Here is a 45068-nt window from a genome sequence, read left to right on the forward strand (position 1 = left end):
GGATCTCCCTCTCGACCACCGCGACGCCCCCGCCGGGCACGGCGTCGGCACGTACACGGACGATCTTGCCGCCCTTGCCGCCCGGCGCGTCCTCGAGGGTGACGGTCGACACCACGCTGTGCGTCAGGACCTTGCCGAAGACGCTCACCGAGGCGGTGACCTTCACCTTGCCGGGCGCCCCGCCGTAGGAGAGGGTCGCGCCGCTCTGCGAGGCCGCCGTCAGGTCGGCGTACGTGATGAGGGCGCTGCCCTCGGCCCGGTCGGCGGTGCCGCCGCTGTAGTCACCGTTCAGCTTCACGCCCCGGAAGCTCGCGTCCAGCTCCGACAGCCGCGTCCTGCGGTCCTCGGCGGTGATCTCGATGCCCCGCAGCTTCAGGTCCACCCGGTCGAGGTCGCGGCTGAGCACCTGGGTCAGGAAGGGGAAGCCGTGGACTTCCACCTCCGAGGAACCGGCCGGGCCCTGCCGCGCCTGTATTCGGTCGGCCAGCCGGTTCTCGACGTAACTCGCGGCCCAGCGGTCCACCCCGACGAACAGGGCCCCCAGAACCACTCCGACGATCACAACGACACGCAGGAAACGCACGTTCCCTCCCCCTACTAATCGGTACGTGCGCTCTAGTTGACCATGCCGGTCGTCGGACAGGGATCAGCTCACCACCCGCCCGATCAGGTACACGGCGGGAGCGGCCGCCGCCAGGGGCAGGGCCACACCGGCCGTCATGTGGACGAACTTCGACGGGTAGTCGTACGCCGCCACGCGCAGCCCGACCAGCGCGCACACCCCGGCGACGAGACCCACCAGCGCCCCGCCCGCACCGATCGGGGTCAGCCCGCCGACCGCGATGCCGGCACCGGCGGCCGCGGCGAGCGAGACGCCGACCGAGGGGGCGGTGGGCAGCGGCAGCGCACGGGCGAAGACGGCGACCGCGACGGCCGCCGCGCCGACCGTGGCGGCGGCGGAATCGGCCGCGAGATAGCCGGCGCAGACGATGGCGAGGGCGGCCGAGGCCACCGAGGCCATCAGCCCGTACATCCGCTCGTCGGGATCGGCGTGGCTGCGCAGCTGCAGGACGAGCGTCAGCAGCACCCAGGCGCCGAGGGTCCCCACGATCGCGCCGGGCCCGTAGAGGGGGTCGACGGCGAGCACGGCCACGTCGGCGACGACGGCTCCGGCGAAGGCGAGGGCGATGCCCTGGCGGGCGGGCCACATGCCGTTGAGGCGGAACCAGCCGGCCGCCGTGAGGCCCTGCAGGGCGATCAGCGGCAGGAGCAGGGCGTACTGGCCGAGGGCCGCGGCCGCGGCGAGCAGCAGTCCGAGCACGGCGGTGAGTATGGCGGACTGCGGACCGGGGTCGATGATCGGCGACCGGCCCTCGGCCCGTGCCTGGGCGGGGTCGACGGCGCGCAGGGTGTTGCCGCCCAGGGTGGGCGGGGACCAGGAGGTGATCTCCTGCGGCTCGCCGGGGGTGGCGGCCGGGTCCTGGTCCGGGCCGGGCGCCGCCTGCGGCGGCATTCCTCCGGCCACCGGAGGCAGGTACGCGGTCTCCTCGACCGGCGGCGACTGCCGGGGCTGCTGCACCGGCGGCGACTGCCGGGGCTGCTGCTGTACGTCGGGCCCGGGGCCCGGGTACGGCGGCAGGTAGGCCGTCTCGGCACCCTGCGGCCAGCCCTGGACCGGTGCCTGGGCCCCGTCCCGGTACCAGCCCTCCGGAGCCGCCGCCTGCTGGGGCTGGTGGGACTGGGGCTGGTGCTGCTGGTCGTGCCCGGGACCCGGATACGGCGGCAGGTAGGCCGTCTCGGCACCCTGCGGCCAGCCCTGGACCGGGGCCGCGGCCGGCGCCTGAGCCCGGTCCCCGTCCCGGTACCAGCCCTCCGGGGCCACCGGCTGCGGGTACGGCTCCGGGACCGGGCCGGGGGCGTAGCCGCCGGCGGCGGAGCCGTCCGTCCAGGGGCCCGGGGCGGCCGGAGCCGCCTGCGCCTCGTCGCGGAACCAGCCCTCGGGCGCGGCAGGCTGCCCCGGCACCGCGCCCAGCGGCGGGTGCACCGGCTGGTAGCTGGTGTCCCAGGTGTCCGACTGCCAGGTCTGGGTCCCGTACGGGTCCTCCTGCTGCTGGTGCTGGTGTTGTTGCTGCTGCTGCGCGTACTGGCGGCGCTGCTGCTCTTCAGGCGTACTCATCGGCTCCCGCTCACCCGCCCGCGAACGGCGGGAGCACCTCGACGGTGCCCCCCTCGGTCAGCGGGACGGAATCATGCGGGCGCTTGCCCACAGGCTCGTCGTTCACGAGGAAGGAGCAGCGCAGCAGGACCCGGGTCAGTTCCCCGGGGTGGCGCTCCCGCACGGCGTCGAGCGCCTCGGCCAGTGTGCGGGCCGAGTACGGCTCCTCCGCCGTCCCGGCCGCGGCCTTGGCCGCCGCCCAGTAGCGGATGGTTCCGGTTGCCACTGCTGCTCCTATCGTCGGCTCTCTACCGTCGGCCTCCATGATGGCCCCTCCCACCGCCGCCCCCGGCGTGCCCCGACGCGCCGGGTGTGCGCCCGGGTGACCCCGGGGTACCGGTCGGCGGGCCCCCGATCCGGTGAAACCCGGGCATACGCAGGGCGGGAGCGTGGCATGAACCACAGAAGTGGAACGGAAGAGGCCTCGGCCACGCATCGGCGGGTGGGCTATTCTGCTTGGCGAGAGGATCCGGGCAACGTTGCCCCCGGGTCCTTTTGTGCTTTCAGCACGTTGAACGAACCGAGAACAGTGGTATCCATGCGGACCCCAGGGCGCGGGGACCGCCGGGACGCCGGGCAAGACGTACGAAGCAGTACCACGCATGTCCTCGACGGGACCGAGGAGGAACCGACGTGATGGACCAGCGAACCGTGCACCACCGTCCGACCCGGGCAGGTGGTCGGTCGTGAGCTCACTCCTGCTGCTCACCAACGCCCTGCAGCCGTCGACCGAGGTGCTGCCCGCCCTCGGCCTGCTGCTGCACAACGTCCGGGTGGCCCCGGCCGAGGGCCCCGCCCTGGTGGACACCCCGGGAGCCGATGTCATCCTCGTGGACGGCCGCCGCGACCTGCCGCAGGTGCGGTCGCTGTGCCAGCTGCTCCGCTCCACCGGACCCGGCTGTCCGCTGATCCTGGTCGTCACCGAGGGCGGCCTGGCGGCCGTCACCGCCGACTGGGGCATCGACGACGTCCTCCTCGACACGGCGGGTCCTGCGGAGGTCGAGGCGCGGCTGCGCCTGGCCACCGGCCGTCAGCAGCTGGGCTCGGACGACTCCCCGATGGAGATCCGCAACGGCGACCTGTCGGTGGACGAGGCCACGTACTCCGCCAAGCTCAAGGGGCGGGTGCTGGACCTCACCTTCAAGGAGTTCGAGCTGCTCAAGTACCTCGCCCAGCACCCGGGCCGGGTCTTCACCCGCGCCCAGCTGCTGCAGGAGGTGTGGGGCTACGACTACTTCGGCGGCACCCGGACCGTCGACGTGCACGTACGGCGGCTGCGCGCCAAGCTCGGCCCCGAGCACGAGTCCCTGATCGGCACCGTCCGCAACGTCGGCTACCGCTTCGTCACGCCGGAGAAGGTCGAGCGGGCGGCGGCGGAAGCAGCGGCCCAGGCGGCGGCCAAGGCCGCGTCCCGGTCCGCCTCGCACGCGGCCTCGAAGGCGGAAGAGCCGGCGGCTCCGGCCGTCACCTGATCGGCCCAGACCGTGTGAGCATCCACTCGGCAGGACGCCCTGCCCAGAGGTAGGTCACCCCGCGTAGACTGCCGCGCGTGGCCAAGGTGACGCGGGATGACGTTGCACGACTTGCGGGTACGTCGACCGCCGTCGTGAGCTACGTCATCAACAACGGACCCCGGCCGGTCGCCCCGGCCACGCGCGAGCGTGTCCTCGCCGCGATCAAGGAGCTGGGCTACCGCCCGGACCGGGTCGCCCAGGCGATGGCCTCGCGGCGCACCGACCTCATAGGCATGATCGTCCCGGACGCCCGGCAGCCGTTCTTCGCGGAGATGGCGCACGCGGTCGAACAGGCCGCCGCCGAGCGCGGAAAGATGGTGCTGGTCGGCAACTCCGACTACCGCACCGAGCGCGAGGTCCACTACCTGCGGGCCTTCCTCGGCATGCGGGTGTCGGGTCTGATCCTGGTCAGCCAGGGCATGAGCGAGCAGGCCGCGTCGGAGATCGAGGCCTGGGACGCGCGGGTGGTCCTCCTCCACGAGCGCCCCGAGGCGATAGACGACGTCGCCGTCGTCACCGACGACATCGGCGGCGCCCAGCTCGCCACCCGCCACCTGCTGGAGCACGGGCACGAGTACGTGGCCTGCATCGGCGGCATCGAGAACACCCCCTCGGTCGGCGACCCGGTCGCCGACCACGTCGAGGGCTGGCGCCGGGCCATGCAGGAGGCCGGCCGCTCGATCGAGGGCCGGCTCATCGAGGCCCCGTACAACCGCTACGACGCGTACACGGTCGCCCTGGAGGTCCTCGCGCGGCCCGACCGGCCGACGGCCATCTTCTGCGCCACGGACGACCAGGCGATCGGTGTGCTGCGCGCCGCGCGCGAGCTGCGCATCGACGTGCCCGGGGATCTGGCCGTCGCGGGCTTCGACGACGTCAAGGAAGCCGCCCTGACCGACCCGCCGCTGACCACGATCGCCTCGGACCGCCCGGCGATGGCCCGCGCGGCCGTGGACCTGGTCCTGGACGACGGCCTGCGCGTGGCCGGCTCCCGCCGGGAACGGCTGAAGCAGTTCCCGTCGGCGCTGGTGATCCGCCGCTCCTGCGGCTGCCGCTGAGCGCGGGTCACGCGTCCAGCGTGCACGGCATCAGCAGGGAGAAGGCGTCCTCGGTGCCGGGGCGCAGGAGCACCAGCGGGGCCTTGGGGCCGACGTACTCCAGCAGCATGTCGTCGCCCACGGCGAGCGCGTCGAGGAGGAAGGCCGGGTTGACCCCGACCAGGTCCCCGGCGGCGGCGCCACTCCCGTAGGCATCGGTGTCGTCGGCGACGGCGACGGTGTCCGTCAGGACGAGGGCGCACCTGTCGCCGTCCTGCCCGGCCAGGGCCCTCCGCAGCGCCGGCACGTCCAGCGGGATGCGGCGGCCCCGGGGGAGCCGCATCAGGCGGCGGTGGTCGGGGAACTGCTCCCCCAGGCCCTGCCCGGCGACCCGGCGGCCCTGCGTCTCCAGCTCGACCGCGTCCCCGTCCACGGTGAGCAGGGCCGGGGAGTCGTCGGTCAGCAGGGCCCGCATGGCATCCACGAGCGGGGCGGGCACGGTCAGCTGGACCCGCTCGCCGCCGTGGCCGGTGGTGGACGCGCGGGCCACCGCCATCCGGTAGCGGTCGGTGGCCACGACGTGCAGGTCCGCCCCCTCCACGTCGAAGTGGATCCCGCCGAGCACCGGCAGCTCGGGGTCGGTCCCGACGGCGAAGCGTACGGAGTCCAGCGCGGCCGCGAACTGCGGGGCGGGCACGGTCAGCCGGGCGGTTCGGGTGGTGGTGGTCATGGTGATCTCCTGGTGTCCGAGGCGTGCGCGTACCGCGGAGAGCGCGCCGCGCGCGTCGGCGAGCTCGCCCTCGAGCCGCCGCAGGTGCCCGTCCAGCAGCCGGGGCACCAGGCCGGTGTCCCCGCCGGACCAGGCCGCCAGGACCAGCCGGACGTCCGCGAGCGGCATCCCGGCCTGCCGGAGCCGGGCCAGCAGCCGGGCCTCGTCGAGCTGTTCGGGCGCGTACCAGCGGTATCCGGTCACCGGATCCACCCGGGCGGGCGCGAGGACGCCCACCCGGTCGTAGAAGCGCAGCGCGCTCACGCCCAGCCCGCTGTCGCGGCCCATCTCGCCAATGCTGTGCATCTCGCTCTCCACGTCCGTGACTCTGGGACCTCCACCAGGTCGAGGGTCAAGGCCGGTTCTCATGTAGGTCGCAGGCGGTTCTGTCGGGCTTCTCAGGCCCGACTCAGGAAGCTCTCATGATCTGCGGCCAGAGTCGGTGTCATGACCGACAGCTTCCGCCGCGAAGGCGAGTACCCGCAGGAGAACAGCCCGGCCCAGCACGCGCCGTTCGGCGAGGACTGGCAGCGCGGGCACGACGGGCTGACGCAGGACGCCGGGGCCGGGGCCGGGGCCGGGGCCGGAGCGGGAGCCGCGGCCTACCCGCCGCCGCCCCCGTACCCGCCGGCCGCGCCCGGTTGGCACGAGGCGCACCTGCCGCCGGTCATCCGGGGCGAGACGGTCCCGGCGGCCGGGGACGGCGGCGCGGGGACCGGCGCGGGGACTCGTGAGGGCGGCGGCGAGGGCGGCGGCCCCGGCCGGCCCGCCCACGCCGCGGCCCCCGCGCCCCGCGCCAAGCGGCCGGTAGCGCTGCTCGCCGCCGTGGCCCTCGCCGCGGCCCTGATCGGCGGCGGCACGGCGGCCGCCGTCCAGCAGCTGATGGACCGGCAGGCCGGCAGCACCGGCGGGGTCAACGGCACCAACGTCTCGCAGTCCAGCTCCGGCACCGTCGCCGGAGTCGCCGAGCAGGTCAGCCCCTCGGTCGTCCGCATCGACGTCCGCACCGGTTCCGGCCAGGGCACCGGCTCCGGCATCGTCCTGACCGCCGACGGCGAGATCGTCACCAACAACCACGTGGTGAGCGGCGCCGCCCAGGTCCAGGTGACGATGAGCGACGGCAAGAAGTACCAGGCCGAGATCGTGGGCACCGACCCCGCCAAGGACCTGGCCCTGATCAAGCTCCGGGGCGCCTCCGGGCTGAAGCCCGCCACCCTCGGCGACTCCGGCGGCGTCAAGGTCGGTGACCAGGTCGTCGCCATCGGCTCGCCCGACGGCCTCACCGGCACCGTCACCAGCGGCATCGTCTCCGCGCTGAACCGCGAGGTGAAGGTCCCGAAGTCGGAACAGCAGGCCCCGCAGGGCCGGCAGCAGGGCGAGGACAGCTGGCCGTTCTCCTTCGGCGGCCGCCAGTTCAACGGGGACACCGGCTCCGACACCACCTCGTACAAGGCCCTCCAGACGGACGCCTCCCTCAACCCCGGCAACTCCGGCGGCGCCCTCGTCGACATGAACGGCCGGATCGTGGGCATGCCGTCGGCGATCTACTCCCCCGCCTCCGGCAACTCCGCCGCCGGCAGCGTCGGCCTCGGCTTCGCCATCCCGGTCGACACGATCAAGGCCGACCTGGACTCGCTGCGCAAGGGCGGCCCCGGCGGCGCGGGCTCCTCCGGGACGGGCACCGGCTCCGGCGGCTCCGCCGACGACGGCTTCGGCACCATCTTCTGACCCGCCCGTGCGAGGCTGGAGGCGGCCCCCCGGGCCGCCCTCCACGGCCGACCACCACCCCTGGGAGATCCATCCATGAACGCCGCCGAAGGCGAAGCGCGGATCCTCGTCGTCGACGACGAACCGGCCGTACGCGAGGCCCTGCGCCGCAGTCTCGCCTTCGAGGGATACGCCGTGCAGACCGCCGTCGACGGGCTCGACGCCCTCGACAAGGCGGCCTCGTACGCCCCCGACCTGATCGTGCTGGACATCCAGATGCCCCGGATGGACGGGCTGACGGCCGCCCGCCGGCTGCGGGCCTCCGGCAGCGTCACACCGATCCTGATGCTCACCGCCCGCGACACCGTCGGCGACCGCGTCACCGGCCTCGACGCGGGCGCCGACGACTACCTCGTCAAGCCGTTCGAACTCGACGAGCTCTTCGCCCGCGTCCGCGCCCTGCTGCGCCGCAGCTCCTACGCGACCGCGCAGGCCCCCGGCGCCGCCCAGGAGGACGCCCTGACCTTCGGCGACCTGCGCATGGACCTCGCGACCCGCGAGGTCACCCGGGGCGGGCGGCCGGTGGAGCTGACCCGGACCGAGTTCACGCTGCTGGAGATGTTCCTCGCGCACCCGCGCCAGGTCCTGACCCGCGAGCAGATCCTCAAGACCGTCTGGGGCTTCGACTTCGAGCCCAGCTCCAACTCTTTGGACGTGTACGTGATGTACCTGCGCCGCAAGACGGAGGCCGGCGGCGAGCCGCGCCTGGTGCACACCGTGCGCGGGGTCGGCTACGCCCTGCGGGCCGGCGAGAGCGGGCCGGAGTGAGCCCGGTGGCCAGGTTCCGCGCGCTGCCGCTGCGCTCCCGCCTCGCCCTGCTGGTCACGGTGGCGGTGGCCCTCGCGGTCGCGGCCGTGGCCGCGGTGTCCTGGGTGATGGTCCGCACCCAGCTGCGCGACCAGCTGGACCGCTCCCTGGTGGCGACGAACGTCGGCGCCGAGGTGAGCCGGACCCTGATGCAGAACGACTGCCTCCCGCCGCCGCAGCAGCCCCGCCAGCAGATCGCCGGGAACCTGGGCGCGACCGTCCAGATCGTCCTGCCCGACGGCGGCCACTGCTGGGTGGCCGGACCGACCGCCCTGCCGGTGACCGCCGCAGACAAGGAGATCGCGGCGGGCAGGCGGGGCAAGACCCTGCAGACCGTGACGACCTCCGACGGCGTCGAGATGCGCGTCTACACGATCCCGGTGGTGGTTCCCAACACCGGCCAGGTCTTCGGCGGCGTCTCCATCGCCAAGCCGCTCGCCGACATCGACAAACCGCTGTCCACCCTGGCCTGGGTGCTGCTCCTGGTCTGCGGCGTCGGAGCGGTCGGCGCGGGCGCGGCCGGCCTGTGGGTGGCCCGTACCGGACTGCGTCCCGTCGACGAACTGACCGACGCGGTCGAGCACATCGCCCGCACCGAGGACCTGACGGTGCGGATCCCCGACGCCGGGGACGACGAGATCGCCCGCCTGTCGCGGTCCTTCAACTCGATGACGGCGGCCCTGGCCTCCTCCCAGGAACGCCAGGCCCAGCTGATCGCGGACGCCGGGCACGAGCTGCGCACCCCGCTGACCTCGCTGCGCACCAACATCGAGCTCCTCGCGCGCAGCGAGGAGACCGGCCGGGCCATCCCGCCCGACGACCGGCGCGAGCTGCTGGCCTCGGTCAAGGCGCAGATGACGGAGCTGGCCTCGCTCATCGGCGACCTGCAGGAGCTGTCCCGGCCGGACGCCGGTGCGGGGAGCCCGCTCCAGGTGGTCGCCCTGCACGAGATCGCCGGCGCCGCGCTGTCCCGGGTCCGGCTGCGCGGCCCGGAGCTCCGCTTCGACTCGGACCTGCGGCCCTGGTACGTACGGGGCGAGGCGGCGGCGCTGGAGCGGGCCGTGGTCAACGTCCTGGACAACGCGGTGAAGTTCAGCCCGCCGGGCGGCACGGTCGCGGTGACGCTGCGGGCGGGCGAGCTGACCGTGCGGGACCACGGTCCGGGCATCCCGGCCGAGGACCTGCCGCACGTCTTCGAGCGGTTCTGGCGGTCCGAGTCGGCCCGCGCCCTGCCCGGCAGCGGGCTGGGCCTGTCGATCGTGGCCCGTACGGCGGCGCGCGCGGGCGGCAGCGCCGAACTGCGGGCGGCGGCCGACGGCGGACCGGGCACCGAGGCGGTGCTCCGTATCCCGGGGGCGCCGACGCCGCCGCCGTCCGATCCGTCAGTTGTGCCGGATCAGTGAGGCGACCAGGCCGGAGCGGGTGTTCGGGAAGTCCATCGGGACGATGCCGAGCCCGGTCCGGCCGGCCAGCTCCCCGCCGTCGACGAAGCCGTGGACCTGGGGGTTCAGCCGGTCGGAGTTCCAGCGCGGCGGCATGTACGCCGCGGTGCTGACGTAGTTCACGAACAGCTTGCCGGGCTGCTGGACGGCCTTGCGGAAGTGGTTCTCGATGCGGCCGCGCTTGGCGAAGGGCTCGGTGTTGTAGTCGTCCTGGATGTCGAAGACGCCTGCGTCGCCGTAGCGCAGGCCCGGCAGGCCGCCGTTGTCGGCGAGCAGGACCACCTTGCCGCGGGCCTGTCCGAGGGCGGGCAGGGTGTCGGCGATCCGGAACAGGGGCCGCCAGCCGCGGTTGTCCAGGTAGTCGTCGAAGACCGCCCGGAAGGTGGCGTCGCTCTCCCCGGAGTACTCCTGCTTGACGCGCATCAGGACGGTCTCGCCGGGGTGCGCGGCGAGGAAGTTCCAGCAGGCGACGAGGACGTCCCCGAACATCAGGTCCTGGAAGAAAGCCGCGTGGTGGATGGCGAAGGAGCCGCCCGTGACCCGGCAGCGGATGTCGAGGAAGCGGATTCCGGAGTCGAGCTGCTGGGCGATGGAGGTGTTCTGGCAGGCGACGTAGAGGCCGCCCTTGGTGGCGCCGGAATCATGGGTCCCGGGGATGGTCATCCGCTGCAGGGAGGTGGAGTCCCCGAGTCCGGACATCCAGTCCTGGGTGCCGAGCGTCGCGGCCGAGGCGGGTGCGGCCGCCAGTCCGAGGGCCGCGCCCACGGCCACTGCTCCGGCCAGAAACGCCCGCCGGTCCATGCCCGCGCCCCTGCCCGCGCCCGTGCCGACGCCCGTGACCGTGCCCATGCCGATGCCCATGCCCGCCCCTTCGCCGACCCGGTGATGGCCGGATTATGGCGTGCACACGTCAGCTTTGCTACCTGTCGGTAAGGGTCAGCTTTCGAGCAGCTCGACCATCGACCGCAGCCCCTGGAGGAGCTCACGGCCGTCCGGTGCCCGCTCCGGATCGGTCAGGGTCTGCACCATCACCCCGCTGAGCAGCGCGATGTGCATCGAGCCCAGGGACCGCACGTCCGCCTCGGAGACCTCCTCCAGCGGCACCCCGCGCAGGGCCGCGGCCACCATCCGCCGGTTGCGGCGCTGCCCCTCGGCGAGGATCGCGAGCAGTTCGGGCGAGGACTGCGCGTGGACGAAGGCCTCGACGGAGGCCAGCCAGAGCCAGCGCGTCTCGCCGAAGTCGCGGATCTTGCGGTCCCAGGTGTCGGCGTAGCGCTCCCCCGCGGTCTCGCCCTCCCCGGTGAGCCGGCCGGACCCCGCGGCCCACTCCTCCATGGCGGCGAACAGGGCCTGGTTGAGGAGGGCCTCCCGGGACCCGAAGTGGTAGCCGATCGCGGCCATGCTCACCCCCGAGGCCGTGGCGACGTCGCGCACGGTCGTGCGCAGGTAGCCCTTCTCCTCCAGGCAGCGCCGCGCTCCGGCCAGCAGGTCCTCGCGATTTCCCATGCCGGGATCGTAGCCGCGCCCCCGTTTGGGCAAGCGCCCAATACAAACGTATTGCACGCTTGCCCAAATCCTGGCAGGCTTCAGGTACCGGAAGACCGGAAGACCGACGAAACGGGGAGGACCACCATGCAGCGCCACGAGATGAAGATCGACGACCGCACCCTGTCCTACGTGGACTCCGGCGGCACCGGCCGCCCGCTGCTCGCCCTGCACGGCGGCATGTCCGAGGGCCTCGCCTTCGCCGGACTCTCCGCACACCTCGGCGGCGCCTGGCGGGTCATCGCCCCCGACCAGCGCGGCCACGGCAGCTCCGACCGGGCCCCGCACTACCGCCGCGAGGGGTACGTCCGCGACGCCGTCGCCCTCCTCGACCACCTCGGCCTGGACGCCCCCGTGGCCCTCCTCGGCTACTCCCTCGGCGGCCTCAACGCCTGCCACCTCGCCGCCGCCCACCCCGACCGGATCTCCGCACTCGTCCAGGTCGACGCCACCGTCGAGATCCACCCCACCACCGAGGGCCCCCTCTTCGACTTCCTGAACGGCATGCGGTACACCGCCCCCACCCGCGAGGAACTCCTCGAAGCCGCCGGGCCGGTGGGCGCCCGGTTCGTCGAGCCGGCCCTGCGCCCGCTCCCCTCCGGCGAGGGCTGGCGGCTGCCGTTCCACCCCCAGGACATGCTCGACTCCATCGAGGCCTGCCGGGGCGACCACTGGGACACCTGGCTCGCGAGCACCTGCCCGGCCGTACTGATCCACGCGGTCCACAGCCAGGCCCTGCGCCAGGACACCGCCGACGCGATGGTCGCGCGCCGCCCCCACACCTCGTACACCCCCCTGAACGGCGACCACTTCGTGCCCTTCACGGACCCGGACGGCTTCCACACCGCGGTCGGGACGTTCCTGGCCGCCCTCTGACCCGTCCGCTCCCCGCGCCACGGGGGTGCACGGGGAAACGCCGAAGGGGCGGCGGGCCGAATCGGCCCGCCGCCCCTTCGGGCACGCTGTGCGCGGGAGTTACTTGATGACCGTGATCCGGTTCGCCGCCGGCGGGGCGATCGGGGCCGCGGCCGAGGAGTTCTTCGTCAGGTAGGTGTTGAAGCAGTCCAGGTCGGACGCGCCCACCAGCTTGTTCTTGTGCTCCTTCAGGACGGTGAAGCCGTCACCGCCGCCCGCGAGGAACTCGTTCATCGCGACCCGGTAGGTCTTGGCGGGGTCGAGCGGCACACCGTTCAGCTTCACCGAGTCCACGACGATGCGGTCCACGCCCGCCTTCGTCATGTCCAGGGTGTACGTGAAGCCCTTCGACACCTGGAGGATCTTCGGGTTCGGGCCGTTGACCGGCCCGCTGACCTGCTGCTGGAGCGCGGTGATCAGCTGCGCGCCGGTCAGGTCCACGATGTTCATCATGTTGGTGAACGGCTGGACCGTGAAGGACTCGCCGTACGTCACCACACCGTCGCCCTCGTCGCCCGAGGCCTTGTAGGCGAGGTCCGAGCGGATGCCGCCCGGGTTCATGAGGGCCAGCTGCGCACCGCCCTTGTCCGCCGGGGCGAGCGCTTCGAGCTGCGCGTCGGCGATCAGGTCGCCGAGCGGCTTCTCGGGCGCCTCGGAGCCGCGACCGGGGATGTCGGCCGAGATGAAGCCCTGCGGGCGGTTGGCGATCGGGGCCGCCAGCGCCTTCCAGCGGTCGATCAGCTCGGTCATGTCCGGGGCCTTGGGCTGGTCCCGGGTGACGACCTTGGTGACCGGCTTCGGCGAGGTGACCGGCGTACGGACGATGTCCTTGGTCTGCCGGTCGTAGGTCAGGGTGGTGTCGGTGAACAGGCGGCCGATGGAGGCGGCCGAGGTCACCGTGCGCGGGTTGCCCGCCGGGTCCGGGATGTTGCAGGCGTAGGCCTGGTGCGTGTGACCGGTGACCAGCGCGTCGACCTTGGAGTCCACGTTCTTGGCGATGTCCACGATCGCGCCCGAGATGCCGGCGCCGGCGCCCGGGACGTTGCAGTCGTAGTTGTACGCGCCGCTGGCGGGCAGGCCGCCCTCGTGGATCAGGGCGACGATCGACTTCACGCCCTGCTTGTTCAGCTCGGCGGCGTACTTGTTGATCGTCTCGATCTCGTCGCCGAACTTGAGGCCCTTGACGCCGTCGGCGGTCACGACGTCCGGAGTGCCCTCCAGGGTGACGCCGATGAAGCCGATCTTCACGTCCCCCTTCTTCCAGACGTAGGTGGGCGACATCAGCGGACGCTTGGTCTTCTCGTCCGTGACGTTGGCCGCGAGGTACTGGAATTCGGCGCCGGTGAACTCCTTGCCGAATTCGAAGCAGCCCTCGACCGGGTGGCAGCCGCCGTAACCCATGCGGCGCAGCTCGGTCTTGCCCTCGTCGAACTCGTGGTTGCCGACGCTGGAGACGTTCAGGCCCAGCTTGTTCAGCGCCTCGATGCTCGGCTCGTCGTGGAAGAGCCCGGACAGCATCGGGCTGCCGCCGATCATGTCACCGGCCGCGGCCGTGACGGAGTACTCGTGGCCCTTGCGGGCCTCGCGCAGGCTGGTCGCGAGGTACTCGACCCCGCCCGCGGGTATCGACTTGGTGGTGCCGTCGGCCTGACGCTCGCTCACGGTGCCGGAGGAGCCCTGCGGGGGCTCCAGCGTGCCGTGGAAGTCGTTGAACGACAGCATCTGCACATCGACGGTCCGGCTCTTGGCCGCACCGCCACCACTCGCGGCACCGGCCGGCAGTGCGGCGGCGACCATGGCCCCGGCCCCGGCCGTGACGGCGAGGGCGGTGAGGGTCAACCGGCGGGTTCGAAGGTGCCGTTGTGGCGTCGCTGACATTAAATCCCCTTATGTGACAGCGGAGGGACGTGGGAGGTCCGCCGAAGCCTAAGGTCAACGCGCGTAGCTCTACCAGGGGGTAGGGGTATCGCGTTGGTTACGTGCAGAAGAAGCAGCGACCTCGGGGGTCGTAGGCTCGTGCCATGACTGACGCAGCAGCGGCCCTGGAGCCGGGACGGCAGATTCAGACCCTCGACGAGCTGACGGAGGAGCAGGCGATCGCCGTACTCGACCTGATCGAGGACGCGGCACGCACCGACGGCACCACCGCCGTGTCCGAACAGGGACGGCTCCAGCTGCGCGGCGGACCGCGCGAGGGGATCCGGCACTTCCTGCTCACCGAGGGCGGCCGGCTCTCCGCCTACGGGCAACTGGAGGACACCGACCCGGTGGAGGCCCCGGCCGCCGAGCTCGTCGTGCACCCGGCCCTGCGCGGCCGCGGGCACGGGCGGGCCATGGGCACGGCCCTGCTGGCCGCCTCCGGCAAGCGGCTGCGGGTATGGGCGCACGGCGGCAAGTCGGCCGCCCGGCACCTCGCGCAGGTGCTCGGCCTGACCCTCTTCCGCGAGCTGCGCCAGCTGCGCCGGCCGCTGGCCGGCGGGGACCCGCTGCCGGAACCGGTGCTCCCGCCGGGGGTGACCGTACGGACCTTCGTGCCCGGCAGCGACGACAAGGCCTGGCTCACGGCGAACGCGGCCGCCTTCGCCCATCACCCGGAGCAGGGCTCGCTGACCCAGCGCGACCTGGACGACCGGATCGCGCAGCCGTGGTTCGACCCCGAGGGCTTCTTCCTCGCGGAGCGCGACGGCGAGCTCGTCGGCTTCCACTGGACGAAGGTCCACGCGGCGGAGCAGCTGGGCGAGGTCTACGTGGTCGGCGTCCGCCCGGGCGCCCAGGGCGGCGGCCTCGGCAAGGCCCTCACCGCGATCGGCCTGCGCCACCTCGCCGCTCAGGGCCTCCCGACGGCCATGCTCTACGTGGACGCCGACAACCCGGCGGCCCTGGCCGTATACGAGGGCCTCGGCTTCACCACCCACGAGGTAGACCTGATGTACCGCACGGAAAGCTGATCCGCCTGCGGCGCCGCTCCGGGCCCACACCCAGCCCCGCCCCGGAGCACCTCCCAGCGGTGGGCCGGGGAAGTCCGAGCCGCGGATCGGGCAACACCCGGCGGCGACCCGGGGCCGAATCCAGCCCCGCCCGGAAGCACCTCCCAACGGTGGGCCGGGGGAGATCGAGCCGCGGATCGGGCAACACCCGGCGGCGACCCGGGGCCGAATCCAGCCCGCCCGGGAGCACCTCCCAGCGGTAGCCGGGGGAGATCGAGGCGCGGAGCCCGGGCAGCACCCGACAGGGATCCGGGGGCAAAACCAGCCCCGCCCGGGGACACCTCCCAGCGGTAGCCGGGGGAGATCGAGGCGCGGGTCCGGGCAGCGCCCGGCGGGGGTCCGGGGGCGCAGCCCCCGCAGCGGCGCCGCACCCGCACACGCCGGGGCGCACCGGCCCCCGCCACCCCCGCCGGGAGGCGACTCGTGCGCCATCCGGACCCGGGAAGCCACGCGCCATTAACCGGGCATTCAGAAGCGCTTGCGACTCTCCCCCAATGCAGCCCCGACTCCGACTGACGGCGAACCCTTCCGACGCGCCTGTCCTGCCGCTTGCGCGGAACAATGGAGTCATGAGCCACCAGCCCAGCGCAGGCCCCACCGAGGTCCCCGCCCAGCACCCGTCTCACACCCCCGGCGCCGCCCCCGGCCGGTCCGTCACCGGAGCCCACGCCCGCATAGGCTCCATCTCGGCGCACCGCCCGCACGTCGACCTGGAGCCCGATCTCGACGCGGATCTGGACGCCTACGACGACAAGGACGGCGACGAGCTCCCTCCGGGACGCTTCCTCGACCGGGAGCGCAGCTGGCTCGCCTTCAACGAACGGGTGCTGGAGCTCGCCGAGGACCCCACCACGCCCCTCCTCGAACGCGCGAACTTCCTGGCGATCTTCGCGAGCAACCTCGACGAGTTCTTCATGGTGCGCGTGGCCGGCCTCAAACGGCGCATCGCGACCGGTGTCGCCACCCGATCGGCCTCCGGCCTGCAGCCCCGCGAGGTGCTGGACCTCATCTGGACGCGCTCGCGCGAGCTCATGGCCCGGCACGCCGCCTGCTTCCAGCAGGACATCTCCCCGGCACTCGCCGAGGAGGGCGTCCACCTCATCCGCTGGCCCGATCTCACCGAGAAGGAGCAGGCCCGCCTCTTCACCCTGTTCCGCAACCAGATCTTCCCGGTGCTGACCCCGCTGGCCGTGGACCCCGCGCACCCCTTCCCGTACATCTCCGGCCTCTCCCTGAACCTGGCCGTGGTCGTGCGCAACCCGGTCAGCGGCCACCGCCACTTCGCCCGGGTCAAGGTCCCGCCGATCCTCTCCCGCTTCCTGGAGGCCTCCCCGCAGCGCTACGTCCCGCTTGAGGACGTCATCGCCGCGCACCTCGAGGAGCTGTTCCCCGGCATGGAGGTGCTCGCGCACCACATGTTCCGGGTGACCCGCAACGAGGACCTGGAGGTCGAGGAGGACGACGCCGAGAACCTGCTCCAGGCCCTGGAGAAGGAGCTCATGCGGCGCCGCTTCGGCCCGCCCGTGCGCCTGGAGGTCGAGGAGTCCATCGACCCGGGCGTACTGGACCTGCTGGTGCAGGAGCTGAAGGTCAACGCCTCCGAGGTCTACCCGCTGCCCGGCCCGCTGGACCTGACCGCCCTCTTCGGGATCGCCTCGCTGGACATCCCGGAGCTGAAGTACCCGAAGTTCGTCGCCGGCACCCACCGCGACCTCGCCGAGGTCGAGTCCGCGTCCGCGCCCGACATCTTCGCCGCCCTGCGCGAGCGGGACGTCCTGCTGCACCACCCGTACGACTCCTTCTCCACCTCGGTGCAGGCCTTCCTGGAGCAGGCCGCCGCCGACCCGGACGTCCTCGCCATCAAGCAGACGCTCTACCGCACCTCCGGCGACTCCCCGATCGTGGACGCCCTGATCGACGCCGCCGACTCCGGCAAGCAGGTCCTCGTACTCGTCGAGATCAAGGCCCGCTTCGACGAGCAGGCCAACATCAAGTGGGCGCGCAAGCTGGAGGAGTCCGGCTGCCACGTCGTCTACGGGCTCGTCGGCCTCAAGACCCACTGCAAGCTGTCGCTCGTCGTCCGCCAGGAGGGCGAGACGCTGCGCCGCTACTCGCACGTGGGCACCGGCAACTACCACCCCAAGACCGCCCGGCTCTACGAGGACCTCGGCCTGCTCACCGCCGACCCGCAGGTCGGCGCGGACCTCTCCGACCTCTTCAACCGGCTGTCCGGCTACTCGCGCCGCGAGACCTACCGCCGGCTGATGGTGGCGCCCCGCTCGCTGCGGGACGGACTGATCGCGCGGATCGACAAGGAGGCCGCCCACCACAAGGCCGGCCGCCCCGCGTACGTCCGGCTCAAGATGAACTCGATCGTCGACGAGGCCCTCATCGACTCGCTCTACCGGGCCTCCCAGGCGGGAGTGCCCGTCGACATCTGGGTGCGCGGCATCTGCGCGGTGCGCCCCGGGGTCCCCGGGCTCTCGGACAACATCCGGGTCCGCTCGATCCTCGGCCGCTTCCTGGAGCACTCCCGGGTCTTCGCCTTCGGCAACGGCGGCGAACCCGAGGTGTGGATCGGCAGCGCCGACATGATGCACCGCAACCTCGACCGCCGCATCGAGGCACTGGTCAGGGTCGCCGACCCGGCCCACCGCGCGGCACTGGACCGGATGCTGGAAACCGGGATGTCCGACGCCACCTCCTCCTGGCACCTGGGCCCGGACGGCGAGTGGACCCGGCACAGCACGGATGCGGACGGCCAGCCGCTGCGGCACGTACAGGAGACGCTCATAGACGCCCGGAGGCGCCGGCGTGGCTCAGCCAAACCATGACCCGATTACGGCGACGGCGGACGCAGGTGCCGTACTCGGCGCGTACCTGCGCGCCCAGGCCACCGCTTTCCTGCGCGCGCTGCGCCTGCACGATGAGGGCGCAGCGAGCGGGGCCGCCGAAGGAAGCGACGCGGCGCGCAGCCTGCGGGGGGCTGCGCGCCGCATCAGCGGTTCCCTGGCCACCTTCCGGGTGGTGACCGAGTCCTCCTGGGCCGACGGGCTGCGCACCGAGCTGGTGTGGCTGTCATCGACGCTGGCCGACGAGCACGCGTACGCGGCCCGGCTGACCCGGCTGATGGACGCCCTGCACCGGCTGTCGGGGTCCCCGGAACTGCCCGCGCCGCGCGGCTCGGCCGGCGCGCTGACGGTGGGCTCGGCACGGGCGGGCGCACTGCTGGAACGACAGCTGACCCTGGCCCGTACGCGCGCCCACTCGGCCACCCTCCAGGCGCTCGGCTCCTCCCGCTTCCACGCGGTGGCGGACGCGGTGGCGGTACTGGCCTCCGAGGTCCCGCTCGACGCGGTCGCGGCCCGGGGGCGGGTGGCGGAGGTGCTCGTCCCGCTGGCAGCCGTGGCCGAAACCCGCCTGTCGGCGGCGGTCGCCGCGCTGCCCCCGGCCGACGGGGCCCACCCGTACAACGCGGACCACGACGGGCCCTGGCACGAGGTGCGCCGCCTGCTGCGGGTCCACCGCTACGCGCGGGAGGCCCTCGGCGAGGACGTGACCCGGCCGGCGGCCGCGGGCGAGGCCCTGGACCGCCACCGTGACGCGGCCGAGGCGGCGACCGCCTCGGCGACGGCGGCCCGCACCCCGCGCATCGCCCCGGCGACGGCCTACGCCCTGGGCGTCCTGCACGCCGACCAGCGCCACGAGGTCGAGGCCGCCCGCCTCGAATTCCAGCACCTCTGGCTTCCGGAACCCGCGGTCACGCCGCGATAACGTGCGGATAACGGATGATGACGCCTGTATGCGACCAGCTCGGGACGCACCGGGTCGTCCGCCACGGTTCACCATCCGTTCACTTGGCCCGGTCGGCTGCTTCACCTGTTCTGCCTAATTTCGGTGATGCACGGAGCGAGTCGCCCGGACGTCGAGCAGCTCAGCCGCGCACCACCGACGTAGTCCTCTTCGCACGCCGCCCCGATACAGAAAGCGGCCGGCGGCTTCTGGAAGGAACACCCGAAAAGTGAAGCTTCAGCGCAAGAACATGCTTCGTGCCTCCGCCCTCGGGGCGCTTGTCGTGTCCGGCGCCCTGGTCCTCACGGCGTGCGGCTCGGACGACAACACCAAGACCGCCGACGGCTCGGCGAAGCCCTCCGCGGCCGCCGCGGGCGACATCAAGTGCGACGACGCCAAGGGCAAGCTCCTGGCCTCCGGCTCCTCCGCGCAGAAGAACGCGATCGAGCTGTGGATCAAGAACTACATGGCCGCCTGCTCCGGCGTCGAGGTGAACTACAAGTCCTCCTCCTCCGGTGAGGGCATCGTCGCCTTCAACCAGGGCACGGTCGGTTTCGCCGGCTCCGACTCGGCGCTGAAGCCGGAGCAGGTCGAGGAGTCGAAGAAGATCTGCACCGGTGGCCAGGGCATCGACCTCCCGATGGTCGGCGGTCCCATCGCCCTCGGCTTCAACGTCGCCGGCGTGGACAAGCTGAACCTCGACGCCGCCACGGTCGCCAACATCTTCAACGACAAGATCAAGAAGTGGGACGACGAGGCGATCAAGAAGCTGAACCCCGGCGTCACGCTTCCCTCCACCGCCATCCAGGCCTTCCACCGCTCCGACGACTCGGGCACCACCGAGAACCTCACCAAGTACCTCAAGGCCACCGCCGGCGACGCCTGGCCGTACGAGGCCGCGAAGAAGTGGGCCGCCCCGGGCGGTCAGTCGGCCTCCGGCTCCTCCAGCGTCGCCGCCCAGGTCAAGCAGGTCGACGGTGCGATCGGCTACTTCGAGCTCTCCTTCGCCAGCTCGCAGAACATCAAGACCGTCGACCTGAACACGGGCGCCTCCGCCCCGGTCAAGGCCAGCGGTGAGAACGCCTCCAAGGCCATCGCCGCCGCCAAGATCGCCGGCACCGGCTCCGACCTGGCCCTCAAGCTCGACTACACCACCAAGGCCGAGGGCGCCTACCCGCTCGTCCTGGTCACCTACGAGGTCGTCTGCGACAAGGGCAACAAGCCGGAGACGCTCCCGACCGTGAAGTCCTTCCTGAACTACGCCGCCTCGGACGCCGGCCAGAAGGTCCTCCTCGAGAACGGCTACGCCCCGATCCCGGCCGAGATCAACACCAAGGTCCGCGAAGCCATCAACGGCCTCGGCTAATCCTGACCCCGGGTCCGGTCCGCTCCCCCGTCCGGGAGCGGACCGGACCGGGACCCTTCCCCTTCACCCGGGGGAATCCGGTGCACCGCCGCCAGGGGGCCTGCCCCCCACACAGACCGGAAAGACCATGGCTTCCACCACACCCACCCAGATAGACACGGCTCCGCCTGTCACCCGTAGCGGAGGATCCACCGGCCGTGCCGGTGACAAGATCTTCGCCGGGCTCTCCAAGGGCTCCGGCATCCTGCTCCTGGTGATCATGGCGTCGATCGCCGCCTTCCTCACCTACCGCGCCTCGATCGCCCTGTCGAAGAACGAGGGGAACTTCCTCACCACCTTCGACTGGAACGCGTCGGCCAACCCGCCCGTCTTCGGCATCGCCGTCCTGCTCTTCGGCACCGTCGTCAGCTCGATCGTCGCGATGGCCATCGCGGTCCCGATCGCCGTCGGCATCGCCCTGTTCATCTCGCACTACGCGCCGCGCAAGCTGGCCGCGCCCCTCGCCTACGTGGTCGACCTGCTGGCCGCCGTGCCGTCGATCATCTACGGCATCTGGGGCGCCCTCTTCCTCGTCCCGCAGCTGGGCGGCCTGAACCTCTGGCTGGACGAGTACCTCGGCTGGACGTACGTGTTCGAGAAGACCCAGGTCGGCGTCGCCCGCTCGCTCTTCACCGTCGGCATCCTGCTCGCGATCATGATCCTGCCGATCGTGACCAGCGTCAGCCGCGAGGTCTTCCTCCAGGTCCCGCGCATGAACGAGGAGGCCGCCCTGGCCCTCGGCGCGACCCGCTGGGAGGTCATCCGCATGTCGGTGCTGCCCTTCGGCCGCTCCGGCGTCATCTCCGCCTCGATGCTCGGCCTCGGCCGCGCGCTCGGCGAGACCATGGCCGTCGCGACCGTCCTCTCCCCGAGCTTCCTGATCTCCGGCCACATCCTGAACCCGGGCGGCGGCACGTTCGCACAGAACATCGCCGCGAAGTTCGACGAGGCCAACGAATTCGGCCGCGACGCGCTGATCGCCTCCGGCCTCGTCCTCTTCCTGCTCACCCTGCTCGTCAACGGTGCAGCTCGCCTGATCATCGCTCGCCGCAAGGACTTCTCGGGGGCGAACGCCTGATGAGCCACGCAATCCAGGACCAGCGGCCCACCCGGGCCGGCAAGTCCGCCGCCCCCGCCGGCCTCACCCGCGGCGGCCTGCCCCGCTGGGCCCCGGCGGCCATCGCGGCCCTCGCGCTCGCCCTCGGCTGCGGCATCGGCCTCGCCTTCGGCCTCCAGAGCAAGATCCAGTGGGGTCTGCTCGCGGCGCTGCTCTTCATCGCCATCACGTACGCCGCCAGCGCGGTGATCGAGAACCGCCGCCAGGCCAAGGACCGCGTCGCGACCTCCCTCGTGTGGGTCTGCTTCGTGCTCGCCGTCATCCCGCTGCTCTCGCTGATGTGGACCACGGTCAGCCGCGGCCTGAAGCTCCTGAGCGGCAACTTCCTCAGCCACTCGATGAACGGCGTGACCAGCTTCGACGAGGGCGGCGGCGTCTACCACGCCCTCCTCGGCACCATCGAGCAGGTCGCCCTCGCCACGCTGATCGCGGCCCCCATCGGCCTGCTGACCGCCGTCTACCTGGTCGAGTACGGCAAGGGCCGCCTCGCCAGGTCCGTCACCTTCTTCGTCGACGTCATGACCGGCATCCCCTCCATCGTCGCGGGCCTGTTCATCCTGACGACCTGGAACCTGATGCTCGGCTTCGGCCCGTCCGGCTTCGCCGGCGCCATGGCCCTGTCGATCCTGATGATGCCGGTCGTGGTCCGCTCCACCGAGGAGATGCTCAAGCTCGTCCCGAACGAGCTGCGCGAGGCCGCCCTCGCCCTCGGTGTGCCGAAGTGGCGCGTGATCCTCAAGGTCGTGCTCCCCACCGCCATCGGCGGCATCTCCACCGGCCTGATGCTGGCCGTCGCCCGCATCGCCGGCGAGACCGCGCCGATCATGCTGCTGGTCTTCGGCTCCCAGCTCATCAACGGCAACCCCTTCGAAGGCGCCCAGTCCTCGCTCCCGCTCTACATTTGGGAGCAGTACAAGGTCGGCAGTGAAGCCTCCTACGACCGGGCATGGGCCGGAGCGCTCGTCCTGATCGCCTTCGTCATGATCCTCAACCTGGTGGCCCGCGGCATCGCCCGCTGGAAGGCCCCGAAGACCGGTCGCTGACGCGACTCATGAAAGCGAAGTGACCCCCATGGCGAAGCGAATCGACGTCTCCGGACTGTCCGCCTTCTACGGAAACCACAAGGCCATCGACGACATCTCGATGACCGTGGAGCCCCGCTCCGTGACGGCCTTCATCGGCCCCTCCGGCTGCGGCAAGTCCACCTTCCTGCGCACCCTCAACCGCATGCACGAGGTCACCCCCGGCGGCCGCGTCGAGGGCAAGGTCCTGCTGGACGACGAGAACCTGTACGGCTCCGGCGTCGACCCGGTCGCGGTCCGCCGCACGGTCGGCATGGTCTTCCAGCGCCCGAACCCCTTCCCCACCATGTCGATCTTCGACAACGTGGCGGCGGGCCTGCGGCTGAACGGCAACTTCAAGAAGTCCGAGCTCACGGACATCGTCGAGAAGTCGCTCCAGGGCGCCAACCTCTGGAACGAGGTCAAGGACCGCCTGAACAAGCCCGGCTCCGGCCTCTCCGGCGGCCAGCAGCAGCGTCTGTGCATCGCCCGCGCCATCGCGGTCGAGCCCCAGGTCCTGCTGATGGACGAGCCCTGCTCCGCCCTCGACCCGATCTCCACCCTGGCGATCGAGGACCTGATCGGCGAGCTCAAGGAGCGCTTCACGATCGTCATCGTGACGCACAACATGCAGCAGGCGGCCCGCGTCTCGGACCGCACCGCCTTCTTCAACCTCTCGGCCGTCGGCCAGCCCGGCAAGCTCATCGAGCTCGACGACACGGACCGGATCTTCTCCAACCCGTCCGTCCAGGCGACCGAGGACTACATCTCGGGCCGCTTCGGCTGAACCCGGGACCAGGCGTCCTGCGGTGCTGCATGGCGGTGCCACCGCAAGGCGAAAGAAAGAAAGAGGGCCGGCTCCCCCTGGGTGGGGGGAGCCGGCCCGCTTTCGTCCGGGACTGTCCGGGGACTACGCGAACGCCAGGTTCACGACCCAGAAGCACAGCGCCGCGACCACGGCCGCGGCCGGCATCGTGATACTGCATCCCCCGGGGGACGACCCCCGGACCCCCAGCAGGGGGGTGGTTCCCGCTACGCGAACGCCAGGTTCACGACCCAGAAGCACAGCGCCGCGACCACGGCCGCGGCCGGCATCGTGATGAACCAGCCCAGGATGATGTTCTTGGCGACGCCCCAGCGGACCGCGTTCACGCGCTTGGTCGCGCCCACACCCATGATCGCCGAGGTGATCACGTGGGTGGTGGAGATCGGCGCGTGGAAGAGGTACGCCGAGCCGAACATGATCGAGGCACCCGTGGTCTCGGCCGCGAAGCCCTGCGGCGGGTCCAGCTCGATGATCTTGCGGCCGAGCGTGCGCATGATGCGCCAGCCGCCCGCGTACGTACCCAGCGACAGCATCACGGCACACACGACCTTGACCCAGACCGGGATCGGGGCGTCGGCGCTCTGCACATCGGCGATGACCAGGGCCATCACGACGATGCCCATCGTCTTCTGCGCGTCCTGGAGACCGTGGCCGAGCGCCATGGCCGCCGCCGACACCGTCTGCGCGATGCGGAAACCGTGCTTCGCCTTGTGCGGGTTGGACCGGCGGAACATCCACAGGATGGCCACCATCACCAGGTAACCGACGACCAGGCCGACGACCGGCGACACGAACATCGGGATGACGACCTTGTCGAGGACCCCCGACCAGATCACCTCGGTACCGCCCGCCAGCGCCGCGCCCACCATGCCGCCGAACAGCGCGTGCGAGGAGGACGAGGGCAGGCCGAAGTACCAGGTGATCAGGTTCCAGACGATCGCACCGACCAGCGCCGCGAAGAGGATCCACATGCCCGTCGAGCCGGTGGGCGTCTCGATCAGGCCCTGGCTGACCGTCTTGGCGACGCCGCTGCCGAGGAAGGCTCCGGCGAGGTTCATCACGGCCGCCATCGCCAGCGCCGCGCGCGGGGTCAGCGCCCGCGTGGAGACCGACGTCGCGATCGCGTTCGCGGAGTCGTGGAAACCGTTCGTATAGGTAAAGCCGAGCGCGACACCGATGGTCACGACCAGAGCAAAGGTGTCCACGAGGTTCAGGACTCCTTGACCGCGATGGTCTCCACCGTGTTCGCGACGTGCTCGAACGCGTCGGCCGCCTCTTCGAGCACGTCGACGATCTGCTTGAGCTTCAGCACCTCGATGGCGTCGTACTTGCCGTTGAAGAGGTGGGCGAGCAGCTTGCGGTGGATCTGGTCGGCCTGGTTCTCGAGGCGGTTGACCTCGATCCAGTACTCGGTGAGGTTGTCCATCGTCCGCAGGTGCGGCATGGCCTCGGCGGTCAGCTCGGCCGCGCGCGCCAGCACCTCGATCTGCTGCTCGACGCCCTTGGGCAGCTCCTCCACGTTGTAGAGGACGACGAGGTCGACGGCCTCCTCCATGAAGTCCATGATGTCGTCGAGCGACGACGCCAGGGAGTAGATGTCCTCGCGGTCGAACGGCGTGATGAAGGAGGAATTCAGCTGGTGGAAGATCGCGTGAGTCGCGTCGTCCCCCGCGTGTTCCGCTGCCCGCATCCGTTCCGCGATCTCGGCCCGGGCGGAGGCGTCCGCTCCGAGCAGTTCCATCAGGAGCTTGGAGCCCGTGACGATGTTGTCCGCGGATGCGGCGAACATGTCGTAGAAGCTCGTCTCCCTGGGGGTCAGACGAAATCGCACGTGAGGTCCTCGGGGTGCATCGGATTCGGTCAGGCTGATGCTAGGCGCATCCCCCGGCCACGGCTAACCGGCCGTTCCCCAGTGTCCTCCATCGGGCAGAGTGAGGACCACGGCCCCCTGCCCCGCACGGCGCGGCCCAGTATCCTATACCCATGAGGGGTATCCATTCGGCATGCGCCCCTCGTTCCGGACCACGGGAGGACCTATGACGACCATCGAGGCGGAGGGCTCCGGAGCCGTCCACGGCTATCACCACCAGAAGGACGAGCACCTCAAGCGGCTGCGCCGGATCGAGGGCCAGATCCGCGGCCTCCAGCGGCTCGTCGACGAGGACGTCTACTGCATCGACATACTCACCCAGGTCTCGGCGAGCACGAAGGCACTGCAGTCCTTCGCGCTCCAGCTGCTCGAGGAACACCTGCGGCACTGCGTCGCCGACGCCGCCGTCAAGGGCGGCACGGAGATCGACGCAAAGGTCGAGGAGGCCACCAAGGCCATCGCCCGCCTCCTGCGCACCTGACCGGCACCCCGCAAACCCAGCCCCGCCGGCGTTCGAGGCGCGGGGTCTGGGGCGGAGCCCCCGCAGCGGCGCAGCAGCCGGCACACAGCGCGGAACGCCCACACCCCCGCCGGGAGGCGAAGGGCCGGCTACTGCCCGAGCAGGACCTCGTCGATCCGGTCCAGGCTGAGCCGCTCCTCCGCGGCCGCCGAGGCGGCGATGATCAGCTCACCGCACAGCTCGATCTCGGCGAGAGCAACGTGGTCCTGCACCGTCGTACCGCCTGCGGGAGTCACGCGTGTCACCTCAATCTGCCACCGGCCACCGGCCGTCATCGGTCATACCGCACCGCACCACGCGCCGGCGCCCGGCTTCTCAGCGTAGGGAGGCCCTGCCGTCCCCCGCATGACACGGATGGACCATTTCCGGATACCGGTCCGTGGCCCGATCGCACCGCCCGCCCCCCGTCCGCCTCACTGGTCGGCGATCTTCCCGGCGTAAATGTCCCCGCTTGCGGGCAATACGACGGTCACCGGCGTCCCGAACCCGTACAGCAGCGTGGTCGAGGACACATCGATCACGCCATTGTTGACGTACGTGAAGCGGTGCCTGACCTTCCGCAGGCGCCCCTCCTCGTCCAGGTAGGCGTCGAACGGCACCGCGTGCGTGCTGAACCCTTTCGCCGCTGCCTGCAGTGCCCCCCTCACCTCCGGCGACGCGCTTCCCGCGGCCCGCCCGATGTCGGTGGTCCCCCGGTAGTGCCGCACCTTGGTGCCCGCCACCTCGGTCTCCCCCACGTACGTCACCTCCTGCACGCCCTTCAGCAGCTCGGCCGCGATCAGCGGGTCGGTGGCCCCGCCCGTGACCAGGTTCCCGTCGTTCAGGGTCGTCGTGTCGACCCTGACCCACTTGTCGTCCGGGACGCCCGCGCCGCGGTTCTTCATGTAGAGGGCCCCCGGCACGAGGAGCTCCGTGATGGGCCGGTGCTCGGCCTTGCCCTTCACATCGGCCGGGAGCATCACCAGGAGCTGGCCCATCCGCTTCTTGAAGTCGACCCCGCCCTCGCCGCGGATCGTGACCCGGGTGCCGCCCGTGGCCATCTCCATGGCCGTACGGGCCCGGGCGCTGCCGGTCCGCGCCAGTGCGTCGGCGGCCCCGCGGACCACCGCCGCCGCGTCCGCGGGAGGCCGGCCGTCGCCCGCGTCGCCGCCCGTGCACCCGGTCATCGTCGTGACCGCCAGGGTGACGCCGGCCGCGAGCACCGCCTCCCCCGCACGTCCGCGCGGCCGCCTGTGCTGGTGATCCACCATCGCCTGCCAACCCCCAACGCATGACCGCTGCTTGCCCGAGGCCCCCACCCGCTCCGCTTAACGAAGTCAGGGGTTTCCCGTCACGGGGGCGCACCCTCCCCGCGCGCCGCCCGCCCCGGTACCGTGGACCCGTGGAACCGCACACCGAAGCGAGACTGGCCCCTCCGCTTGACTCCCTGCCGCTCCCGCGGCCGCACGCGCAGCCGGAGCCGCCGGCCGGCCACACCACATCCACCGCCGACAGAGGATCGTTCTGTCTGGCCGTCTGCACGTGCGGCTGGAGGGGTCCCGCCCGCCGCTCCCGCGACCTGGCCCGCAGGGACGCGAGCCGCCACACGGAGCCGTAGCCGGGGAGCGTCCCGCCGCCGCGGGCCCGGCAGGATCCGGAAGAGACGGCCTCAGCCGTTCGGACCGCCCGGCTGGCCGGGGCGCGCCGCACCGGATGCCCTTGACCCATGCCAGGTTCCGCAGCCCGCCTCGCGCCCCTCCTCCGGGCCCTGCCCGTCGTGTCCGCCCCGGCCGCCGCGGCCTGGGCGGGACCTGCGGGGCGGGCCGGTCCCGTGGGCTCGTCCGGCCCCGTGGGCTCCTCGGACGGCCCGGCCGACGCGGCGCCGGCCGTCGGCCCCACCTCGGCCGCGGCCGAGGCCGCGGGGACCGGCCGGTGGCCGCGCTCCCGGTACCGCCGCGACGCCGACGGCGGTGATCCCTGATGCCCCGGTCCCGGCCGAAGGCGGTGCGGGTGTTCTTCGGGGCGGCGCTGCTGTGCCTGCTGGCGGCCGCCCTGCTCGCCGTATGGAACGCGTACGCGCAGAGCTGATGCCCGGCCGCGCCGCCGCGGGTGTCAGGCGGCGAGATCGCTCTCGTGCGGGCGCTGCCCCGCGGGCGGGGTCGGCGCCTGCGGGAGGCCGACCGGCCGGGGCAGTGCGGGGTTCTTGGCCCGTACGAGCCAGCCCCCGCGCCGGGAATGGGCCACCGCCCGCACCACCGGGGTCAGCGCCGCCATGGCGAGCGGCGCGAACACGAGCGCCACGGCGGTGCCGAGGGCGAGGCCGCCGATGACGTCGGTCGGATAGTGGATGCCCATGTAGACCCGGCACAGGCCTTCGGCGAAGGCCAGCCCGATCCCCAGGAGGCCGAACTTCCGGTTCGCCACGAACAGGCCCACGCCCAGGGCCATCGCGAGGGTGGTGTGGCCGCTGACGAAGGAGAACTCGGTGCGCCCGAGCCCCCAGCCGAAGGCGGGATCGAGCACTTGCAGGCCCTCGTGCTGGCGGAACGGCCGCGGCCGCCCGACGAATTCACGCAGCGGTACGTTCACGAGCAGCGCCAGTGCGGCGGCCAGCGGGGCCCAGACGAGCGCGGCGAAGGTCTCGACGGCGGCGGCCTCGTCCTGTCGGCGGGCGCCGCGCCAGCACCACAGGACCAGGAGGACCAGGGCGAGCAGGATCCCGTACTCCCCGGCCAGGCTCACGATCCGGTCCAGCCACTCCGGAGCGTGCCGGGAGGCTCCGTTGATCCGGTACAGCAGGCTGACATCCACGTTCGGCCCACCTGTTGTGAGTCCAGCCATGGTGATGCGGCCCCTTGCCCTTGCCGTGGTTCCCCTGCGGGACGCACCCCTGTGTGCGCCCCTCCGCCCCCCACTTGATCAACCCCCGCGCCCATGGAACGCCCGTTCTGGCTCCTACGTTCCATTCTCCACGCAATGATCACTCCAACGTTATCGAAGAGTGACCCATCGTCGCAGCTCAGGGCCTTTGCATGACGGAGAGTTACTACGTCGCCGGGGTCGCTGCGGGGCGCGTCGGAAGCGCCTCCGCGCCGTCCTTGGTCACGCGCGTCGCACCGAAGTAGTCAGGGGTGTCGATCTTGTCGAACCGGATCACGGCGCCGGTATAAGGGGCGTTGATCATGTATCCGCCGCCCACGTAGAGCCCGACGTGCCGGATCTCCCGAGAGTTCGTCAGATCATCGGAGAAGAAGACGAGGTCACCGGGCAGGAGTTGATCGCGCGAAGGGTGCGACCCGGCGTTGTACTGATCGTTCGCCACCCGCGGCAACTCGATCCCCACGGTCTCGTACGCGGCCTTGGTCAACCCGGAACAGTCGAACCGCCCGCCCTGATCGGGCGTCCCGTTGCCACCCCACAGATACGGCGTCCCGAGCTGCTTCTGCGCGAAGTAGATGGCCCCGGCGGCCTGTTGCGAGGGCGCCACCCGCCCGACGGGCCGCTCGAAACTCTTGGCCAGGGTGGTGATGGCCTTCACGTACCCCTGGGTCTCGCGGAACGGAGGCACCCCCCGGTGCTGCATCACCGCACCGGGCCCCGCGTTGTAGGCGGCCAGCATGTTCGAGACGGGGTCCCCGGGAACCTTGCTCACGTAGCGGGCGAGATCGCAGTCGTACGAAGCGGCAGAGGGAATGGCGTCGTTCGGGTCCCAGATGTCACGGTCACCGTCCCCGTCCCCGTCGATCCCGTGCGTGGCCCAGGTACCGGGGATGAACTGGGCGATGCCCCGTGCGTCGGCAGGGCTGACGACGTGCGGGTCCCAGCCGCTCTCGGAGTAGAGCTGGGCGGCGAGGACGGCCGGGCTCAGGGTCGGACAGAGAACGCCCCATTTCTGCACCAGGGCCTGGTACTTCCCGGGCACCGCACCCTTGGCGAGGCCGACGGGACGCCCGCCGGCGGTCGCGATGCCCGCAGCGGCGGAGTACGTGCCGACCACGAGGAGGGCGACGAAGCACAGACACGCTCCGAAGCTGATCCCGCCGATCACCCAGAATCTGCGCACCCGTCAACCCTCCCCCATCGACCGTTCTTTCACCGGGATTCGCCGTTACGTGTCGGATTTATCCCTTTTGTGGGCCACTGTCGAAGCCCTCGCACACGATGCTCTTGTGTTCCGTATCCGAGACGGCATGCCGGAACACCACCGTCCAGCCACCGGGATCCTGCGAGAGCGGAGGTGCCTTGACGGTCTTGCCGTTCAGCTGCATGGAGAAGTCGTCCGGGTACGTGAGCAACTTCCACTGCACCTCGTCACCTTCGTACAGGTCCCGGGCCTTGGCAACGAAACCGAGCTGGCGGTTGTCGGTCACCTCGGTGGACCGGCCGTTCTGGTCGACCTCGTGCTGCGGCTTCACGACGACGGCCACGTAGTAGGGCAGCGCGTCGGGGAGCGCGTCCTTGACCCGGTACCCGATCTGGACCTTGCCCGACTTCAGGCCGGGGTCGTCGATGGTCCTGGGCAGCGCGGTCTGCATGTCCAGGATGCCGGTCTCCTCCGCACCCCGGGTGCAGCCGCCGTGGATGGGGTTGTAGTCGTCCAGATTGGGCTCGGTCTGCCTGATGTACGTGGGCGGGCCGGCCGGAGACTGCGCCGCGGGGCCGCCGGGACTCTGCCCGGCGGGCGTGCGTCCCTCGGCCCGGTCGTCCACGCCGCCCTGGCCGCCCTGACCCCCCAGCGGCAGCTTCCACACCGCCACGGCTCCCACCACGGCCAGCGCGACCCCCACGGCCACCCAGACCCCCGTCCGCCCGCGCACGGCCCGCGCGGCCCGCGGCGGCTGCTCGGCCACCGTCGGGACGTACGGGTGACCCGGCCCCTGCGTCCGCATCTCGTGCACCGGCACGGCCTCGCCCAGCGTCCCGAGCCCCAGGTACACCGGGTCGTCGACCAGCGCGTCCCGGACCCCGCACCGCGCGATGACCTCGCGCAGCCCCGGCCGCACCGCCGGATCCTTCGCCACGCACGCCTCGATCAGCCCCGCCAGAACCGGCTCCACCCCGGCCACGTCGACCGGCTCGTGCACCGCCCGGTAGCTCACCGTCGTCGCCACGCCCGTACCGAACGGCGGCCGCCCCGTCGCCGCGTACGCGAGGGTCGCCCCGAGCGCGAAGACGTCCGCCGCGGCCCCGGCCTCCGCACCCAGCAGCACCTCGGGCGCCGTGTACCCCGGCGTCCCCGGAGCCTGCCCGTCCTGCGTCAGAGCCGTCTCGCCCACACCCCGCGCGATGCCGAAGTCGATGAGCTGCGGCCCCTGCGCGCCCAGGATGACGTTCTGCGGCTTGAGGTCCCGGTGCGTCACCCCGTACGCGTGCACGCTCGCCAGCCCCTCCGCGAGGGCCGCGAACAGCCGCCGGCAGGTGTCCGCGGGCAACCCGCCGCGCTCCGCCACGGCATGACCGAGCGTCGGACCCGCCACGTACTCGGTCGCCAGCCAGTACGGCGCCGCCGCCAGCGAGGCATCGATCAGGTTCGCCGTGTACGCCGACCGCACCGCACGCACGGTCTCGGCCTCGCGCCGGAACCGGGCCAGCGCCTCCGGATGCCCGGTGATCTCGTCCCGGATCACCTTCACCGCGACCAGGCGCCCACCGGGCGACCGCCCGAGGTACACCTGCCCCATCCCCCCGGCACCCAGCCGGGCCAACAGCGCATGCGCCCCGATCTGCGCGGGGTCGACGTCTCTCAGGGCATCCACCGGCACGAGCCTGCCACACCGACTCCCGCGCCACCGCGCCGGGTTGACGCGAAGCCCGACACGGCACGCCCTAGGAACGCGGCGCCACGAACAGACTCTGCGCGCTCCGCCCGATGGGCCCCTTCTCGTCGTGCAGCAGCGCGTCCGCGAGCCCGATCCCGGCCGCGTCCACACTCGTACGCGCCTCCACGCACGCCCACTCGCCCACCGGATGCCGGTGCAGATGGACGGTCAGGTCACCGTTGATGAAGACGTACCGCCCGAAGTCCATCACCGAGCTGATCCCGTTCCCCGAATCGGCGGCGATCAGCACCCGGTCCAGCGGCCTGGTCTCCTCCCCGGCGACCAGCGGCACCTTCATCCGCATCCAGCAGGTCCCGGGACCCAGCTCGACGAACGCGCCCTCCGTGAACCGGGTCTCCATGGCCGAGTGGTAGCCCGTCTCCCACGGCACCGGGAAGAACGGCGTCACCTCCACCTCCCCGGGCGGCGGCAGCTGCGGCCCCAGGACCACGGCCGGCACGGCCTCCTGCGCGAGACGGATCCGCAGGGCCCGCGCCAGCATCACGGGCGCACCACCCGCCGGCGCCAGGGCCGCCTCGACGACCTCGGTCCCGCGCCCGGCCCGCAGCACACTGGTGGTGATCTCCAGCTCGCCGATCGGCACCGGGCGCAGGATCTCGTACGTGATCCGGGCGATCCGCATGTCCGTCCGCGCGCCCGGCCGCTCCTCGACGGCCCGCCCGAGCAGCGCGGCCGGCGGCCCGGCGTGCTGCGAGCCCGGGTCCCACGGCCCCCGCGTGTACTCGGTGGCCAGGAACCGCCCGGCGTCGACCCTCTCGAAGAAACCCTCGGCAGCACCCATACCAGCCACGCTACCGACAGGTAACTCGGCGCACCAGACCCGTCGATCCGCTCAGCGGGCGAACCCCAGCCCCACCCCCAGCCCCACCAGCACCGACCCGATGGCCCGGTTCAGCGCCTTCTGCGCCTTCAGCATCCGGTCGCGCAGCCGCGAGACGGAGAAGAACAGCGCCACCGCCCCGAACCAGCCCAGATGCGCCGCCGACATGAACAGCCCATAGCCCACCTGCTGCCACACGGGCGTCTGCGGGTTCACCACCTGCGTGAAGGTCGACACCACGAACAGCGTCGTCTTCGGATTGAGCACATTGGTCAAGAACCCCGACCGCATCGCCCCCAGCCGGGTCAGCTGCGGCTTCGACTCCAGGTCGACGGTCACCTCGGCCCGCGCCCGGAAGGTGCGTATCCCGATCCACACCAGATAGGCCGCACCCGCCAGCTTGATCGCGGTGAACAGCGCGGTGGAGGAGGCGATCAGCAGACCGACCCCGAGCATCGTGTACGAGACGTGGACCAGCACGCCCGCCGCGACCCCGGCAGCGGCGAACAGCCCGGTGGGACGCCCGTACAGATAGCTGTTGCGGACCACCATGGCGAAGTCGGCACCGGGACTGATCACGGCGAGGAGAGTAATAGCGGCGACTGCGATCACTTCTGTCATACGGGGATGCTCACCGCCGCCGCCCCGTGGATCAAGACCTCGAGCACCGGGCACGACGAGGGACAATGGGCAGCGTGCCGAACCACCCTGCCGCCGACCTCCCCGCCGAGCCCCCCGCCCCCCTGCCCGTCCTGCAGGCCGACTGCGCGAACTGCTTCGCGCTGTGCTGCGTGGCACTGCCCTTCGCCAAGTCCAACGACTTCGCCGTGAACAAGCCCGCCGGGACCCCCTGCAAGAACCTCCAGCAGGACTTCCGCTGCGGCATCCACACCCGGCTGCGCGACAAGGGGTTCCAGGGCTGCACGGTCTTCGACTGCTTCGGCGCCGGCCAGCAGACCTCCCAGGTCACCTTCGGCGGCCGCGACTGGCGCACCCACCCCGGCACGGCCCGCCAGATGTTCGAAGTCTTCCCGGTCCTGCGGCAGCTGCACGAGCTGCTCTTCTACGTCAGCGAGGCCCTGACCCTCCCGGCCGCCGCCCCGGTCCACGCGGAGCTGCGCCGGGCCCTGGCGCAGACCCAGGAATGGACCCGCGCCGACGCGCAGGCCCTGGCCGACCTGGACGTGGGCCCCCTCCGCCAGCAGATCAACACCCTGCTCCTGAAGACCAGCGAACTCGTACGGGCGAAGACGCCGGGCCGCAAGAAGAACCACCGCGGCGCCGACCTGATGGGCGCCCGCCTGGCGGGAGCCGACCTCCGCGGCGCGAACCTCCGCGGCGCCTACCTGATCGCCGCCGACCTCTCCCGCGCCGACCTGCGCACCGCGGACCTGATCGGCGCCGACCTCCGCGACACCAACCTCCGCGGCGCGGACCTCCGCGACACCATCTTCCTCACCCAGCCCCAGCTGAACGCGGCCCAGGGCGACCCCACCACCCGCATCCCCACCACCCTCACCCGCCCCACCCACTGGACCTGACCCCGCCGCTCTCCCGGCTCCGCCAGGGGGCACCTCCCGGCGGCAGCCGCGGGAGTACGAGGCCCGCCTTCAGCCCCGCCGGCGTTTGAGGCGGTCTTCAGCCCCGCCGGCGTTTGAGGCGCGGGGGTCCGGGGGCAGCGCCCCCGCAACGGCGCCGCACCCGCCCGCCCAACCGGCCCGCCCAGCCGCCCAACCCCCGGCAGGACCCCTCACACCCGCGCCAAAAACCCCCGCACGGCAGCGAAATACCCCTCCGGGTCCCCGACCCGCACCGCATGACCCGCCGGCAGCTCGACCAACCGCACCCCCGCCCTCCGCACCGTCATCTCCCGCGCGTGCTCCGCCGACAGCACCCCGCTCCGGTCCCCCCGCACCAGCAGCGTCGGCTTCCGCACCCCCAGCCAGTCCCCCCAGTGGTCCCCGTTCAGCCCCCGCTGGGACTCCACCATGTCCTCCACCTCGAACGCGGTCCCCCACCCGTCCGGATACTCCCGCAGTGACCCCTCCAGATGCGGCGCCGCACTCCCCACCCCCGCCAGGAACCCGGCCCGGGTCGCGGCCCGTCTCGGCCACCCCCGCGCGAACGACAGGTCGCCGTCGACCACCGCCCCGATGTCCTCGACCACCACCGCCCGCACCAGGTCCGGGCGCCGCGCCGCGAGCTGGTACGCGTTGACCCCGCCCAGCGAATGCCCCAGCACCACCGCCGGACCCAGCCCCAGCTGCTCCAGCAGCGCGGCCGCGTCCCCCACGTACCCGTCCCGCGTGTACTGCGCCGCCCGGTCGGACCGCCCGTGCCCCCGCTGGTCCGGGGCGATCACCCGCCACGCCGGACCCAGCTCCCGGGCCAGGCGCTCGAAGGCCCCCGCCCCCTCCCCGAAGTGCCCGTGCAACGCCAGCAGCGGCGCCCCCGGCCCCCCGAAGTCCGTATAGGCGAGCCGCCGCCCGTCCTGCGTCACCATCGCCCCCGGCAACGGCCCCAGCTTGTCGATGACCCGCAGCCGCAGCAGCTGGTACTCCTCCCACCGCCTGCGCAGCCGCCCGCCCGGCCGCTTCACGATCCGGCCCGGCGTGACCGTCTCCCCCCGCCGGAACTGCTCCCGCGTCAGATCGATCCTGATCCCCCCGGGCAGCAGGTTCCACCAGTGGTAACCCTCCTGCCGCCCGCCGTGGAACACCTCGCCCAGCATCAGGTCCCCACCCACGAGGTCCTGCACCACGAGGGCCGTGATGTCACAGTGCCCCCAGGCCGGATTCTCCGGAGTCCAGGGGATCCCCGTGATGCCGGAGGGCTCACAGGTCTCGGCCGACCATCCCGCCCGGACGGCCGCCTCGAGGTCCGCGAGAGTCCATGGAGTCGTCATGCTCCCCAGCCTGCCGCACCCCACTGACAACCCCACCGCCACACGCTCGCGCACCGATGAGACGACTGGAAGAGGATCGGACGCATGTCGGCGGGCCGGCCCAACGACACCCCACGCCACTGCTCCGAACGGCGGCCCCTCACCCCACCCCCCGTACGTCGAGACGACAATCATTGCCCGGCGTCACCCCCCGTGATACACAGAGTGACCGCACGTTCTCGCGCGTACACACCGCCCCTGCCCAGGTCAGGGCACGGAAGCGGAGCCCGGGCCGCGAGATCGGGTAAAGAGAGCCGTCAAGTCGACGACGGCGGCGGTTTCATCAGCGAAGATAGTGCGTAACCCCTGCCGTCGGGCAAGGGCCTTCCGGAACTACCCATACAGGGGCGGTGAGTTACATGATCCTGGCAGCCGAAAAGGGCGACATCACCACCATCATCGGCGGAATCGCCCCGAACTGGGGGCCTTTCGGCAGTCTCGGCAACGAAGCGAAGGTCATGATCGAGGTGGTCATGGCCGTCGCGATCCTGCTCTGCCTGGGCATCGCCATCTGGGGGGCGGCCAAACAGCGCATCGGAGCGACCGCCCTGCGCGACACGTTCAGCGCGGAACAGGGCAAGGGCCTGATCGTGGCCGGGCTGACCGGAGTCTTCATCATCGGCTCCCTCGGAACGCTGTTCACGATCGTCTACGGGATGGCCGTCTAGCCGGGCCGCGCGCCGGACCCCGTAGCCGATGACGCATCACCACACCACATCCACGCGGGAACCAGCGCTACCGTCGTACGACGCGGAGGGGGCGGACAGGCAATGAGCAACGACGACGACCAGTACGGCGGCGCCGGCGGCTACGGCGAGGTCGGCGGCACCGGCCAGACCCGCACCCGCCTCCCGGACCCCCCGGCCGACCCCTACGGCCCCACCCGCCGCACCCCCCGCGCCTCCCGCAGCCTGATCACCGTCGTCGGCGTGGTGGTCCTCCTGATCGCCGCGATCGCCTTCGCCAACTCGGCCCCCGACACCCCCTCGGACCGCGCCTCGGACAAACCCCCGACGGACTCCTCCACGGCCGCCACCGGCACGAACCCGGTGACGGACAAATCTGCAGGCATCCCCAAGGGCTTCGCCCACGACGAACAGGGAGCCCAGTCGGCGGCCGCCAACTTCGCGGTGGCGCTCGGCTCTGACGGCATGTTCAAGAAGAACACCCGCCACGCCCTGGTCGACGGAATCTACGCCCCCGACGTGGCAGCCCGGCTGAAGGGCCCGCAGGACGAGGCCTACTCGGCCGACTTCCTCGCGAAGCTGGGGCTCGACGCCAACGGCAACGCCCCGCAGGGCAGCACCTTCGTCACCCGCACCGTTCCGATCGGCACCCGTGTGGAGAGCTACACGCCGACCACGGCCAAGATCGCCGTCTGGTACAGCGGCCTGATCGGCATGTCCGGCCCCAAGTCCACCGACCCGGTGCGGACGCTCTGGAAGACCTGGACCTTCGAGCTGAGCTGGACCGGTGAGGGCTGGAGAGTCCTCGACGACACCCAACAGGACGGGCCCGCCCCGGTTCCCGGCGATGTCCCCGTCTCGACGTCGGACGACATGAGCAAGGCCATCAAGGAATTCGGGGGATTCACCTATGCCCGCTAGCCTCCGGCTCCCCGCCCGGCTGGGGGGCCTGCTCGCCTCCGCCCACCTCGCCGTCGTAGCCCTGGCGCCCACCGCACACGCCGCTCCCACTCCGACGCCGACGCCGACGCCGACCGCCACACCCTCCACGACCGCTGACCCCTGCGCCCTGCTCGACGGCCCCTCCAAGCAGTACTGCCAGAGCGGAACGGGCACATCCGGTGGCAACCCCGGGACAGGACTGGCACCCAGCGACGGCGGAGACGCCCTCAACCCCCTCGCCTCCCTCGCCCGCGGCTGCGCCGACGCCGCCTCCTGGATCGTCACCAAGCTCAGCGAAGCCGTCACGGGCTCGGCCGAGGTCGACTTCACCAACCCCGCCTTCCTCAAGCAGTACTCCGTCGTCTTCGCCGCCTCCACCATCCTCACCCTCGTCCTCTGGCTCTTCGCCGTCGCCAAACGAGCCGTCCGCGGCGTCCCCCTCACCACCGCCATGTCCGAAGCCATCGGCTTCCTCTGGCTCACCGTCCTCGCCTCCGCCTTCACCCCCCTCATCCTCTACACCGTCGTCTCCGCCACCGACGGCGTCACCGCCGTCATCGCCTCCGCCACCGGCGGCCAGACCGACGTCTTCTTCGGTTCCTTCTCCGAAGCCCTCAAGAAGGGCGACGACATCGGCGGCGGCCCGATCATGCTGATCGTCGTCGCGCTCGTCACCGTCCTCGCCGCCGGCGTGCTCTACCTCGAGCTGTTCATCCGGGCCGCCCTCCTCTACGTCGGCGCCCTCCTCGGCGTCGTCGTCTACTCCGGGCTCGTCGACCGCAACCTCTGGGGCCACGTCCGCCGCTGGGCCGGCATCATGATCGCCGTCATCCTCGTGAAGCCGGTCATCGTCATCGTCCTCGGCCTCGCCGGCGCCCTGACCGGCGAAAAGGGCCCCAACGCCTTCTCCGCCGTCGTCACCGGCCTCGCCATCATCCTCCTGGCGATCTTCGCCTCCGCGATGATCTACCGCTTCGTCCCCGGCTTCGGCGACGAGATCGCCTCCGCCCGCTCCAACCGCAGCAAGGCCACCGACGGCGCCCAGGCAGCCGCCGTCATCAGCTCCCCGGCCTCCCTCGTCTCGCAGGGCATCAAGACCCACAGCAGCCGCGGCGCCCACCGCGGCGACGGCGGCAGCGGCAACCACGCGCCCCGCCCCGCCAACCCCATCTCCGGAGGCGTCGCCGCCCACAGCAGCCGACCCGCCTCCGGCGGCGGAGCCGGCGGCGGATCTGTCCCCTCCGCCGCACCCCCGCCCCGCACGAGCTCGAGCACGAGGAACACAGGAGGTGACGGGCGTTGACGACCCAGTCCCACCAGCTGCACCCGGTCGCGCCCCGCCGCACGTATCTCATCGGCCGCGCCCGGCCGAACGCGATCGTCGGCAAGAACCGCGAGACCGGCGAGATCGCCCTGATCATCGCCGGGGCGTTCTTCGGCATGATGAGCGGACTGCTCGTCCCCGACCTCACCCTGCGCATCGTCAGCCTCGCCGGGTTCCCCATGATCGCGCTCGCCGCCGTCTACGTCCCGTACAAGGGCCGCACCTTCTACCGCTGGTTCGAGATCAGCCGCAGCTACAAGCGGACCCTGCGCCGCGGCACGACGTACCGCTCCGGCGCCATGGAAGCCGGCATCCGCGGCTCCGACGGCCGCGAGGTCGAAGTCGGCCCGCCCCCCGGCATCGGCCGCATCAACTGGCTCGCCGCCCCCTTCGGCCCCGACGAGATCGCCGTCCTCCTGCACGCCGACCGCCGCACCGTCACCGCCGCCATCGAGATCGAGGGCCCCGGCGTCGGCCTGCGCGACAGCGAGGACCAGGAAGCCCTCGTCGACCGCTTCGGCACCCTCCTCAAGCACGTGGCCAACGGCGACGGCTTCGTCACCCGCCTCCAGATGCTCGCCCGCACCCTGCCCGCCGACCCCGACGCGCACGCCAAGGACGTGGCCCAGCGCGGCGACACCCAGGCCCCCGGCTGGCTCCGCGACTCCTACGACCAGCTCCAGTCGATGGTGTCCACCTCCTCCGAGCAGCACCGCGCATACCTCGTCGCCTGCATGCACTACACGCGCGAACTCGCCGCCGAGGCCAACGCCATCGCCCGCGCCGGCACCCCCCACAAGGGCCGCAAGCTCGACCGCGACGCCGGCCTCGCCATCGTCATGGCCCGCGAGCTCACCGACATCTGCGCCCGCCTCGCCGAGGCCGACATCCGCGTCCGCCAGCCCCTCGGCCAGGGCCGCCTCTCCTCCCTCGTGCACTCCATGTACGACCCGGACCACCCCATCGACCACATCCAGGCCATGACCAAGCGCAACGCCTGGCCCGCCGAGCTCGACGCCGTGGAGCCCACCTTCCTCCAGGCCAAGACCCGCGAATCCTCCACCCGCGCCCCCTGGTGCCACGCCACCGCCTGGGTCAAGGAGTGGCCCATGACGCCCGTCGGCGTCAACTTCCTCGCCCCGCTGCTCGTCCACACCCCCGACGTGATCCGCACGGTCGCCGTCACCATGGACCTGGAGCCCACCGAGGTCGCCATCGAGCGCATGCTCACCGAGAAGACCAACGACGAGGCCGACGCCTCCCGCGCCGCCAAGATGAACCGGACCGTCGACCCCCGCGACATCGCCGCGCACGGCCGGCTCGACCAAAGAGGTGAAGATCTCGCCAGCGGTGCGGCGGGAGTGAACCTCGTCGGGTACATCACGGTGTCCTCGCGTTCACCCGAAGCCCTCGCCCGCGACAAGCGGACCATCCGCGCCTCCGCCGGAAAGTCCTACCTGAAGCTGGAATGGTGCGACCGCGAGCACCACCGCGCCTTCGTCAACACCCTGCCGTTCGCCACCGGCATCCGACGCTAGCTGGAGGGAAGTGCCGCCCATGCGAGATCCCATGTCCGCCCTGACGGACGCCTTCACCAGCTTCCTCTTCGGCAAAGTCGAAACCACGCGCCTGCCCGTCCGCACCTCCACCGGGCAGGCGCAAGCCGTCTACCTGCCCACCGCCGCCCCCGGGCTCGGCGACTCCGGCGTCATCATCGGCCGCGAGGTCTACAGCGGCAAGGGCTACATCTACGACCCCTTCCAGCTGTACGGGCAGCAGCTCCCCGCCCCCCACTGGCTGGTCCTCGGCGAATCCGGAAACGGAAAGTCAGCCCTCGAAAAGACCTACGTCCTGCGCCAGCTCCGCTTCAAGGACCGCCAGGTCGTCGTCCTCGACGCCCAGGGCGAGGACGGCGTCGGCGAATGGAACCTGATCGCCCAGCAGCTGGGGATAACCCCCATCCGCCTGGACCCCATCGCCGCCAACGACGACGGGATCCGCCTCAACCCCCTCGACCCGGCCATCACCGCGACCGGACAGCTCGCGCTGCTCCGGACCATCATCGAGGTGGCCATGGGCCACGGCCTCGACGAGCGCGCCGGCTTCGCCCTCAAGGTCGCGCACGCCTACGTCGTCGACACCATCCGCGACCGCCAGCCCGTCCTCACCGACATCGTCGAGCAACTGCGACACCCCGAGGCCGAATCCGCCCTCGCCATGAACGTCGACATAGACGATGTCCGGGCCTGGGGCCTCGACGTCGCGCTCGTCATCGACCGACTCGTCGACGGCGACCTGCGCGGCATGTTCGACGGCCCCACCACCGTCGGCATCGACCTCGACGCACCCCTCATCGTCTTCGACCTCTCCCACATCGACCGCAACTCCATCGCGATGCCGATCCTCATGGCGATCGTCGGCGTCTGGCTGGAACACACCTGGATCCGCCCCGACCGGAAGAAGCGCATCTTCCTGGTCGAGGAGGCCTGGCACATCATCAACAGCCCGTTCGTCGCCCAGCTGTTCCAGCGCCTGCTGAAGTTCGGCCGACGCCTCGGCCTGTCCTTCGTCGCCGTCGTCCACCACCTCTCCGACGTCGTCGACGGCGCCGCCGCACGCGAAGCCGCGGCCATCCTCAAGATGGCCTCGACCAGAACGATCTACGCCCAGAAGGCGGACGAGGCCCGGGCCACGGGCCGCGTCCTCGGCCTGCCCCGCTGGGCGGTGGAAATCATCCCGACCCTCACCCCCGGCATCGCGGTCTGGGACGTCAACGGCAACGTCCAAGTGGTCAAACACCTGATCACCGAAGCCGAACGCCCCCTCGTCTTCACCGACCGCGCCATGACCGAGTCCTCCACCCCCAGCCGCCTCCCCGCCGACATGCTCGCCGCCGAACTGGAGGCGGAGGAACGGGCCCTGTCCATCGAACGCCGCCGCGGCGGCCCCGGATCCGCGACCACGGTGGCCTGACCATGCACGAGGCAAGACGTACGGAGCCCCCCGCACGCGGCGGCGGCATCCCGGACGGCCTGCTGGTCGGCCTCCTGGCCTTCCTCCTGGGCCTCGCCGTCCTCGTCTGGTCGGCCACCGGCCTCGCCGCCCTCCTCGCGAACGGCACCTGGCCCGACACCGTCACCTTCACCCGGACCCCGGGAGCCGTCCGCGCCCTGATAGCGCAACCGCACGACATCCCCGCCGCCTGGCCGGACACCGACCCGGCGGCCCTGTCGGGCTGGGGCCTCTTCTGGGGCCTGTTCGTCAGCCAGCTCCTGGTGATGTTCGTACTCACCGTCTTCGCCATCGGCGTGATCGCCCGCACCAAGTCCCGCCGCGCCCTGGCCAGACACCTCACGAAGACCGAACCAGCCGCGGACCCGGCCCCGCCGGCGTTCGAGACGCGGAAGCCCGGGAGCAACGCCCCCGCCGGCTCACCCGCACCAACCGCCACCGCGCCGGCGGCCACCGTGCCGGGCGCCACCGCCCCGGGCGCGACTGCCCCGGGCGCCACCGCCCCGGCGGACGAGGCCTACCGCTACGGCTTCGGCTACGCCCCACAGCCCACAGCCGCCGCCACCCTCCCACAGGCCCGGACGGCGACGGACGGCCTCACCTACGGCGGCCCGAACGACCGCTTCCGCACGGCCGCCCACCGCATCGGAGAGATCGAGGGGGCGGCACTCGTCATGACCTCCTCCCCCACCCTCTGGGCCGAAACGAAGGACGCCCGCGCCAAACTCGGCCCGGTCCTCCTCTACGACCCCTCCCACCTGTGCGACACCCCGGCCCGCATGCACTGGAACCCGGCCGAGGGCTGCGCCGACCGCGACACCGCCGCCGCCCGCGCAATCGCCCTGCTGGCCCCCGTACGCCCCCAGGCCCGCATGGACGCGGCCGTGGCCGACACCGCGGAAACCCTCCTGCGCAGCTGGCTCCAGGCCGCCGCCCTGGAAGACCGCCCGTTCAAACTGCTCCACCGCTGGGCCCAGGGCAACAGCGCCCAGGACCCGGTCCGCATCCTGCGCACCCACCCCCGGGCCGCCCCCGGCGCGGCCGGCGAACTGGAGAGCGCCCTCACCGCCCACCCCGAACGCCGTGACCTCGCCCAGCACCTGACGGCCCGTGCCCTGTCCTGCCTGACCTCGATCCACATCCGCGAGGCCTGCAATCCGAACCGAACAGATGCCCTCACCTTGGCATCGTTCGTCGCCGAAGGGGGCACCCTCTATCTGGTGGGTGAACCTCTGGAGGATCCCCGCACCCACCCGGGTGCGATGCCCCTGCTCACCGCACTCGCCTCGCACGTGGTCGAGCACGGCCGCCGCATGGCCGCACGGTCATCCCACGGTCGGCTCGACCCACCACTGTCCCTGGTGCTGGACGACGTGGCCGCCGTGGCCCCGATCCCCCAGCTCCCGGAACTCCTGACCGAGGGAACGCTCCCCCTGCTCGCCCTGTGCCGCAGCCGCGAACAGGCCCGCTCCCGCTGGCCGGAGGCCACCCTCCCCTAGGCGGTCGGCCGCACGTAGACGTACTCGCGCTCCTTGGCGCCCGTCTCCAGCGGTATCAGCAGACCGCTCGGCTCGAAGCCGTACCGCCGGTAGAAGCTCTCCGCCCGCGCGTTGTCCTCGTGCACGAACAGCCGCACCCGCTCGGTGACCGGCTCCTCCAGCGACCAGGCCCACTCGAGCCCGGCGTCGAAGAGCCGCTCCACGAGCCCGCTCCCCCGCTGCTCGGGCCGCACGAACACCCCGACCACGTGGCCCTGCTGCTGCTCGATGGGCTCACCGAAGTAGTCGGAGCCGCCCTGTGCCTCGATGAGTACGGTCACGGACCCGACCCACCGCCCGTCCGCGGCCTCGGCGATGAACTGCCGGGCACCCCGCCCCTCGGCAGCGCCGGCAGCACGCTGCTGCCAGTACGCGTCGCCCTGGGCGAGAGCACTCTCCTCGGTCTCCAGGAAGGCCACGGCGGCAGCGGGATCCCGGAGCGCCACCAACCGCAGTTCCTTGACCTTTTCCCACTCGTCGCCCCGTACGGCCCTGATCACATAGTCATCGCTCATGCTCGGGATCCTAACGACGTACCACCACCGGCTCACCTGCGTTTCCCGGCGCGCTCTCCGGCTCCGAGCACCGGGCCCTGAACGCAGAAAAGCCCCGCACCATAAGGTGCGGGGCTTTCCCACAATAAAAGTTCGGCGGCGTCCTACTCTCCCACAGGGTCCCCCCTGCAGTACCATCGGCGCTGAAAGGCTTAGCTTCCGGGTTCGGAATGTAACCGGGCGTTTCCCTAACGCTATGACCACCGAAACACTATGAAATTTAGAACGCTGGTGTTTTCACAGCTGTTCGTTATTTCAGAACTAACACAGTGGACGCGAGCAACTGAGGACAAGCCCTCGGCCTATTAGTACCAGTCAGCTTCACCCGTTACCGGGCTTCCACATCTGGCCTATCAACCCAGTCGTCTACTGGGAGCCTTACCCTCTCAAGGAGGTGGGAATACTCATCTTGAAGCAGGCTTCCCGCTTAGATGCTTTCAGCGGTTATCCCTCCCGAACGTAGCCAACCAGCCATGCCCTTGGCAGGACAACTGGCACACCAGAGGTTCGTCCGTCCCGGTCCTCTCGTACTAGGGACAGCCCTTCTCAATATTCCTACGCGCACAGCGGATAGGGACCGAACTGTCTCACGACGTTCTAAACCCAGCTCGCGTACCGCTTTAATGGGCGAACAGCCCAACCCTTGGGACCGACTCCAGCCCCAGGATGCGACGAGCCGACATCGAGGTGCCAAACCATCCCGTCGATATGGACTCTTGGGGAAGATCAGCCTGTTATCCCCGGGGTACCTTTTATCCGTTGAGCGACGGCGCTTCCACAAGCCACCGCCGGATCACTAGTCCCGACTTTCGTCCCTGCTCGACCCGTCGGTCTCACAGTCAAGCTCCCTTGTGCACTTACACTCAACACCTGATTGCCAACCAGGCTGAGGGAACCTTTGGGCGCCTCCGTTACCCTTTGGGAGGCAACCGCCCCAGTTAAACTACCCATCAGACACTGTCCCTGATCCGGATCACGGACCGAGGTTAGACATCCAGCACGACCAGAGTGGTATTTCAACGGCGACTCCACAACCACTGGCGTGGCTGCTTCAAAGTCTCCCACCTATCCTACACAAGCCGAACCGAACACCAATATCAAACTGTAGTAAAGGTCCCGGGGTCTTTCCGTCCTGCTGCGCGAAACGAGCATCTTTACTCGTAGTGCAATTTCACCGGGCCTATGGTTGAGACAGTCGAGAAGTCGTTACGCCATTCGTGCAGGTCGGAACTTACCCGACAAGGAATTTCGCTACCTTAGGATGGTTATAGTTACCACCGCCGTTTACTGGCGCTTAAGTTCTCAGCTTCGCAACCCCGAAAGGTCACTAACCGGTCCCCTTAACGTTCCAGCACCGGGCAGGCGTCAGTCCGTATACATCGCCTTACGGCTTCGCACGGACCTGTGTTTTTAGTAAACAGTCGCTTCTCGCTGGTCTCTGCGGCCACCCCCAGCTCACGGAGCAAGTCCGATCACCAGTGATGGCCCCCCTTCTCCCGAAGTTACGGGGGCATTTTGCCGAGTTCCTTAACCATAGTTCACCCGAACGCCTCGGTATTCTCTACCTGACCACCTGAGTCGGTTTAGGGTACGGGCCGCCATGAAACTCGCTAGAGGCTTTTCTCGACAGCATAGGATCATCCACTTCACCACAATCGGCTCGGCATCAGGTCTCAGCCTTATATGAGGGACGGATTTGCCTACCCCTCGGCCTACACCCTTACCCCGGGACAACCACCGCCCGGGCTGGACTACCTTCCTGCGTCACCCCATCGCTTACCTACTACAAGTCTGGTTCGTCGGCTCCACCACTTTCCTTTCCCCGAAGGGTCCGGAACGG

The 45068-nt window shown here is 71.2% G+C and carries 40 protein-coding genes and 2 rRNA genes (2 of these 42 cut by a window edge); 22 read left to right on the forward strand and 20 right to left on the reverse strand.

Features of this window, described 5'->3' with window-relative positions; translation table 11 throughout:
- The 3 genes from ACXNSR_RS17935 to ACXNSR_RS17945 all read right to left on the reverse strand — a co-directional run.
- Nucleotides 1–583: the 5' portion of an LmeA family phospholipid-binding protein gene (locus ACXNSR_RS17935; RefSeq protein WP_458642998.1), read on the reverse strand. It extends 134 nt beyond the left edge of the window; only the first 583 of its 717 coding nucleotides appear in the window; it begins with the start codon at nt 581–583; its stop codon lies off the left edge, out of view.
- Between the two features lie 63 nt (nt 584–646).
- On the reverse strand, nt 647–2176 hold the full coding sequence (locus ACXNSR_RS17940) for a hypothetical protein (RefSeq protein ID WP_458642999.1): 1530 nt from the start codon (nt 2174–2176) through the stop codon (nt 647–649).
- Between the two features lie 10 nt (nt 2177–2186).
- Nucleotides 2187–2441, reverse strand: a complete 255-nt coding sequence (locus tag ACXNSR_RS17945) for a MoaD/ThiS family protein (RefSeq protein ID WP_458643000.1) — start codon at nt 2439–2441, stop codon at nt 2187–2189.
- Nucleotides 2442–2901: 460 nt separating this feature from the next.
- On the opposite strand from ACXNSR_RS17945, the gene ACXNSR_RS17950 reads away from it, so the two are divergent.
- Nucleotides 2902–3687, forward strand: a complete 786-nt coding sequence (locus ACXNSR_RS17950; RefSeq protein ID WP_458643001.1) for a response regulator transcription factor — start codon at nt 2902–2904, stop codon at nt 3685–3687.
- Between the two features lie 77 nt (nt 3688–3764).
- Nucleotides 3765–4787 carry a LacI family DNA-binding transcriptional regulator gene (locus tag ACXNSR_RS17955; protein ID WP_030011765.1) on the forward strand — a complete coding sequence of 341 codons (1023 nt, stop codon included), beginning with the start codon at nt 3765–3767 and terminating at the stop codon, nt 4785–4787.
- Nucleotides 4788–4794: 7 nt separating this feature from the next.
- Here the strand turns inward: ACXNSR_RS17955 and ACXNSR_RS17960 are convergent, their stop codons facing one another.
- Entirely contained in the window at nt 4795–5841 is a 1047-nt protein-coding gene (locus tag ACXNSR_RS17960; protein ID WP_458643002.1) for a DNA polymerase III subunit beta family protein, read from the reverse strand.
- 141 nt (nt 5842–5982) lie between these two features.
- On the opposite strand from ACXNSR_RS17960, the gene ACXNSR_RS17965 reads away from it, so the two are divergent.
- The 3 genes from ACXNSR_RS17965 to ACXNSR_RS17975 all read left to right on the forward strand — a co-directional run bounded on the left by ACXNSR_RS17965 (nt 5983) and on the right by ACXNSR_RS17975 (nt 9512).
- Nucleotides 5983–7263: a S1C family serine protease gene (locus ACXNSR_RS17965; protein ID WP_458643003.1), complete on the forward strand. Its 1281-nt coding sequence runs from the start codon at nt 5983–5985 to the stop codon at nt 7261–7263.
- Between the two features lie 75 nt (nt 7264–7338).
- A complete protein-coding gene (locus tag ACXNSR_RS17970) occupies nt 7339–8070 on the forward strand; it encodes a response regulator transcription factor (RefSeq protein WP_458643004.1) in 732 nt (243 codons plus the stop codon).
- Between the two features lie 5 nt (nt 8071–8075).
- Nucleotides 8076–9512, forward strand: coding sequence for a HAMP domain-containing sensor histidine kinase (locus tag ACXNSR_RS17975; protein WP_458643005.1), 1437 nt, complete (start codon nt 8076–8078; stop codon nt 9510–9512).
- Here ACXNSR_RS17975 and ACXNSR_RS17980 read toward each other — a convergent pair.
- Nucleotides 9492–10352 (reverse strand): phosphatidylinositol-specific phospholipase C, encoded by an 861-nt coding sequence (locus ACXNSR_RS17980; protein ID WP_458643334.1) that lies wholly within the window; start codon nt 10350–10352, stop codon nt 9492–9494. The genes ACXNSR_RS17975 and ACXNSR_RS17980 overlap by 21 nt on opposite strands.
- Nucleotides 10353–10487: 135 nt before the next feature.
- On the reverse strand, nt 10488–11057 hold the full coding sequence (locus ACXNSR_RS17985) for a TetR/AcrR family transcriptional regulator (protein ID WP_458643006.1): 570 nt from the start codon (nt 11055–11057) through the stop codon (nt 10488–10490).
- A 126-nt stretch (nt 11058–11183) separates the two neighbouring features.
- Here ACXNSR_RS17985 and ACXNSR_RS17990 point away from each other — a divergent pair, with 126 nt between their 5' ends.
- Nucleotides 11184–11972 carry an alpha/beta fold hydrolase gene (locus ACXNSR_RS17990; protein ID WP_458643007.1) on the forward strand — a complete coding sequence of 263 codons (789 nt, stop codon included), beginning with the start codon at nt 11184–11186 and terminating at the stop codon, nt 11970–11972.
- A gap of 99 nt (nt 11973–12071) precedes the next feature.
- On the opposite strand, the gene ACXNSR_RS17995 is transcribed toward ACXNSR_RS17990, so the two are convergent.
- Entirely contained in the window at nt 12072–13889 is a 1818-nt protein-coding gene (locus tag ACXNSR_RS17995) for a bifunctional metallophosphatase/5'-nucleotidase (protein ID WP_458643008.1), read from the reverse strand.
- Between the two features lie 143 nt (nt 13890–14032).
- Between ACXNSR_RS17995 and mshD the strand changes: the two genes are divergently transcribed.
- The 7 genes from mshD (at nt 14033) to pstB (ending at nt 23160) form a co-directional block, all read left to right on the forward strand.
- Nucleotides 14033–14959, forward strand: a complete 927-nt coding sequence (gene mshD, locus ACXNSR_RS18000) for a mycothiol synthase (RefSeq protein WP_458643009.1) — start codon at nt 14033–14035, stop codon at nt 14957–14959.
- 608 nt (nt 14960–15567) lie between these two features.
- On the forward strand, nt 15568–17832 hold the full coding sequence (locus tag ACXNSR_RS18005) for an RNA degradosome polyphosphate kinase (protein ID WP_458643010.1): 2265 nt from the start codon (nt 15568–15570) through the stop codon (nt 17830–17832).
- Nucleotides 17813–18772, forward strand: coding sequence for a CHAD domain-containing protein (locus tag ACXNSR_RS18010; protein WP_458643011.1), 960 nt, complete (start codon nt 17813–17815; stop codon nt 18770–18772). Before ACXNSR_RS18005 ends, ACXNSR_RS18010 begins: the two co-directional genes overlap by 20 nt.
- A 247-nt stretch (nt 18773–19019) precedes the next feature.
- Nucleotides 19020–20156, forward strand: a complete 1137-nt coding sequence (pstS, locus tag ACXNSR_RS18015; protein ID WP_458643012.1) for a phosphate ABC transporter substrate-binding protein PstS — start codon at nt 19020–19022, stop codon at nt 20154–20156.
- Between the two features lie 127 nt (nt 20157–20283).
- Nucleotides 20284–21273, forward strand: a complete 990-nt coding sequence (pstC, locus tag ACXNSR_RS18020; RefSeq protein WP_458643013.1) for a phosphate ABC transporter permease subunit PstC — start codon at nt 20284–20286, stop codon at nt 21271–21273.
- Nucleotides 21273–22355 carry a phosphate ABC transporter permease PstA gene (gene pstA / locus ACXNSR_RS18025; protein WP_458643014.1) on the forward strand — a complete coding sequence of 361 codons (1083 nt, stop codon included), beginning with the start codon at nt 21273–21275 and terminating at the stop codon, nt 22353–22355. The genes pstC and pstA overlap by 1 nt, the downstream gene beginning before the upstream one ends.
- Before the next feature lie 28 nt (nt 22356–22383).
- Entirely contained in the window at nt 22384–23160 is a 777-nt protein-coding gene (gene pstB, locus ACXNSR_RS18030) for a phosphate ABC transporter ATP-binding protein PstB (protein ID WP_458643015.1), read from the forward strand.
- Nucleotides 23161–23405: 245 nt separating this feature from the next.
- On the opposite strand, the gene ACXNSR_RS18035 is transcribed toward pstB, so the two are convergent.
- Both ACXNSR_RS18035 and ACXNSR_RS18040 read right to left on the reverse strand, forming a co-directional pair.
- The gene (locus ACXNSR_RS18035; RefSeq protein WP_458643016.1) at nt 23406–24404 is read right to left on the reverse strand and encodes an inorganic phosphate transporter; all 999 of its coding nucleotides are present in this window, start codon (nt 24402–24404) and stop codon (nt 23406–23408) included.
- A gap of 5 nt (nt 24405–24409) precedes the next feature.
- Nucleotides 24410–25030 carry a DUF47 domain-containing protein gene (locus ACXNSR_RS18040; protein ID WP_026252685.1) on the reverse strand — a complete coding sequence of 207 codons (621 nt, stop codon included), beginning with the start codon at nt 25028–25030 and terminating at the stop codon, nt 24410–24412.
- Between the two features lie 205 nt (nt 25031–25235).
- Between ACXNSR_RS18040 and ACXNSR_RS18045 the strand changes: the two genes are divergently transcribed.
- Nucleotides 25236–25550: a metal-sensitive transcriptional regulator gene (locus tag ACXNSR_RS18045; RefSeq protein WP_030009310.1), complete on the forward strand. Its 315-nt coding sequence runs from the start codon at nt 25236–25238 to the stop codon at nt 25548–25550.
- 128 nt (nt 25551–25678) lie between these two features.
- Here the strand turns inward: ACXNSR_RS18045 and ACXNSR_RS18050 are convergent, their stop codons facing one another.
- On the reverse strand, nt 25679–25864 hold the full coding sequence (locus tag ACXNSR_RS18050) for a hypothetical protein (RefSeq protein WP_373045639.1): 186 nt from the start codon (nt 25862–25864) through the stop codon (nt 25679–25681).
- A 138-nt stretch (nt 25865–26002) separates the two neighbouring features.
- Complete coding sequence (locus tag ACXNSR_RS18055; RefSeq protein WP_458643017.1) at nt 26003–26839, reverse strand: hypothetical protein; 837 nt, start codon at nt 26837–26839, stop codon at nt 26003–26005.
- Nucleotides 26840–27294: 455 nt separating this feature from the next.
- Here ACXNSR_RS18055 and ACXNSR_RS18060 point away from each other — a divergent pair, with 455 nt between their 5' ends.
- A complete protein-coding gene (locus ACXNSR_RS18060; protein WP_458643018.1) occupies nt 27295–27549 on the forward strand; it encodes a hypothetical protein in 255 nt (84 codons plus the stop codon).
- Between the two features lie 131 nt (nt 27550–27680).
- Here the strand turns inward: ACXNSR_RS18060 and ACXNSR_RS18065 are convergent, their stop codons facing one another.
- The 5 genes from ACXNSR_RS18065 to ACXNSR_RS18085 all read right to left on the reverse strand — a co-directional run bounded on the left by ACXNSR_RS18065 (nt 27681) and on the right by ACXNSR_RS18085 (nt 32849).
- Nucleotides 27681–28409: a phosphatase PAP2 family protein gene (locus tag ACXNSR_RS18065; RefSeq protein ID WP_458643019.1), complete on the reverse strand. Its 729-nt coding sequence runs from the start codon at nt 28407–28409 to the stop codon at nt 27681–27683.
- Between the two features lie 205 nt (nt 28410–28614).
- Nucleotides 28615–29616, reverse strand: a complete 1002-nt coding sequence (locus ACXNSR_RS18070) for a C40 family peptidase (RefSeq protein WP_458643335.1) — start codon at nt 29614–29616, stop codon at nt 28615–28617.
- 73 nt (nt 29617–29689) lie between these two features.
- Entirely contained in the window at nt 29690–31324 is a 1635-nt protein-coding gene (locus ACXNSR_RS18075; RefSeq protein WP_458643020.1) for a serine/threonine-protein kinase, read from the reverse strand.
- A 70-nt stretch (nt 31325–31394) separates the two neighbouring features.
- Nucleotides 31395–32189: a thioesterase family protein gene (locus ACXNSR_RS18080; protein WP_458643021.1), complete on the reverse strand. Its 795-nt coding sequence runs from the start codon at nt 32187–32189 to the stop codon at nt 31395–31397.
- A 51-nt stretch (nt 32190–32240) separates the two neighbouring features.
- A complete protein-coding gene (locus tag ACXNSR_RS18085; RefSeq protein WP_458643022.1) occupies nt 32241–32849 on the reverse strand; it encodes a LysE family translocator in 609 nt (202 codons plus the stop codon).
- A gap of 65 nt (nt 32850–32914) precedes the next feature.
- Here ACXNSR_RS18085 and ACXNSR_RS18090 point away from each other — a divergent pair, with 65 nt between their 5' ends.
- The gene (locus ACXNSR_RS18090) at nt 32915–33769 is read left to right on the forward strand and encodes a pentapeptide repeat-containing protein (RefSeq protein ID WP_458643023.1); all 855 of its coding nucleotides are present in this window, start codon (nt 32915–32917) and stop codon (nt 33767–33769) included.
- Between the two features lie 209 nt (nt 33770–33978).
- Here ACXNSR_RS18090 and ACXNSR_RS18095 read toward each other — a convergent pair whose 3' ends face one another.
- Complete coding sequence (locus ACXNSR_RS18095; protein ID WP_458643024.1) at nt 33979–35133, reverse strand: alpha/beta fold hydrolase; 1155 nt, start codon at nt 35131–35133, stop codon at nt 33979–33981.
- Between the two features lie 398 nt (nt 35134–35531).
- Here ACXNSR_RS18095 and ACXNSR_RS18100 point away from each other — a divergent pair, with 398 nt between their 5' ends.
- The 6 genes from ACXNSR_RS18100 (at nt 35532) to ACXNSR_RS18125 (ending at nt 42635) form a co-directional block, all read left to right on the forward strand.
- Complete coding sequence (locus ACXNSR_RS18100) at nt 35532–35840, forward strand: hypothetical protein (protein ID WP_008742356.1); 309 nt, start codon at nt 35532–35534, stop codon at nt 35838–35840.
- A gap of 102 nt (nt 35841–35942) precedes the next feature.
- On the forward strand, nt 35943–36779 hold the full coding sequence (locus ACXNSR_RS18105) for a hypothetical protein (RefSeq protein ID WP_458643025.1): 837 nt from the start codon (nt 35943–35945) through the stop codon (nt 36777–36779).
- Nucleotides 36769–38103: a hypothetical protein gene (locus tag ACXNSR_RS18110; protein WP_458643026.1), complete on the forward strand. Its 1335-nt coding sequence runs from the start codon at nt 36769–36771 to the stop codon at nt 38101–38103. Before ACXNSR_RS18105 ends, ACXNSR_RS18110 begins: the two co-directional genes overlap by 11 nt.
- On the forward strand, nt 38100–39662 hold the full coding sequence (locus ACXNSR_RS18115; protein WP_150258076.1) for an SCO6880 family protein: 1563 nt from the start codon (nt 38100–38102) through the stop codon (nt 39660–39662). The genes ACXNSR_RS18110 and ACXNSR_RS18115 overlap by 4 nt, the downstream gene beginning before the upstream one ends.
- Nucleotides 39663–39681: 19 nt before the next feature.
- Nucleotides 39682–41097: an ATP-binding protein gene (locus ACXNSR_RS18120; RefSeq protein ID WP_327736159.1), complete on the forward strand. Its 1416-nt coding sequence runs from the start codon at nt 39682–39684 to the stop codon at nt 41095–41097.
- Nucleotides 41098–41099: 2 nt separating this feature from the next.
- Nucleotides 41100–42635 (forward strand): P-loop NTPase family protein, encoded by a 1536-nt coding sequence (locus ACXNSR_RS18125; RefSeq protein WP_458643027.1) that lies wholly within the window; start codon nt 41100–41102, stop codon nt 42633–42635.
- Here the strand turns inward: ACXNSR_RS18125 and ACXNSR_RS18130 are convergent.
- From ACXNSR_RS18130 to ACXNSR_RS18140, 3 genes are all read right to left on the reverse strand, one after another.
- Nucleotides 42632–43189: a GNAT family N-acetyltransferase gene (locus ACXNSR_RS18130; RefSeq protein WP_458643028.1), complete on the reverse strand. Its 558-nt coding sequence runs from the start codon at nt 43187–43189 to the stop codon at nt 42632–42634. The two genes, ACXNSR_RS18125 and ACXNSR_RS18130, sit on opposite strands and share 4 nt — an antisense overlap.
- A gap of 130 nt (nt 43190–43319) precedes the next feature.
- Nucleotides 43320–43436: ribosomal RNA gene (gene rrf, locus ACXNSR_RS18135) — 5S ribosomal RNA — on the reverse strand.
- Between the two features lie 77 nt (nt 43437–43513).
- Nucleotides 43514–45068 (reverse strand): 23S ribosomal RNA (locus ACXNSR_RS18140) (it continues 1569 nt past the right edge of the window).

The sequence above is a fragment of the Streptomyces sp. NC-S4 genome (assembly GCF_054353315.1).

Bases quoted from the DNA above. Each gene is read 5' to 3' on its own strand.
- ACXNSR_RS18005 (WP_458643010.1), top strand. From the start codon at position 15,568: ATGAGCCACCAGCCCAGCGCAGGCCCCACCGAGGTCCCCGCCCAGCAC.
- ACXNSR_RS18050 (WP_373045639.1), bottom strand. From the start codon at position 25,864: ATGACGGCCGGTGGCCGGTGGCAGATTGAGGTGACACGCGTGACTCCC.
- ACXNSR_RS18090 (WP_458643023.1), top strand. From the start codon at position 32,915: ATGGGCAGCGTGCCGAACCACCCTGCCGCCGACCTCCCCGCCGAGCCC.
- pstC (WP_458643013.1), top strand. From the start codon at position 20,284: ATGGCTTCCACCACACCCACCCAGATAGACACGGCTCCGCCTGTCACC.
- ACXNSR_RS18105 (WP_458643025.1), top strand. From the start codon at position 35,943: ATGAGCAACGACGACGACCAGTACGGCGGCGCCGGCGGCTACGGCGAG.
- ACXNSR_RS18065 (WP_458643019.1), bottom strand. From the start codon at position 28,409: ATGGCTGGACTCACAACAGGTGGGCCGAACGTGGATGTCAGCCTGCTG.
- ACXNSR_RS18110 (WP_458643026.1), top strand. From the start codon at position 36,769: ATGCCCGCTAGCCTCCGGCTCCCCGCCCGGCTGGGGGGCCTGCTCGCC.
- ACXNSR_RS18045 (WP_030009310.1), top strand. From the start codon at position 25,236: ATGACGACCATCGAGGCGGAGGGCTCCGGAGCCGTCCACGGCTATCAC.
- ACXNSR_RS17995 (WP_458643008.1), bottom strand. From the start codon at position 13,889: ATGTCAGCGACGCCACAACGGCACCTTCGAACCCGCCGGTTGACCCTC.
- ACXNSR_RS17980 (WP_458643334.1), bottom strand. From the start codon at position 10,352: ATGGACCGGCGGGCGTTTCTGGCCGGAGCAGTGGCCGTGGGCGCGGCC.
- ACXNSR_RS18120 (WP_327736159.1), top strand. From the start codon at position 39,682: ATGCGAGATCCCATGTCCGCCCTGACGGACGCCTTCACCAGCTTCCTC.
- ACXNSR_RS18095 (WP_458643024.1), bottom strand. From the start codon at position 35,133: ATGACGACTCCATGGACTCTCGCGGACCTCGAGGCGGCCGTCCGGGCG.
- ACXNSR_RS17970 (WP_458643004.1), top strand. From the start codon at position 7,339: ATGAACGCCGCCGAAGGCGAAGCGCGGATCCTCGTCGTCGACGACGAA.
- ACXNSR_RS18125 (WP_458643027.1), top strand. From the start codon at position 41,100: ATGCACGAGGCAAGACGTACGGAGCCCCCCGCACGCGGCGGCGGCATC.
- ACXNSR_RS18085 (WP_458643022.1), bottom strand. From the start codon at position 32,849: ATGACAGAAGTGATCGCAGTCGCCGCTATTACTCTCCTCGCCGTGATC.
- ACXNSR_RS18130 (WP_458643028.1), bottom strand. From the start codon at position 43,189: ATGAGCGATGACTATGTGATCAGGGCCGTACGGGGCGACGAGTGGGAA.
- ACXNSR_RS18080 (WP_458643021.1), bottom strand. From the start codon at position 32,189: ATGGGTGCTGCCGAGGGTTTCTTCGAGAGGGTCGACGCCGGGCGGTTC.
- mshD (WP_458643009.1), top strand. From the start codon at position 14,033: ATGACTGACGCAGCAGCGGCCCTGGAGCCGGGACGGCAGATTCAGACC.
- ACXNSR_RS18060 (WP_458643018.1), top strand. From the start codon at position 27,295: ATGCCAGGTTCCGCAGCCCGCCTCGCGCCCCTCCTCCGGGCCCTGCCC.
- ACXNSR_RS18100 (WP_008742356.1), top strand. From the start codon at position 35,532: ATGATCCTGGCAGCCGAAAAGGGCGACATCACCACCATCATCGGCGGA.
- ACXNSR_RS17990 (WP_458643007.1), top strand. From the start codon at position 11,184: ATGCAGCGCCACGAGATGAAGATCGACGACCGCACCCTGTCCTACGTG.
- pstA (WP_458643014.1), top strand. From the start codon at position 21,273: ATGAGCCACGCAATCCAGGACCAGCGGCCCACCCGGGCCGGCAAGTCC.
- ACXNSR_RS17960 (WP_458643002.1), bottom strand. From the start codon at position 5,841: ATGCACAGCATTGGCGAGATGGGCCGCGACAGCGGGCTGGGCGTGAGC.
- ACXNSR_RS17965 (WP_458643003.1), top strand. From the start codon at position 5,983: ATGACCGACAGCTTCCGCCGCGAAGGCGAGTACCCGCAGGAGAACAGC.
- ACXNSR_RS17940 (WP_458642999.1), bottom strand. From the start codon at position 2,176: ATGAGTACGCCTGAAGAGCAGCAGCGCCGCCAGTACGCGCAGCAGCAG.
- pstB (WP_458643015.1), top strand. From the start codon at position 22,384: ATGGCGAAGCGAATCGACGTCTCCGGACTGTCCGCCTTCTACGGAAAC.
- ACXNSR_RS17985 (WP_458643006.1), bottom strand. From the start codon at position 11,057: ATGGGAAATCGCGAGGACCTGCTGGCCGGAGCGCGGCGCTGCCTGGAG.
- ACXNSR_RS18055 (WP_458643017.1), bottom strand. From the start codon at position 26,839: ATGGTGGATCACCAGCACAGGCGGCCGCGCGGACGTGCGGGGGAGGCG.